Below are 43,098 nucleotides of genomic sequence, written 5' to 3'. Positions count from 1 at the left end.
GACCGGCCTGAAGCTCACCATCGACGAACACGCCCAGCACAAGGACGTCTACGAGCACACGCTCACCGTGGTCAGCAACGCCATGTCGCTGGAGGAGGACGGCTGCGACTTCGTGCTGCGGATGGCCGCGCTGATGCACGACGTCGGCAAGCCGGCCACCAAGGCGGTCGGCTCGGACGGCCGGGTCAGCTTCCACACCACGAGGTGGTCGGCCCCGGCTGACCAAGGCCCGGATGAAAGCGATGCGCTACTCCAAGGAGATCACCTCCCAGGTGGTCAAGCTGGTCGGGCTGCACCTGCGCTTCTACGGCTACGGCCGGGGCGAGTGGACCGACTCGGCGGTGCGCCGTTACGTCACCGACGCCGGTGACCTGCTGTCCCGCTGCACAAGCTCACCCGGTCCGACTGCACCACCCGAAACCGGCGCAAGGCGGCCCAGCTCGCGCCGACTACGACGCGCTGGAGGAGCGCATCGCCCGGATCGCCGCCGAGGAGGACCTGGCCCGGGTCCGGCCCGACCTGGACGGCAACGCGATCATGGAGCTGCTCGGCGTGCCGCCCGGGCCGGTGGTCGGCCGGGCCTGGCAGCACCTGAAGGAGCTGCGCCTGGAGCGCGGGCCGCTGGACCGTGACGAGGCGGAGGCGGAGCTGCTGCGGTGGGCACGCGCCGAGGGCATCGTCGGCTGACCCTCCGGCGGAGAAACGACGACGATACGCCGGCGTGTCGACCGAACGGTTGACGCGTTCCGGTCGATGTCTCCCGCATGATGTTGGTCATCACCAGCCCCCCGGATCGACGGGCGCGGCTGTCCTGATCACATCCGCCCGTCCGATCCGGACGGTCGCTGGACACGGGGAGACAATTCGGTGTCACGTTCCGGCGCGCTGCGCCGCTCCGCGCTGGTGGGGCTCGCCCTCACCTCCGCCACCTCGATCATCTGCGCCGCCACCGGCGGCACCGCCTCGGCCGACCCGGCCGACGCGAAGCGGGCCCCGGTCCGGGGCGCCGACACGCCCGGCGCCGTGCCCGGCCGCTACATCGTCGTCCTGAAGGACGGCAAGGCCACGCCGGCCAAGGTGAAGTCCGCCGCGTCGGCGCTCGCCGGGGAGCACGGCGGCTCCGTCCGCCGGGTCTTCGGCAAGGCGCTGCACGGCTACTCGGCCGCCATGGACCGCCGGCAGGCCGAGCGCCTCGCCGCCGACCCGGACGTCGCGTACGTGCAGCAGGTCCAGCGCTACACGGCCACCGACACCCAGACCACCCCGCCGTGGGGCCTGGACCGCCTCGACCAGCTCAAGGCCAAGACCGACGGCAAGTACACCTACTCGTCGACCGGCGCCGGGGTGACCGCGTACGTCATCGACACCGGCATCGACATCGACCACCAGGACTTCGGCGGGCGGGCCAGCAACGGCTACGACGCCGTGGACCAGGACGACGTCGCGCAGGACTGCGACGGGCACGGCACGCACGTGGCCGGCACCATCGGCGGCACCACCTACGGCGTGGCCAAGAAGGTCAAGCTCGTCGCCGTCCGGGTGCTCGACTGTGAGGGCAACGGCACCACCGAGGGCGTGATCGCCGGCATCGACTGGGTCACCGGTCACGCCAGCGGCCCGTCCGTGGCGAACATGAGCCTCGGTGGTGACAACGACCCGGCGCTCGACGACGCGGTGGCCCGCTCCATCGCCTCCGGCATCACCTACGCGGTGGCGGCCGGCAACAGCTGGACCGACGCCTGCGGCTCCTCGCCGGCGAACGTGCCGGCCGCCATCACGGTCGGCGCCACCGACCGGCTGGACATGCGCGCCTGGTTCTCCAACTACGGCCCCTGCCTGGACACGTTCGCGCCGGGCGCGGGCATCGTCTCGGCGAAGGCCGGCACCACCTCCGGCTCGACGTCCATGAGCGGCACCTCGATGGCGTCCCCGCACGTGGCGGGCGCCGCCGCGCTGCTGCTGGAGGACCACCCCACCTGGACGCCGAAGCAGGTGCGCGACTCCGTCGTCACCACCGGCATCGGCGGCGCGGTGCACGACACCATGGGCTCGCTCGACCGGCTGCTGCACCTCGGCACGGTCCCCACGGCCCGCGGCTCGTACGCCCTCAAGGCCCGGGTCAACGGCCGCTACGTGGTCGCCGAGAGCGCCGGGGCGAAGCCGCTGATCGCCCGCGGGACCGCCATCGGCGCCTGGGAGAAGTTCGACGTGGTCGACGCGGGTGGAGGCCTGTTCGGCCTGCGGGCCCGGGTCACCAACAAGTTCGTGACGGCGGAGAGCGCCGGCGCGAAGCCGCTGATCGCCCGCTCGGCCACCATCGGCGCCTGGGAGAAGTTCCAGATCGTCGACAACATCGACGGCACGATCAGCCTCAAGGCCTCGGTCAACGGCCGGTACGTCACCGCGCCGAGCACCACCTCCCCGCTGATCGCCAGCAAGACCACCATCGGCACCGCCGAGAAGTTCGACTTCGACGCCCCGGCCCCGATCGTCGGTGTCAAGGCGGTCGTCAACGGCAAGTTCGTGACGGCGGAGAGCGCCGGCGCGAAGCCGCTGATCGCCCGCTCGGCCACCGTGGGCGACTGGGAGAAGTACGAGGTGGTCAGCGTCGGTGACGGCTTCTTCGGCCTGAAGGCGCTGATCAACGGCAAGTTCGTGGCGGCGGAGAGCGCCGGCGCGAAGCCGCTGATCGCCCGCTCCACCTCGATCGGGCCGTGGGAGGCGTTCGACTTCCTCGACTACAACGCCGACGGCTCGGTCTACCTGCGGGCCAACGCCAACGGCAAGGCGGTCACCGCGGGCAGCACCGGCACCAGCCAGCTCATCGCCGGCCGCGTCATCGACTGGGAGAGCGAGACCCTCGGTCTGGGCGCCGGCGAGAAGTTCGTCGTCAGCGTGCTCTGACCCGTACCACCACACGGCGCCCGCCGGCTCCCTTCGGGGAACCGGCGGGCGCCGTCGTCGTCACGGGGTGACGGTGCTGCCGTCCACGGTGTTCTTGCCGTTGGTGTGTGCGCTGCCCAGCCGCGCCAGCAGCCCGGCCAGGTCGATGCCGGTCAGGTCGCTGCCGAGCTGGAGGCCCTGGGCGACGTTGCCGGCCACCGACTTGGTCAGCGACGACGCGCCGTCGGTGGAGATGACGGTCATCTTGTCGATCGCGCCGATCGGGGCGCTCGCCGCGCCGACCACCTCGGGCAGCACCTTGACCAGCAGGTCCAGGACCGCGGCCTCGCCGTACGCGGCGAACGCCTCGGCCTTGCGGGCCATCGCGTCGGCCTCCGCCTGGCCCCGGGCGAGGATGGCCGCGGCCTCGGCCTGGCCCTCCCGCTCGACCGCCTCGGCGATCGCGGACCGGCGGCGCTGCTCCGCCTCACCTTCCTTGGCGCCCTCGATCGCGTTCGCCTCGGCGAGCGCGGCGCGCCGGGCCCGCTCACCCTCACCGGTCAGCCGGGACTGCTCGGCGACGGCCTGGGCGGCGGCGATGGTGGCCTGCCGCTCGGCGTCGGCGCGCAGCACCGCCGCGTTGCGGGCCGCCTCGGCCTCCTGCTCCACCTTGTACCGCTGGGCGTCGGCCGGCTTGCGCACCTCGGTGTCGAGCTGGCGCTGCTTGAGTTCGGCGTTGCGCTCGGCCACCTTCTGCTGCTCGGAGAGGATCGCCTGGTCCCGCTCGGCCTGGGCGAGCGGCCCGGCCGCGGCCGACCGTGCCTTCGCCGCGTCGATCTCGGCCTGGATGCCGGCCTGCTTGAGCGACAGGTTCCGGTTCGCCTCGGCGATCGCCTCCTCGGCGAGCAGCCGCTCCTGCTCGGCGGCCTGGCGGGCCCGGGCCTCGGCGATGGCGGCGTCCTTGAGCACCCGGGCGGCCTCCGGCCGGCCCAGGTCGGCCAGGTAGGAGCCCTCGGCCAGGATGTCCTGGAGCTGGAACGTGTCCAGCACCAGGCCCTGGTTGGTCATCGAGTGCTCGGCCTCCTCGGCGACCGCGCTGGCGAACGCGGCCCGGTCCCGGATGACCTCCTCGACGGTGAGCCGACCGACGATCGAGCGCAGCGCGCCGGCCAGCACCTCGCGGGTGAAGTTGTCGATCTCGTCCTGCTGGTGCAGGAACCGCTGCGCGGCGGCCCGGATCGCGTCCTCGGTGCCGCCGACCTTGACGATCGCGACGCCGTGCAGGTCGGCGCGGATGCCCTGCTTGCTCACCGCGCCCCGGATGCCGACGTCGATCCGCCGGCTGGACAGGTCGAGGGACTGCAGCTTCTGCACCACCGGCAGGACGAAGACCGAGGCGCCGAGCACGACCTTCTGCCCGGACATGTCGGTGGAGCGCTGGCCGTCGGCGGTCTGGGTGGTCCGGCCCTTGCGACCGGTGACGATGAAGGCCTCGTTCGGCCCGGCCACCTTGATCCGGGAGAGCACGAAGAGGACGAGCAGGACGGCGAGGAGGACCGCGCCGCCGATGGCGACGAGCAGGGGCATGGGGGTTCCCGTCTGTGCTGAGGGATCAGTAGGTCTCGACGTGCACGCTGGTCTCGCTGAGCGCTTCGACCACGAAGATGCGGGCGCCGATCGGGATCGGTCGGTCGGCCCGGGCGTTGAGCTTCACCGGCTGCCCGGCGAGGCGTACCCGGACCTCGCCGTAACCGCCGGTCGGGATCGGCGTGACCACCAGGCCGATCGCGCCGGCCAGGTGGTCGCGGGTGGGGGTGGGGTCCGTGCGCATGGTGCGGGCCGCGCGGCTCAACCGGGCCGCCAGCCAGGCGGTGGGCACGGCGGCGAGCGCGCCGCCGGCCGCCGCCACCGCGATCATCCCGGAGGTACGCCCTCCGAGCAGCTCGTTGACGATCGCGGCGCCGAACCCGAACGCCCCGGTGAACCCGGCGACCGCCTCCAGCGACACCGGGCCGTCGACGTCCGGGTGGCCCAGGTGCAGCACTCCCGAGCCGAGCAGGGCCAGCGTCAGCACGCCGACCCCGGCTCCGCCGATGATCAGGAAGATGAGCGTCCCCGTGGCCACGACCTGCACGGTATCGACGTCGCGCAACATCGACTACGTGCAGCGAACGTCCAGCTTCCGTCGATCGACCGCTCAGCGCGGTGCGATCGTCACCTCCAGACCGACCAGTTGCTTCGGCAGCGGCTGGCGAACCAGTTCCCGGCCGGTGGTGTCGGCGAGCACGAAGTCGCCCGCGCCGAGCGGCCGACGGTAGAGCAACCGGTCGTCGGTCACCCAGGCGACGTCGGCGGTGGGCAGCGGGTTCACCACCCGGCCGGTCGCCGTCTCCACCAGCAGCGGCTCCTGCCGGCCCTGGACCACCACCAGCTTCCCGTCCGGTGACCAGGCGTCCGGACCGACCGGACCGCCCGGCATGTCGATCAGGCGGGTGGGTCGGCCGTCGTCGACCGACAGGAGCTGCACACCCTTGGCGAGGTCCCGGGGCCACGCCTCCGACTTCTGCCTGCTCAGCGTCAGGGCGACCTCCCGACCGTCGCGCGTCCAGGAGAACTCGCACCGGTCGGCGCACGGCCAGCCGAGCAGGCCCACCGGATGCGTCCTCTTCGTGCCGTCCAGGTCGAGCACGACGAAACCGAAGTGGTCGACCTGCTGACTGGTGAACAGCAGCCGCCGTCCGTCCGGGGACCAGCGTGGGGCGGTCAGCGCGCGGCCGACCTCGTACCAGCGGGTCTGTCCGGTGGCCAGGTCGAACAGGCCGATCTCCCGGGGGCGGTCGTCGTCCCGGACCGCGACGAGGGAACCGGTCGGCGCCGGGAAGATGCCGTCGTAGCGGTCGGTGGCGAAGTATCGGCCGCGTCCGCGGTCGAGCAGGAGTCCGCTACCGGAGCCGCCCGCCACCTGGGCTCGGGTGACCACCCAGTCGCCGGGCAGCACCAGCGGCCGCTGCGCCCAGTCCGCGCCGGGCACGGCTCGGAGCGCGGGCGAGGGGGTGACGGTGACCTGCGGCGTCGTGGGCGTGGTCGGCGGTGGGCCGGTGCGGGGGCGCAGCAGCACGAACGGCAGGGTCACCGCCACCACGGCGACCAGCGCGGCGGCGGCCGCCGCGACGCGCCGGCGCCGGCGCAGCCGGCGGCCCCGACCGAGCGCCCGCGACGCCAGGTCCGGCGCGGGCGCGGCGCCGTCGGCGAGGTCGCGTACGGCGCTGCGGAGCATCTCGTCCAGCGGCGAGTTCATCGGGTCACCTCCGAGCGGTCGGCCAGCTCGTCGAGCGCCGGCACGAGGTGCCGGAGCCGGGCCAGCGCCTTGGCGCTCTGGCTGGCCACGGTGCCGGGCCGGCAGCCGAGCAGCGCGGCGGTCCGCTCGACACTCAGGTCCTCCAGGTAGCGCAGCGTCAGCACGGCGCGCTGGCGTGGCGGCAGCGCGCGCAGCGCGTCGCGCAGCAGCAGTCGCAGGTCGCTGTCGTCGCCGGCCGCCGGCCGCTCCGGCAGCTCCGGCACCGGCACCTCCGCCCGTCGCGCCCGCCGTCGCCAGCCGGAGACCTGGTCGTGGTACAGGATCCGCTTCACGTACGGCTCCGCGTCGCCGCGGATCCGGGGCCACCGGGCGTACGCCTTGGCCAGCGCGTTCTGGAGCAGGTCCTCCGCCGCGTGCTGGTTTCCGGCGAGCGCGTACGCGACCCGCAGCAGGACCGCTCCGCGCTCGCTGACGAACGCGGTGAACTCCCGGTCGACCTCCGCCACCGTCCACCTCCGTCTCTCCGACGCCCGGGGTGGGGAAAACTTTGCCCGCCACGCGACAATGGGTGGCATGCGCTGGACCGTGCTCGACTCGCCGATCGGGGAGTTCTCCGTGGGGACCGACGACGACGCCGTGCGCGGCGCGCACTTCGGCCGGGTGGTGTCGGCGGCCGACGAGCCCGGCGACGACCTGGCCCGGCTGGCCGTGGCCGAGTTGCGGGCCTACTTCGCCGGTGAGCTGACCGAGTTCAGCGTGTCGGTGTCGGCGCCCCGGGGCTCGGAGTTCGAGCGCGCGGTCTGGCGGGAGATGACCCGCATCCCCTACGGCGAGACGACCACCTACGGCGAGGTGGCCCGGGCGCTCGGCGACCCGGGCGCGTCGCGGGCGGTCGGGGTGGCGTGCAACCGCAACCCGGTGCCGGTGATCGTGCCCTGTCACCGGATCGTCGGCGCGGGCGGCAAGCTGGTCGGCTTCGGCGGCGGGCTGCCGCGCAAGGTGACGCTGCTGGAGTTGGAGGCGGCCTCGGCGCTGCGGCGCGCCTGGTCCTGACGTACCGAAGAGGGAAGGCCGGGTCCGTGCGGACCCGGCCTTCCCTCGGTGTCGTTCAGCGCGTCAGCGCTCGACCTCGCCGGCGATGAACGCCTCGACGGCGGCGTGCGCGTCGTGGTCGGCGTACTGCTCCGGCGGGGACTTCATGAAGTAGGACGAGGCGGAGAGGATCGGGCCACCGATCTTCCGGTCCAGCGCGATCTTCGCGGCCCGGACGGCGTCGATGATGACACCGGCCGAGTTCGGCGAGTCCCACACCTCGAGCTTCAGCTCCGCGTTGAGCGGGGTGTCACCGAAGGAACGACCCTCCAGGCGGATGTACGCCCACTTGCGGTCGTCCAGCCACGGCACGTGGTCGGACGGGCCGATGTGCACGTCGCTCTTGCTCATCTCGTGCGGGATCTGGGAGGTGACCGACTGGGTCTTCGAGATCTTCTTCGAGACCAGGCGGTTGCGCTCCAGCATGTTCATGAAGTCCATGTTGCCGCCGAAGTTGAGCTGGTACGTGCGCAGCAGCTCGACCCCGCGGTCCTCGAAGAGCTTCGCCAGGGCGCGGTGCACGATGGTGGCGCCGACCTGGCTCTTGATGTCGTCACCCACGATCGGCAGGCCGGCGTCGGTGAACTTCTGCGCCCACTCCGGGTCGGAGGCGATGAAGACCGGCAGGGCGTTCACGAACGCGCAGCCGGCGTCGATCGCGGCCTGGGCGTAGAACTTGTCGGCCTGCTCGGAGCCCACCGGCAGGTAGGAGACGACCACGTCGACCTGCGCGTCGCGCAGCGCCTGCGCCACGTCGACCGGCTGGGCGTCCGACTCCTCGACGATCTCCCGGTAGTACTGGCCGAGACCGTCGAAGGTCGGCCCGCGCTGCACGGTCACGCCGGTCGGCGGGACGTCGCAGAGCTTGATCGTGTTGTTCTCGCTGGCGACGATCGCCTCCGCGAGGTCCATGCCCACCTTCTTGGCGTCCACGTCGAACGCCGCGACGAACTTCACGTCGGAGACGTGGTAGTCGCCGAAGGTGACGTGCATGAGACCCGGGACGCGGTCGTTCGGGTCGGCGTTCCGGTAGTACTCCACGCCCTGTACGAGGGACGAGGCGCAGTTACCCACACCGACGATGGCGACGCGGACGGAGCCCATAGCGTCTGCCTCCTTCTTCTTCATCACGGCCGCTCTGACCTGGACGTGCCAGGCGTGGGCGGGCTGTCGTTGTCTCCTCGGCCACCGGTCGTCCCGGGTCGCGGGGCGGTCGGGGCCCGGCCGGAGCGCTCGTTGGCGATGAGCTCCTCCAGCCAGCGGACCTCACGCTCACAGGCGTCGAGCCCGTGGCGTTGCAGTTCCAGGGTGTACGCGTCGAGACGCTCGGCTGCCCGGCCGAGCACGTCGCGAAGACCTTCGCGGCGTTCCTCGATCTTTCGACGACGACCTTCCAGGATCCGGAGCCGGGTGGCCTGGTCGGTCCGGGCGAAGAACGCGAAGTGCACGCCGAAGCCCGTGTCGTCGTACGTCTCGGGTCCAGCCTGCGCTATGAGCTGGGCGAAGCGTTCCTTGCCCTCCGCGGTAATGGTGTAGACCACCCGACCGCGTCGGCTGGTCAGCGCGGGAACCTCCTCGGCGGTCGCGGGTGTCTCGGCGGCTTCGGTGATCCATCCCGCCGCCTGCAGCCGGCGCAGGGTCGGGTATAGCGTGCCGTAGCTGATCGCCGCCCGGATGGCGCCGAGTTTGGCGGTCAACTCCTTGCGCAGCTCGTAGCCGTGCATCGGAGCCTCCTGGAGGAGGCCCAGGATGGCGAATTCGAGCACGGGCCATCCCTTCTTTCCCCCTGCGCGGAGCGCTAACCACCGCGATGTATCGGACCGATACATCGCACGGTAGCGGAGAGGGGTGGGCAGGGCAAACCCCGGGTTACGCGACATCGCCGTCACCGATGGTGACCATGGTCGCCTCGGTTAGCCGGAGCGCGTACCCTTTGCCGCATGCGTACGCAGCGCCAGGTCGTCGACTACTCGCTCCAGAAGCGGGCGGTGCTGCGTGAGCTCCTCGCCGGGCGGATCGGCACGTACGACGTCTGCGACGCCTCGCCGTACCTGAAGAACGCCGCCCGCTTCCACGGTGAGCCGACCGACCACCGCTGCCCGATCTGCCGCAGCGAGAACCTGATCCACGTCCACTACATTTACGGTGACGAACTCAAGCAGTCGGCCGGCCAGGCGCGTACCCGGGCTGAGTTGCCCGTCCTGGCCATGACGCTGCGTGAGTTCCAGGTGTTCGTGGTGGAGGTGTGCCCCGGCTGCGACTGGAACCATCTCGTCGAGCAGTTCCTGCTCGGCCGGGACGGTCTCGCGGGCGAGGCGGAGGACGCGGGCGAGTCGGTCGCGGCCAACGGCTCCACCCCTCGGCGAAGGCGAGAGGCGCAACGGTGAACGCGGCTGTCCCGACCGCTGCCGGCCCGGTGACCGGGCGGCACGAGCGACAGCCATTAAGCGTAATTGGTCCGATTAGGTCGGATTTGACGGGCGTACGCTGGCACGGCCGGCAGGTAACGTCCCGTGTTCCAGCTCACGGCAACCCGGTGGTGGCGCCCCCGCGCCCCACCGCGACCGGCAGGGTGTGAGGAATGAACTACGGCGATCCCAGTTCTTCGCGTGGGCGGGCCCAGATCCCGGGCCCGAACGGCGACCCCGGTTCCGAGCGGAGTCCGCGCGGGAACGGTTGGTCCGGCGCACCGGAGGGTGGCGCCTCGGCGCGCGCCTCGGTGACACCGCGCGGCACCGGCGGCCGGGCCTCGGTCGGTGGTGCCGCGCCGGCACCGCGTGGTGCCTCGGGCTCGGCCTCGGTGGGCCGGGCCGGCGCGGGCCGGGCCTCGGTGCCGGTCTCGCCGGCTCCCGGCGCGCCCGGGCGCGCGGGCCGGGCGTCCGTGCCGATCTCCCCGGCCGGTCCGGCCGGCCGCGCCTCGGTGGGCGCGGCGAGCGTCGGCGGCGCCGGGCGGGCGAGTGTCGGGGCGGCGTCGATCGGCGGCCGGGCCCCGGTGTCCGGCTTCTCCGGCGGTGGCCCGGTCGGGCCCGGTGGCCCGGGTGGACCGAACGGCCCCGGCCGCTCCGGCCGGGGCGGCCGCGGTGGTGACCCGGCGCAGGCGAAGAAGCGGCGGCGGATCAACATCCTGATCGCCGGCTTCGCGGTGTTCATCATGCTCGCCGGCATCGGCGTGGTCAGCTTCACCTGGTACTCGCAGGGAGTGCCGCTCCCGCAGGACACCATCCCGCCGCTGTCGACCACCATCTACGACTCGAGCGGCAAGTCGCCCATCGCCCGGATCGGCGACCAGAACCGCCAGCTGGTCACCATCGACCAGATCCCGGAGCACGTCCAGCACGCGGTCGCCGCGGCCGAGGACCGGAACTTCTACCGGCACTCCGGCGTGGACTACAAGGGCATCACCCGGGCCGCCTGGAACAACCTCACCGGCGGCGACAAGCAGGGCGCCTCGACGATCACCCAGCAGTACGCGCGCAACGCGTTCGACAACCTGAACCAGGACACGTACGGCCGGAAGGTCAAGGAGGCGATCCTCGCCTCCAAGCTGAACGACCGCTACGACAAGCCGACGATCATGCAGCACTACCTGAACGTCATCTACTTCGGCCGCGGCGCCTACGGCATCCAGTCGGCGGCCCGGACGTACTTCGGCAAGGACGTCAAGAGCCTGACGGTGGCCGAGGGCGCGGTGCTGGCGGCGCTGATCAAGCAGCCCGAGCCGAGCGCCTCGCACCAGGGTTACGACCCGGCGATCAACCCGCAGGCCGCGCTGGACCGGTGGAACTACGTCATCAACGGCATGATCAGTGAGAAGTGGCTGGACGCGCCGAACATGCCGGAGCACCCCACCGAGTATCCGACCAAGTCGCTGCAGAAGCCGACCAAGAACAGCGCCGGTGGCTTCGGCATCGACACGCCGTACGGCAACGTCGTCAACTACGTCTCGCAGGAGCTGCGCGAGATGAACCTGTGCACCGACAACGAGGCCGAGGCGACCGACGCCAAGCCGCTCTGCTCCAAGGCGCTCAGCCGTGGCGGTTACAAGATCACCACCACGATCGACCGGAAGATGCAGGAGGCGGCGCTCGACGCGGCCCAGCGGGCCCGGAAGGGATCCGAACTCTCCGGGCAACGAGAGAACCTGATGGCGGCCGTGGTGTCGATCGACCCGAAGACCGGTCGGGTGCTCGCCTACTACGGCGGCGACAACGGCACCGGCACCGACTACGCCGGCAAGAACGTCGAGAACGGTGTGGTCAGCGGCGGCCACTCGCCGGGTTCGAGCTTCAAGATCTACACGCTGGCGGCGGCGCTGAAGGCCGGCATCTCGATCAAGTCGCGGTGGAAGGGCTCGGCGTTCACCCCGAAGGACACCAAGTTCAAGGTGAGTAACGCCGGCGCGGACAAGGTGTCCTGCGGCGACTCCTGCACCCTCGAACTGTCCACGCTCAAGTCGCTGAACGTGCCGTTCTACTACATCACCGAGAAGATCGGTCCGGACAAGGTGCTCGACATGGCCAAGCAGGCCGGCGTCACCACCATGTGGCAGACCGACACCAACCCGGCCAAGGCCCACGACCTGACCGAGGCCGACCCGAAGGACCTGGCCCCGAACCCGTTCTTCCACGTGATCGGCTACGGCCAGTACCCGATCACCGTGCTCGACCACGCCAACGGCGTCGCCACGTTCGCCAACCAGGGCATCTACAACAAGGCGCACTTCATCCGGAAGGTCGAGAAGCAGAATCCGGTGACCGGCAAGTGGGACCTGGTCGGCGCCGAGAAGCTGAAGGGGCAGCGGCGGATCGACAAGGACATCGTCGCCGACGTGACCTCCGTGCTGGAGCAGTACCCGGCGCAGGTGAACCACCGGCTCGACGACGGACGCAAGGCCGCCGAGAAGACCGGCACCTGGGAACTCGGCGACGGCAGCACCGACAACGGCGACGCCTGGATGATCGGCTACACGCCGCAACTCGCCACCGCCGTCTGGGTCGGCAACAAGGGCGCCCGTAAGGCGATCAAGTACAAGAACGGTACGAGCATCAGCGGCGCCAAGATGCCCGGTGACATCTTCGAGCGCTTCATGAACGCCGCGCTCAAGGGGGAGAAGAAGGAAGACTTCCCGCCCGCGGCGAACGTCGGCAAGGACGACACCGGCAACGGCGAGGCGCCCCCGCCGCCGCCCACCCAGCCGGGTCAGCCCGGCGGCCCGGGCTGCGACCCGCTGGGCCTGTTCTGCCCCGGTGGCACCCCCGGTGGGGGCACCCCCGGCGGCGGCAACCCGGGCGGTGGCGGCGACCAGGGCGGCGGTGGCAACCCCGGTGGGGGTGGCTTCCCCGGTGGCGGCGGTGGTGGCGGGTTGCTCCCGAGCACACCACCGACGCGACAGACCAACTGACGCGTACGACCTGACGGCGGCGGCCGGACCCCAGCGGTCCGGCCGCCGCCGTTTCGCGGACCGGAATTTCTCCGCGCGCGACGGGACGGCGACCCCCGGCGTACGGCAGGATGCCTCTCCATGAGCACCCAGTCGCCCGCAGGCATCGACGAGCCCGGCGAGTCCGGGGCCGTGCCACGACCCGCAACGGCCGTGGACCACCCGTCCCGGTCGGACTGGTTCGTCCGGGGCACGTCCGGTCTGATCGGTGGGCCGCTGGGTGACCACGCCGCCGTGCTGGACCGGCCCGCCGGCCGGGAGGGTCGGTTCTGGACCGCCGCGCGGATCGTGCTGGCGCTGGTCTGCCTGACGCTCGCCCTGCACTGGGTGCAGAAGTCGCCGTGCCAGGACGGCGCCTGGCAGAACAACGTCCAGTACACCCGGATGTGCTACACCGACGTGCTGGCGCTCTACTACGCCGAGGGGCTCAACGAGGGCAAGGTGCCCTACGCCGACCACCCGGTGGAATATCCGGTGCTGACCGGCTACTTCATGGGGGCGATCGGCCTGCCGGTGCACGCCGTCGGCGTCGACAACCCGGGCATGAACCAGGGGCAGTGGTTCTACAACCTGACCGCGCTGGTGCTCGGCGCGCTCGCCGTCGCCACCGTCGCGGTCATCCTCAACCTGCGTCGGCGACGACCCTGGGACGCGGCGCTGTTCGCGCTCTCCCCGGCCCTGGTGCTCACCGCCACCGTCAACTGGGACCTGCTCGCCGTCGGCCTGGCCGCGTTCGGGCTGCTGGCCTGGGCGCGCACCCGACCCGACCGGTACGGCATGCTGCTGCCCGGGGTGGCCGGGGTGCTGATGGGGCTCGGCGGCGCGGCGAAGATGTGGCCGCTGTTCCTCCTCGGGCCGATCCTCGTCCTCTGCGCGCGGGCCGGCCGGCTGCTGGCCGGGCTCGTCGCGACCGGCTCCGCGCTGGTCGCGCTGGTCGCGGTGAACCTGCCGGTGGCCATCCCCTACCGGGAGAATTGGGAACGCTTCTTCGACCTCAACACCACCCGCCCCATCGACTGGGGCACGCTCTGGTACATCGGCCGCTACCTCGACGGCCGGATCAGCCCCTCCGCGCCCGGCGAACTCGGGCCGTTCGAGTGGCTCAACGCGAACATCTCCACCCTCAACTGGGTGTCGTACCTGCTGTTCGGGGCGGCCTGCCTCGGCGTCGCCGCGCTGGCGCTGCTCGCCCCGCGCCGGCCCCGGCTGGCGCAGCTCGCCTTCCTGGTGGTCGCCGTGTTCCTCATCTTCAGCAAGGTCTGGTCGCAGCAGTTCGTGCTCTGGCTGCTGCCGCTCGCGGTGCTCGCCCGGCCCCGCTGGGGCGCGTTCCTGGCCTGGCAGTTCGCCGAGGTCTGCTACTTCGCCGCGTTCTACGGCGAACTGCTCGGCACCGCCACGTCCCGGCCGGTCTTCCCCGAGGGCGTCTTCGTGCTGGCGTCCAGCCTGCGCCTGATCACCGTGGCGGTGCTCTGCGGCTTCGTGATCCGGGACATCCTGCGGCCCGAGCGGGACGCGGTCCGCCAGACCTACGCCGACGACCCGGACGGCGGGCTGCTCGACGGCGCGCCCGACGCGCCCTGGCACCAACGCTGGCGCTCGGGCGCGGTCGACCGCCCCGTCGAACCCGTCCCCGTCTGAGCGGAGCCGGCCGGCGCTACAGCCGGTAGACCACCGCCCCGGCGACCTGCTCCCGACTCACGCCCAGCCCCTCGACCGGCCGGTCGAGCATCCCCTCCCACGGGGTGCCGCCGAGCCGCTCGGGGAGCACCACCACGGTCTTCACCCCGACCCGCCGCAGGTAGTCGATGCTGGCGAAGTCGGGGAAGCTGACCGTGGCCTCGCGGATCTGGGTCTGCGAGTTCGGGGTGAAACCACTGCCGCCGTTGACCATCGGTTGGAACCGGTCGGTCGACCAGAGCATCACCGGCTGGTCCAGGTTCTGGCTGCTCGGCAGCACCAGCATCGGGCCGTCGACGACCCGCATCACCGCCGGCTGCTGCGGCACCACCGGGTGCGGGGTGACGTTCAGCCCCTCCGCCAGCACCAGCAGCAGCGGCACCAGCGTGGCCAGCCGCAGCCACGGGCCGGGCCACGGCGGGACCCGCTCGGCGGCCAACTCGCGCACCCGCATGCAGAACGCGGTGACCGCGCCGGCCGCGAGCAGACCGAGGAGCAGGGTGGTCCACAGCATCATCCGGCCCGGCGTGCGCAGCCCGTTCCACCCCGGCAGGTAGTCGAAGAGCGGCACGTAGGTGAACCGGCCGCCGAGGAACCGGGTGCCCATGCCCAGCGCCATCGTCACCAGCACCCCGGCGAGCAGGAACAGCCGGTGCCGGACCCGCCAGACCGAGAAGAACAGCCCACCGGCGGCCAGCGCGTAGAGCACGAAGCCGGGCAGCAGCGTCATCTCCGGGCTCCAGGGCAGCACGGCCCGGGCCCCCTCGTGCAGCTCGCCCCAGACCCGGGACTCGGCCGGCGCGGTGAAGAACCCGCTGGCCGGCGGCGAGTAGAGCTGGATCTCGGCGAGCGTGCGCGCCGCGTTCGGGTGCAGCTCGGCGACCTTGAAGAACGGGATCGCCAGCAACCCGCCCACCACCGCGAAGACCAGCCCGCCGAACAGGTCGGCCAGGAACAGCCGCCGACCGAACGGACGCTTCACCCGGCGCCGCCGGACGAACCACAGCACCGCCGCGACCAGCACGACACCGGCCAGCAGGTAGGCGAACGGCAACCCGATGCCGAAGCCCAGGCTGAGCTGCCAGGCGGCCACCAGCCAGCCGGCGAACGCCCACCCCGCGTGCCGGCGACGCGGCCGGTAGCCGTACCGCAGCGACCAGCCGTGCCCCCGGGCCAACATGGCCAGCGCCAGCGGGATGCCGCCGTTGGAGATGATGTGCAGGTGGCCCGCCTGGGCCAGCAGCCACGGCGCGTACGCGAAGCCCGCCCCGGCCACCGCGCCGCCGATCCGGCCCGCGCCGAGCTGCCGCGCCAACGCGTACGCCCCGAACGCGGCGAGCGCGTGCGCCAGCACGAACATGATGTTGTAGCGGAGCACGGCGTGCTCCGGGCCGACCCCGATCAGGCCCGCCGGGGCGTAGCCGAGCAGGGTGTCGGAGAACGCGAAGCTCCAGTTCTCCGGGAAGAACGCGTTGGAGTGCCACAGCATCGCCGGGTCGGTGCGCAGAATGTGCCCGGACCACGCCATCTGCCACGCCTGCAGGCTCGGGTCCCAGTAGTCCTGCGGCAGCGTGTAGCGCGGGTAGCGCAGCGTGGGCCAGGTCATCGCCACGGCCAACGCCAGCGCGGCGACGGCGGCGAGCGTCCACTCGTGCACCAGGAACCGACCCACCGCGCGGGTGGCGCGGCGCACCCGGCCGAACACCGGCTCGGGCGCCGGCCCGAACGCCGAGAAGGGATCGGCCGGCTTGTCGTCACGGTCCCCGTCCTCGGCGTCGTCGGTGCCCGGGGCGTGGTCGCCGGTGCCGTCGGCCTTGGCGGTGGCGTCGTCGGTGGCACCGGCCTCGTGCGGCGCGTCGGCGGTCGCAGGCGGCTTCTCCGCCTCGGTCTCCTCCGGCGCCGGTCGCGGGTCGGCGTCGGACCGGCCGGTGGCGCCGGACTGCTCGGTGGTCATGCCGTGGCACCCAGCTGGCCGCGCAGGAACGCGATGTCGGCCGCCTGCCCGTCGACACCGCCGGGCGTCTCCACGATGACCGGTGCGCCGGCGGCCCGGATCACCGCCACCAGCAGCTCCGGGTCGATGGTGCCGCCGGTCAGGTTGTCGTGCCGGTCCTGGCCCGAGTTGAAGGCGCCCTTGGAGTTGTTGGCGTGGATCAGGTCGATCCGGCCGGTGATCGCCTTGACCCGGTCGACCAGGCCCAGCAGCTCCTCGCCGCCGGCGTACGCGTGGCAGGTGTCGAGGCAGAAACCGACCTCGTGGTCGCCGAGCGCGTCCCAGAGGCGGGCCAGCGCGTCCAGGTGCCGGGCGCAGGCGTTGTCCCCGCCGGCGGTGTTCTCGATCAGCACCGGGAGCGGGAAGCCGCCGGAGTCCGCCGCGTACGCGAAGGTCTTGCGCCAGTTGTCGAAGCCGACCGCCAGGTCGTCACCGGCGTTGACGTGGCCGCCGTGCACGATCAGCCCTCTGGCCCCGACCGCCGCCGCGGCGGTGGCGTGACCGAGGAGCAGCTTGCGGCTCGGGATGCGGATCCGGTTGTTGAGCGTGGCCACGTTGATCACATACGGCGCGTGGACGTAGAGGTCGACGTCGGCGGAGCGGAGGCGTTCGGCGTCCTCCCGGGGCTTCGGGGCCTTCCAGCCCTGCGGGTCGGCGAGGAAGAACTGCACCGCCTCGGCGTCCCGGGCGGCCGCCTCGGCCAGCGGGTCGGTCGGATCGACGTGGGCTCCGATTCGCATGCAGGGCAGCCTACGTCTCGCCTGCGACGCGCGGTACGCACGCGCGCGGGGGGTTCCGGCGGGCCGACGCGTCACCACCCGCCCCGGCGGTCGTTGTCCGAGGTGGGATCGATGGTCGACGCTCCGCCGGACGTGGTCCACAGCACGGACGGACGAGCGGAGACCCCCGGTAACGGGACGCCCCGCCGTGCGGCCCGGCACGACGGGGCGGGATCCGCCGGTACGCCGGCACCACCCGGAGCCAGATGGACGAATTCCTCCATTTACCCCAAGTGGTGACGAGAGCCGCTGTATGGTCAGACCAGGTGACAACACGATAAAGCTCCGCGGGGCGTCCTCGATCCAACCTCATCGGTGTGGTCGTTCCTCCCCAGGTCCCACCCAAGGAATGCGGACGGGACGCCCCGCGGCCCCGTGGACAGGGGTCCACCGCACGGCGCGCGACGCCGACGGTGGGCCCCTGTCACCGCGTCCGGGCCACCGGCCCGGGCATGATCGTCCGGACCGGCTATCCTGGTCCGGTTGTCCGCGTCCGGCCGGGTTCCCCCGGCACCGGGCGGGCAGCGACGCACGACCTCCTGCCACGGAAGGACCGTGGCCGCTTAGCCCACAGGAGGTGAGCACGTCTTGCGTCATTACGAAGTCATGGTGATCCTCGACCCCAGCCTCGAGGAGCGCACCGTCGCCCCGTCGCTCGACACGTACCTGAACGTGATCCGGACCGCGGGTGGCTCGGTGGAGAAGACCGACGTGTGGGGCCGCCGGCGCCTCGCGTACGAGATCAACAAGAAGGCCGAGGGCATCTACGCCGTCATCGACCTCCAGGCGTCGCCGGAGGCCGTGGCCGAGCTGGACCGTCAGCTCCGACTCAACGAGTCGGTGCTGCGCACCAAGGTCATCCGCCCGGAGATGCGCTGAGCATCTAGACCCGGCACGTCCGGATCAAGCCTCATCCGCGATGTCGGAGGGCTCTGAGAGCCTGTACGGCACAACGATGAGTGCGCGAGGAGATGGTCATGGCAGGAGACACCACCATCACGGTCATCGGCAACCTGACCGATGACCCCGAGTTGCGGTTCACCCCCTCCGGCGCGGCGGTCGCCAAGTTCCGGGTCGCTTCGACGCCCCGGTTCATGGACAAGGCGTCCGGCGAGTGGAAGGACGGCGAGCCGCTGTTCCTCTCGTGCACGGTCTGGCGCCAGGCCGCCGAGAACGTCGCCGAGTCGCTGCAGCGCGGCGCCCGGGTGATCGTGTCCGGCCGGCTTCGTCAGCGGTCGTACGAGACCCGCGAGGGTGAGAAGCGCACCGTCATCGAGCTGGAGGTCGACGAGATCGGCCCGTCCCTGCGCTACGCCACGGCGAAGGTGCAGAAGATGTCCCGCTCGGGTGGCGGTGGCGGCGGCTTCGGTGGTGGTGGCGGCCAGGGTGGCGGCGGAGGCAACTTCGACGACCCCTGGGCCTCGGCTGCCCCGGCCCCCTCCCGCGGTGGTTCGGGCGGCGGAAACTTCGACGAGGAGCCCCCGTTCTGATGGCGCCGAGCGCCCGCGATCGCAAACCAGGAGCAAGAGCAATGGCGAAGGCTGCGGCACTGCGCAAGCCGAAGAAGAAGGTGAACCCGCTCGACAAGGACGGGATCACCTACATCGATTACAAGGACACCGCGCTGCTGCGCAAGTTCATCTCCGACCGCGGCAAGATCCGCGCTCGACGGGTGACCGGCGTGACCTCGCAGCAGCAGCGGCAGATCGCCCGTGCGGTCAAGAACGCCCGCGAGATGGCGCTCCTGCCGTACACGGCCACGACCCGCTGAGAGGAGGCACGGACATGAAGATCATCCTGACTCAGGAGGTGTCCGGCCTCGGCTCTCCGGGCGACATCGTCGAGGTGAAGGACGGCTACGGCCGTAACTACCTGCTGCCGCAGGGCTTCGCGATCGCCTGGACCAAGGGTGCCGAGAAGCAGGTCACGGTCATCAAGCGGGCCCGCTCGGCCCGCGAGGTCCGCGACCTCGGCCACGCCAACGAGATCAAGGGCCAGCTCGAGGGCCTGAAGGTCAACCTCAAGGCCCGCGCCGGCGACGGCGGGCGGCTCTTCGGCTCGGTCACCCCGGCCGAGATCGTCGAGGCCGTCAAGGCCGCCGGCGGTCCGACCCTGGACCGTCGCCGGCTGGAGACGCCCGGCCACATCAAGTCGCTCGGCGCCTACCCGGTCAGCATCCGGCTGCACCCCGAGGTGACCGCCAAGTTCGACCTGAACGTGGTCAAGGGCTGACGCCACCAGCACGACGCGAGGGCCCGCACCGGACACCGGTGCGGGCCCTTCCGCATCCCACCGCGCCCCGCGCCGACGTCAACCGATCGGCTGGCCGGTCACCGCGCTGATCACCACCGTGGACAGCCCGCCACCCACCACAGCAGCCGCCAACGCCACCGTCGCCGACCGCCAGGTCGTGCCGACCTGTCGCAACAGCACCGCCACCACGAGGCTGCTCACCATCGCCAGCCCGAACCGCGGCGCCGCCGCCAACAACGACGCGAGCGCATGCGCCCGCGGCGAGTCGCAACCCCCGCCGGTGAGGTCGGTGACACAACCCGCCGGAGCCTGCCCGTTCAGGAACACCAGACCCAGGAAGAGCAGCACCGCCGGCACCAGATAGCAGGCGGCCGTGTAGACCAGCGGCCGCAACGGGCCACCCGGATCCGGGTCCAGCAGGTCGTCCTCCAGCCGCCGGCTCCACGAGCCGCCGCCGATCGTCTCCACCCGCTGCCGCAGCGCCGACCCGCCCGACCGCACCGGCTCCACCGGCCGCCGGCGCGGCGCGGCACGCGGACGCGGAGCCGTGTACGCCACCATCGGCGACCGTGGCGCCGACGGAGGTGTCTCCATCCAGCGCGGATCGTCACCCGCCAGCCGGGTACCCGACCAGAACTCCTCGGCCCGCTGCGGAGACGCCCAGCCCTCCCGGACCGGCGGCGCCGTCCGATCCCAGGGATCGACGTCCGCATAGCGGTCGCCGCCGTCGCGTACCCGCTCCAGATAGCCCGTGTCGGTGAACCGGTCCCACTCACCCGTGTGCTCCGTGCGGTCCCACCGGCTCTCCGACTGGTCCCACCTGCTCCCGGTGGCCGCCCGACCCCACGCGTGCACACCCGACGCGTCCCACGGATCCACCGCCGGCGGTTCCGCCGGACCCGGCTCCACCGCCCGGCCCCGCTCCCACGGGTCGACCGCGGGCCGCTGCCACGACGGCTCCGCCGCCGCGGGCCGAGACCACGACGGCTCCGCCGCCGCCGGCGGTGACCAGGACGAGTCGCTGCTTGCCCGCCGGCTCCGCCGGGTCGGCCGTTCCGCCTCCCACCCACCGGAGTCACCGACCGGGCCGGCCTCATCCGCCAGCCCCGACCAGGTCACCTCCGGCTTGCGGCTCGCCGCACGACGGGGACGCGCCCGCGGCGCCACCCCCGACACCGGCCCGTCCTCGGCCCCCTCGGCGCGCCGGCTCCCGACGTACCCCTGCTCCTGCGGGGCGTCCATCGTCCACTCGGCGGTGTGGTCCGACACCGGGCCCGCGCCGATCGCCCGCAGCTCACGCCGGCCGTCGTCCCGACGCCGGCCGGCCTCCGGCCGCCGGTCACCGACGGAGTAGGGCTCGACCTCGTCGTCGTCCGGCGCGGCATGCCGCCCGCCACCGTCCGCACGACTGATCCCCGACTCCACCGCCCACCGCGGGAGGTAGGCGTCCACCGGCTCGTCCTGGCCACGCTCGATCGCCCGCCGCCGGCTCTGGGTACGGGAACGTTCCGACGCGTACGGCTCGACACCGCGCGGACCGGCGGGATCGTCCCAGGAACCGCTCGGCCGGCGCTCGCGCGGGCTGTCCTCCCCGCTTCCCCAGTCCCGGTGTCTCACGGCCGGAGCGTGACCCTTCTCAACCCGAAAGTGCAACCCGCTGTCCAGGTGTAGCCGTTCGCAGCGATAGTACGGGACGATCGGCGGCAAGGCTCGACCCGAAATCTTCCGTCCACAGGGTGGGGATGGGAAAAGCCCAGGTCAGGAGCGATAGGCCCGGAATTCCCCGTCACTTTTCCACACCCCTGTGCACACCCTGCGCACATGTCGCCCCCCGTGCGTCCACAGGTTGTCCCGAGGCTCGTCCACCGGCCCTGTTGGTGGCTGACCTCGGGTTCCGTATCGTGGCCACCGACCGCCGGACGATGCCCCCCGATCGACCGGAGGGTCGGCGGAAGTTGTCGTACCCAGGCGATAGAGCTGGACTCGACCCGACGCAACAAGGGGGGACCCGTGTCGGTCACCGACGAGACACGGGCGGAACGGGCCGGGGGGCCACCGTCCGAACAACCGCCACGCGAGGCGCCGTTCGAGAAGACGCCGCCCCAGGACGTGGCCGCGGAGCAGTGCGTCCTCGGCGGCATGCTGCTCTCCAAGGACGCCATCGCGGACGTCGTCGAGATCCTCAAGACCAACGACTTCTACCGCCCGGTGCACGCCACCATCTTCGACGCCATCCTCGACATCTACGGTCGGGGCGAACCCGCCGACCCGATCACGGTGGCGGCGGCGCTCGCCGACTCCGGCGACCTCGCCCGCATCGGCGGCGCGCCCTACCTGCACACGCTGATCGCCAGCGTGCCCACCGCCGCGAACGCCGCCTACTACGCCCGCATCGTCGGCGAGCGGGCCGTGCTCCGCCGCCTGGTCGAGGCCGGCACCCGGATCGTGCAGCTCGGCTACGGCACCGGCCAGGGCGGCAGCCGGGACGTGGACGACGTCGTCGACCTCGCCCAGCAGGCCGTCTACGAGGTCACCGAGAAGCGGGTCAGCGAGGACTTCGCGGTCCTGGCCGACATGCTCCAGCCGACCCTGGACGAGATCGAGGCGGTCGGCGCCCAGGGCGGGGTGATGACCGGCGTGCCGACCGGCTTCACCGACCTCGACCGTCTGCTCAACGGCCTGCACGCCGGTCAATTGATCATCGTGGCAGGCCGACCTGGTCTCGGAAAGGCTCTCGCACTCGACACTCCTCTCCCCACGCCGCAGGGGTGGACGACCATGGGTGAAGTGCGTGTCGGCGACCAACTCCTCGCGGCCGACGGCACCCCGACGACCGTCACCAACGCCTTCGACGTGATGCACGACCGACCGTGTTACGAGGTCGAGTTCTCCGACGGCTCCGTCATCGTGGCTGACGCCGAGCACCTTTGGAAGACGACGACCCGGGCCAGCCGACGCCAACCTGAGTCGCGTCAGCGGCGCTACTGGTCCGAGACGGCCTTGGCGAAGCTGCGGGCCGTCGAGAGGACTGTGTCCGTCGAACCCCAGCGCCTGGTCACCCTCGCGGAAACCCTTGAACACGTCGGTCCCGAATTCCGGAACGTGCTGCACACAGTGGCGCAGCAGGTCGGCGCGAACGGCCGGATCTCCCGACCGGTCACCCGCGCCGGTAAGGCACGCAACTGGACGGCACCCGGCTATCCGGCCGGAGCGTTGGTCACAGGGCTTCGCGAACGGGCCGAACGACAGGTCAACGCCGGGTCCCGCACCGTGCACGACGGGGTGGTGACGACCGCGCAGATCGCCGCAACGCTGCGCACCGACACGGCGGACCGTCGCCTCAACCACGCCGTGGACAACTGCGCGCCGCTCCAGCTTCCGGAGCGTGAGCTGCCGGTTCCGCCGTACACCCTCGGGGTGTGGCTCGGTGACGGCAGCACCGGGGCAAGCCGCTTCACCACGGCGGACGCCGAGATGGTCGACCTCGTCGCCCGGGACGGCTTCGTGGTGCGACCCAGCGGGCCGCTGGTCTTCACCGTCCTCCTGCCCACGCGGCCGAGGGCGCTGGACCGCACCTGCGTCGACTGCGGCGGCTCCAGCCGAGCGTTGCGGGAGAACCCGGAAGTACGCCGCTGCGCCGAGTGTCATGAGCTTGGTGGCTCGTTCGTCGCCCTTCTCCGCCGGGCCGGGGTGGCCCACAGCAAGCACATCCCGCAGGAATATCTCCGCGCCTCCGAGGCCCAACGGCGGGCGCTCCTCGCGGGACTGATGGACACCGACGGCACGGTGGCCCCCACCGGGAACCTCCAGTACACGTCCACCTCGAAGCGGCTGATCGCCGGTGTCCGGGAACTCGTGGTAAGCCTGGGTTACCGCTGCACGATGACCGAGCGGAAGGTGCGTGGGCGCACGGAGGACTCGTCCATCGCGTACACGCTGAACTTCTCCACCCCGGAACCGGTCTTCCGCCTGGAGAGGAAACGGGAGGCCCATCAGGCCCGGCGGCGGACGTCGTCGGACGTACGCTCGGGCTCCCGTTTCATCGTGGATGTCCGACCGGTGGCCAGCGTCCCGGTGCGTTGCGTGACCGTCGACAACGACGATCACCTCTACCTGGCGGGCCGGTCGATGATCCCGACCCACAACAGCACCGCGAGCATGGACTTCGCGCGGAACGCCGCCATTCGTGCCAACCAGGCGTCGGCGATCTTCTCGCTGGAGATGAGCAAGGTCGAGATCGTCATGCGACTCCTCTCGGCCGAGGCGCGCGTACCGCTGCACGTGCTGCGCAGCGGGCAGCTCTCCGACGACGACTGGACCAAGCTGGCACGCTGCATGGGCGAGATCAGCGAGGCGCCGCTCTTCGTCGACGACACCCCGAGCATGAACCTGATGGAGATCCGGGCGAAGGCGCGGCGGCTCAAGCAGCGGCACGACCTCAAGCTGATCGTGGTCGACTATCTCCAGCTGATGACGTCACCGAAGCGCACCGAGAGCCGGCAGCAGGAGGTCGCGGACCTGTCCCGTGGCCTGAAGCTGCTGGCCAAGGAGGTCGAGTGCCCGGTGATCGCGGTGAGCCAGCTGAACCGTGGCCCGGAGCAGCGTACGGACAAGCGACCGCAACTGTCTGATTTGCGCGAATCCGGCTCTATTGAGCAGGATGCTGACGTTGTAATCCTTTTGCACCGTGATGACTATTATGACAAGGAGTCACCCCGCGCTGGGGAGGCGGACTTCATCATCGCCAAGCACAGAAATGGGCCGACGGACACCGTCACCGTCGCGGCGCAGCTGCACCTGTCGCGGTTCGTGGACATGGCCATCGTCTGACGGCGTCAGCCCATCAGCGGGAACCACCCCGCGGCCTCGCCCAGCTCCACCCGGTCCCGGTCGGTCAGCGGCAACCGCCCGGTGGCCTTCAGCAGATACTCGTGGTCGTCCCACCCGGCCGGCCGCACCGCCTCGTCACTGAGCAGGCCGTCCATCGTGGTCACCGCGACCCGGGTCGGGTCCGCCGCCGGCAGCGGCGCGTCGGGCAGGTCCACCACCAGGTCCAGGTGGTGGACGACCGCCTCGGTGGTCAGGGTCGCGAGCAGATCGGGTACGCGCAGCACGTGGCCCTGCGTGCTCACGTACCCGTCGGGGTCGGCGGTCGCGGCCGCGCGGACGGCCGCGGGGGCGGTGTCGGTCCAGATCCGCACGATGCCGGTGGGCCGGTCGAAGGCGGCGGCCGAGCGCCGGGCCCACCAGGCGTGTGCCGCGCCCGCCCCGTCGTCGTCGGGGGTGAACGCCCGCCAGTAGCTGACGTCGTCCACGTCGGCCGGGCCGGACGCCGGGCTGGCCAGGGCGACGAGTGCGCGCTGGGCGTCGCAGAGCACGTGGAAGAGCAGGTCGGCGACGAGCCAGCCACGGCACCGGGTGGGCCGTTGCAGGCCGGCGTCGTCAAGTGGGGCGACGACCGCGGTGATGCCGTCGTAGGCCTGGGCCAGCGTCTCGTGCGGCCGGATCGGGCTCATGCCGAGCAGCCTGCCACGGCGCGGGACGGTCGGCACGGCGGCGAGGCGTCGGGCGGGGGCTCTCCAGGCCGTGGAGACGACCGGAAGGACCCCCGCCGACAGGAACGGCGAGCGGTCAGTCGAACAGTTCGCCGAGGAAGCCGTGCTTCTTCTTGCGCCGGTAGTGACCGTGGTAGCCGTAGTGCTGCTGCTGACCGTGGCCGTACGCGGGCTGCGGGTACCCGTGGCCGGGCGGGGGCGGCGGCGGGGGCGGGGGGACGGCGCCGTAGCCGGGCTGGTGCGGCGCGGCGGCCGGCGGGGGTGGCGGCGGGTAGCCGGCGCCGGCGGGTGCGGCCTGCGGGGCGCCGCCCTGCTGACGGTTCCAGTTGGCCTCGGCCTCGAACAGCTTCTCGAGCTCGCCGCGGTCGAGGAAGATTCCGCGGCATTCGCCGCACTGGTCGATGACTACTCCGCTGCGCTCGTACTGGCGCATCTCTCCGTGGCATTTGGGACAAGTGAGCTGCATGACATCGACGGTACCGGGTGATTTCACGCGGTGGCGGTCAGCGCCTGCGTCACCTCGTCGTCGGAGACCTCGTGGAAGTCGTCGTAGTAGGCGCCGACGGCGGCGAAGTCCGGCGGGAGTTGGCAGCTCACGACCGTGTCGGCGGTGTCGGTGAGCATCTCGTACGCCTGCTCGGAGCCGACCGGGACGGCGACGAGCACGCGGGTGGCGCCGAGGTGGCGGGCGACCTGGACGGCGGCGCGGGCGGTGGCGCCGGTGGCGAGCCCGTCGTCGACGACGACCGCGGTGCGTCCGGTCAGGTCCAGGGGTGGGCGGCCGGCGCGGTAGCGCTGCTCGCGGCGCTCCAGTTCGGCCTGTTCGCGGCGGCGGACCTGGGCCCGGTCGTTCTCGCTGATCCGGCCGGCGACCATGTCGTTGAGGACCTGCACGCCGCCGGGGCCGAGTGCGCCGTACGCGACCTCGGGTGCCCAGGGCACGCCGAGCTTGCGGACGACCAGCACGTCGAGGGGGGCGCCCAGTCGGTCGGCGATCACCCGGGCGACGGGTACGCCGCCGCGTACCAGGCCGAGGACGATGACGTCGGGTCGGCCGGCGAGGTCGGTGAGTCGTTCGGCGAGGTCGCGTCCCGCCTCGGCCCGGTCGCGGTAGGTGGTCATCCCTCAGGTGTACGCCCTCCGGCCGCGTCGCGGCGGGCGGTTGCCGGGAATGGCGGGGCGCCGACGTCCCGGTTCGGGCGTTCGGTGAGCGTCAGCGCCGGGGCGAGGACGAGCAGGGCGACCGGGTAGAGCAGGTAGCCGAAGCGGGTGGAGGGCATCAGGAGGATCGCGGCGAGCAGCCCGTACCCGCAGATGGCGGCGGTGGCGGCGGCGGTGCGCGGCGGTCGGCGCAGCAGCCGGACGGCGATCGCCAGGCCGACCGCGACGAGCAGTGCGGCGGCGACGGCGCGGCCGGCGGGCAGCGTCTCGGCGATCAGGTGGCCGGGGAACGGGGACTGGGCGGGGCTGGTCACCAGGCCGTGGCCGAGGGGGAAGCGCAGCACGTTCTCGACCAGGGCGTCGCGGTCGACGAGGAGGACCGGCACCAGGGCGAGGACGGGGAGGCCGAGGGCGCCGAGGGCGGTGCGGCCGGCGGCGCGGCGGGTGGCGGCCCAGCAGACCAGCACGATCGCCACCGGCCAGGCGAAGAGTTTCAGGGCGCCGGCGGCGCCGACCGCGAGGCCGGCGCGGCCGGGTCGGTCGGCGGCGGCGAGGGCGAGGGCGAGCAGGCAGAGCGCGAGTACGGGGAGGTCGTCGCCGCCGGTGGCGAGGGTGAGCGCGCAGACGGGCAGCACGGTGGTGGCCTGGACGGCGCGCAGCACGGCGGCGGTGCGGCGGGAGGTGGTCGGGCCGCCGGTGGTGCGCAGCGTGGTGACCAGGGCGGCGAGGACGAGCGCGGTGACCACGGCGAACCAGACGCGGGCGTCGGTCCACCAGGCGTCGACGGCGGCGCGGGGCAGCCCGAACAGCGCCATGCCGGGCTGGTAGGGGGTGTAGCCGAGGAGCTGTTCGCCCGGCGGCAGGGCGGCGATCGCGTCGGGTCCGAGGTAGGGGGTGCCGTGCTCGGCGAGGCGCGTCCCGGCGTGTTCGACCACGATCACCTCCTCCTGGGCCCGGTCGGTGCGTCCGCCGGCCCGTTGGACGCTCTGCACGACGACGGGCAGCAGGGCGGTGGTGGCCCAGGTGAGTCCGGTGACCGTCCAGCGGGCGGGCAGCCCGGCCAGGATGGTGTCGGGGGCGCGGCGGCGGGCGAGGAGTTGGGTGGTGGCGGCGAGCGTGGCGAGGGCGTACCCGGCGGTGGCGATCGCGCCCCAGGCGCGGTGCGGCGGCAGGGTGGAGGTGGCGGCGGTGATCGCGGCGAAGATCGTGGCGGCGGCGTAGAGCCCCAGGTCGAGGGCGAGGCCGCCGGCGGCGGTGTCGAGTGCCGACCAGCGGCGGGAGGCGGGGCCGGGCGGGTCGGCGTGGGCGGTCACGCGGGCCAGTCTGGCAGACCGGCGGTGCGGCCCGGCCGGGTCAGGGCTGCCGGGAGTCGGCGGCGGGTGCGGCGGGGCGGGTGCGCGGGCCGCCGGTGCGGCGGCCGGGCAGGCGGATGACGGCGCCGGTGTCGTGCAGGGGCGGCGCGAGCGCGCCGGGTCGGCCGCCGGCGCCACGCTGGAGGGCGGCGAGGAGCGCGCCGGCGGGTAGCGGTCGGGCGAACAGGTGGCCCTGCCCGGCCGCGCAGCCCAACTCCCAGAGCGCGCGGCGTTGCGGTTCGCTCTCCACGCCCTCGGCGACCACGGTGAGGTCGAGGCTGCGCCCCAGGTCGAGGGTGGAGCGGATCACGGCGGCGGCCTCGGGTGCGGTCTCCATGGCGGTGACGAAGCTGCGGTCGATCTTGAGTTCGTGGACCGGGATGCGGGAGAGCAGGGAGAGGGACGAGTAGCCGGTGCCGAAGTCGTCGAGGGCGAGCCGGACGCCGGAGTCGCGGAGCCGGCTGAGCACCCGGTCGACCACGTCGAGCTGGCTGAGGGTGAGGGTCTCGGTGAGTTCCAGCACGAGTCGGTCCGGTGGCAGGTCGTGGGCGCGCAGCCGGGCCAGGACGGCGCCGGGGAAGCGGGCGTCGAGCAGGCTGCGGGGTGAGACGTTGACCGAGACGGGCAGGTCGAAGCCGGCGTCGCGCCAGGTGCCGGCCGCGATCAGCGCCTGGTCGAGGATCGCCTCGGCGAACGCGGGCAGCAGCCCGGAGCGTTCCACCGCTTCGAGGAAGCGCAGCGGGTCGATCAGCCCGTGGGTGGGGTGGTGCCAGCGGGCCAGCGCCTCCGCGCCGGTGACCTCGCCGCTGGCCAGGTCGACGATGGGCTGGAAGTTGACGGTGAACTCGTGGTCGGCGACGGCCCGGGGCAGTTCCCCGCCGAGGGTGAGCCGGCCCAGGTCGGCGGTGTCGCGGGCGGGTGCGTAGGTGGCGATCCGCTGGCCGGCCCGTTTGGCCTGGTACATGGCCACGTCGGCGCGGCGCAGCAGCTCGGCCATCCCGCCGGTGGCGGGGGCGACGGCGATGCCGCCGCTGGCCTCCACGCTGATCCGCATGCCGTCCAGATCGAGCGGGTCGTGCAGGGCGGAGAGCAGGGCCTCGGCCCGGTGGGCGGCGACGGCCGGGGCGGGCAGGGCGCGCAGCAGCACCGCGAACTCGTCGCCGCCGAGCCGGGCGACCAGGTCGTCGGGTCGGGCCGCGCCGCGCAGCCGTTCGGCGACCTGGATCAGCACCCGGTCGCCGGCGCCGTGCCCGAGGGTGTCGTTGACCTCCTTGAAGTGGTTGAGGTCGATCAGCACCAGGGCGGTGATGCCGTCGGCGTGCCGGGCGGTGAGGTGGGTGGTGCCCTCGTCCAGCAGGTGGCGGCGGTTGGACAGGCCGGTGAGGGCGTCGTGGGTGGCGGCGTGGGCGTGGGCGTCGGCGATGCGGGCGAGTTCGGCGTACGCCTGGGCGTTGCGCACCGCGGTGCAGAGGGCGGAGGCGAAGGTGCGCAGGGTGTACTGCTCGCGTTCGGAGAGTTCCACCGGCCCGGCGAACCGGAGCCGCAGCACGCCGATGTCCACGGTCTGGTCGTGGCCCTCGAGCCTGCTGGCGAGCACCGACCCCTCGACCGCGCTCGGTTCGCCGGCCGGGCCCCGGTACGTGATGGCTCCGCCCACGCCGCGTACCACCCGGCCTTCCTCACGCAGCTCGATCTCGACCTCGTCGGCGGAGAAGAGTTCGGTGGCCTGCGTGACCGCGGTGGTGAGCACCTGGTCGAGGTCGACCACGTTCAACGCGTCGGTCGTGCGGGCCAACCGCTGCCAGGCTTGCCGCTCGGCACGACTGCGCAGGCGGCTGGAGTAGGCGAGGTGCAGGCTCAGGACCAGTGGTGGGACGACGACCAGGAAGGTCGGGTTGATCCGCAGGATGAGCAGGGTGCACAGGACCACCGAGAAGCGGGCGAGAACGCTCGCCAGGCGGAGGTCCACCTGCTCGCGGAAGCGTTTGCGGATCGGGGTTCCGGTCGCGAAGGCGAGAACGGGGAAGGTCAGCAGTTCGTCGAGGACGACGACGGTCAGATAAGCCAGCACCAGGGCGGGCAGTGAGCGGCCGATCGAGCCCGACCAGGGCCATGACCAGCCGGCGAGCACGAGGACCAGCCCTCCGGCGGCGGCCAGCGTCATCTCCTTGGCGACGCCGAAGGCCAGCTTGATCGGGGTCAGCCGACCGATCAGACGGGCGATGGCGACGCCTACGCCGGTGGCGACCACCACCCACGGCACCGGTGCGACCGCGAGCCCGATCACGGAAGCCGCGTCGGTCCACGAAACACCGTGGGTGGTGGCTCGAATGCGGATTCGCACATTCACGGTCGCCGCGACGGCGACGAGGAAGGCGATCGTGATGGCGCGGGTGAGGTTCTTCTGCGTCGCCAGGTCGCCGGTGTCGATTAGCCGGATACTCACCAGGGTGGCGATGCTGGCGGAAAACACGACGAGACCGACAAGCAGCAACAGCCGCCGATCGGTCCCATTGTCGCGTGCATGGACGCGAGTCACGTGTCCGCCTCCACCGTGCTCGTCCGTAGCGGTGCGTGTACCCGTACTGTACGGCCCGCTCAGACGCCCGGGAAGTTCGCTTCACAGCCAGTCGTTGCCGCGCATCTGCGTTGCCCTTCGTCCGATCTGCGGAGCCAGGAGATCTGGCCCGTCCGACGCACGACATCTTATGGCCTTTTAGGCAGGGTTAGTTCTATTAGATGTCCATATGCGCATATTGCGCCAATGTCGCCGCTTCTCGTTACGCAGTGTCTTTGCGTCGAGACTGAACGCGTATTTGGCCGCACTGTTCCAGTGGGATTATCGAGCCCTCCAACACCGATGTCTGTAGCCCTTCGGTTCCGCCTTCCGTAACATGCGGCACGTCAACTGACAGAAAAAGCGTCGTCGCTCTCTGATATGTTTCGAACGGGTGCGACGGATCGGGCGGTATATTCCATAAGTACGCATTGCGCATATCCCACACGGAATGCGATGCCATTCAATTCCTGACGCCGGGCGGGGGGAGCATTGGCGGAAATCCGGCTGCTGGGCGCGCCGGAGGCGCGGCAGGGGTCGACCCGGCTGCCGCTGGGGACGCCGAAGCAGCAGGTGGCATTCGCCCTGCTGGCACTGCAGAGCGGCCGCCTGGTCACCACGGACATGCTCGTGGACGAGCTGTGGCCGGATGATCCGCCCCGTTCCGCCCTGGCGAATGTCCGTAGCTACGCGGGGAACCTGCGGCGGGCGTTCGAACGGCTCGGTGGGCCGAAGCTCGTCCGGCTCCCCGGCGGGTACCGGCTCGATCTGAGCGACGAGCAGGTCGACGTGCACCGGTTCGAGCGCCTGACCGATGCCGCCAGATCCGCCCGGTCCGTCGGAGAGGTCGCCCGCGCCGACCTTCTGCTCCGACAGGGCGAGCGTCTCTGGCGGGGCTCGCTGATCGCCGGCCTGCCGGTGGGACCGGTGCTGTGGGCACGCAGGGCGGCGCTGGAGGAACAGCGGCTGAGCGCGATCGAACTCCGGGCCGGCCTGGACATCGAGCTTGGTCGCACCAGGGCCGCGATCGCCCTCCTCACCGACCATGCGGAACGGCATCCGTACCGAGAGCAGGCGCAGGCGCTGCTCGCCGGTGCGCTGTCGGCGGACGGGGATCCTGCCGGGGCGCTCGCCGTCCTCGACCGGGCCGAGGCCGTGCTCAGTGAACAACTCGGCGTGGAGCCCGGGTCGGAGCTGCGCGACTTACGGACATCCTTGCTGGGTCGCGTTCCCCCGGCAAGGTCGCGCGAGGACCACGGGCAACGCCTCGGCAGCGGACGCCCGGCCGATCCGACCGGCAGGTCCCGGGCGAAGCACGATCACCTCCCGCGGTCCGTCGTCGAGTTCGTGGGACGTCGGGAGCTCGTCGAGCGGACGGTGACCGAGATCGAGTCGGCCGGCGACCGGAGTTCGACTGTCCGGGTGATCGACGGCATGGCCGGCAGCGGCAAGACCGCCTTCGCGCTTCACCTGGCACGCCTGCTCGCCCACCGGTACCCCGACGGGCAGCTCTTCATCGACCTGCGCGGGCACAACGAGAAGGCGCCGGTCGACCCGGCCGACGCGTTGACGGTGCTGCTGCGGCAGATGGAGGTGCCGGCCGGCCGGATTCCGAGCGATCGGGACGAGCGCGTCGAGTTGTGGCAACGCGAGCTGCGGGGCCGCCGCGTCGTCCTGGTCCTTGACAACGCGGCCGGCGGGCACCAGGTCCGACCGCTCCTACCCTCCGCCGGAGGCTCCGTCGTCCTCGTGACCAGCCGCCGCCGACTGTCCGCCGGTGACGTCGGGCCACCCGTCTCCCTCCCCGTGCTGACCTCGGACGAGGCGGTGCGGCTTCTGGCGCGTACCGCCGGCGAGGCGCGGGTCAGCAGCGAGCCGGATGCGGCGGCGGCGGTCGCACGACGGTGCGGGCACCTGCCCCTGGCCGTTCGGCTGGCGGGTGGTTGGCTGGCGCACCGACCGGCGTGGCGAGTCGCGGATCTCGCACGGCGGCTGGATGCCGGTAGCACCGTGCTGCGGCAGCTCGCGGTGGAGCAGCAGACCGTGGCCGACGCCTTCTCCGCTTCCTACGAACAGCTGGCCGAGCCGGTCAGGAGGCTGTTCCGGCTGGTCAGCCTCCACCCCGGGGATCCGTTCGACGCCCGGATGGCCGCTGCCCTGGCGGAACTGCCGCTGGATCACACCGAACGGATGTTGGACGACCTCCTCGACCAGCACCTGATCGAGGAGCCGGCTCCGGGGCGGTACCGGTTGCACGATCTCATGCGTCAGTACTCGGCCGAACTGTTCCGGGAGGCGGCGGAACCGGCGGAACGCCACGAGGCGGTGGCGCGCCTGCTCGATCACGTGCTCCACCAGGTGGCGGCCCGGGCCAACACCCTGGACCAGCAGGTGCTTCGCGCTCATCTCCGGCTCGACCCGCCGGCCCGGGCGGACCTGATCGACGCGAGCGACGCCTCGGACGTCGAGTGGCTGGAACGAGAGCGGCCGAACCTCGTCTCCCTCATCCGGCTCGCCGAACGGGAAGGGCACCTCGGACACGCGTGGCGCCTGGCGCGGGCCATGTGGCGGTTCTGCTACATGCGCGGCTACTTCGACGACATCGTCGCCACCCATCGGGTCGGCCTGAGCGCGGCGGAGCGCAGTGGCGACCGGTCCGCGCAGGCGATCATGCACAACTATCTGGCCTCCGCCTACACCCGCACCGGCAGCTACCTGGACTCGCTCCGGCACCTGGAAACCGCCGTGTCCATCTCGCGTGACCTGCACGACCGGGGCAACGAACACCGCTACCGGGCGAACCTCGTGGTGGTGCACTGGTTGACCGGCGATCCCGAACGGTCGGTCACCCTCGGGCGGCAGTTGCTCCGGGAGGATCCACGGGGCGGCGTCGAGCCACTGCCGTCCCTGCCGAATCTCGGCTACGCCCTGACCGCGGTCGGACGGTACGCCGAGGCGCTCGAAGCCCACCGCCAGCACCTCTTCCTCGCCCGCTGCCAGGGCAGCCAGTACCACATGTCGAACGCCCTCGGTCACATCGCGTCGGTGGAGAACCGACTCGGCCACCATGCCAAGGCGGTTCGACTGCTCACCGCCTCGATCCGGTTGCGCGACCGGACCGGGCACCGGTTCGGCGAGGCGGAGGCACGCAACGACCTCGGCATCGCGTACCGGCACCTGGGCCGGTTCGACGACGCGCGCGTTCAGCACGAAATGGCCCTCGACCAGGCGAAGGACTCCGGTGAGCGACACGTCCAGGCGGCGGCGTTGAATGATCTCGGCCTGACGCTGGCCGCTGCCGGGCGGGTCGCGGCGGCGGTGACGGCGCACGGTCAGGCTCTCGCCCTGGCCACCCGGATCGCGCACCCGTACGAGCAGGGTCGGGCGTTGTGCGGCCTCGCCGAGCACCTGGAGGACGACCGGCCGGCCGAGGCGCGCCGGTACCGGCAGCGGGCGTTGGCCATCTTCGACCGGATGGGCGTGCCCGAGCGCCACGAACTCCGCCGACGTCTCGCCGAACCGCCGTCGACAGTCGCCTGAACCGGTTTATCGATTTCTTATCGCGGTGCCGTCTAGCGTCCCCCCATCGGCCAACGGGGAGGGTCCCCGCCTGTGCGGGACCCGGCCGACGAGGCCCCCACCGTCCGTCCACCCCAGCGGATCGACGGTGGGTAGGTGAGGGAGGGGCGTCGCCCGGTACATCGGCACCCGCCGCGACGTCCCTCCCCGCCGACGGCCCCGAGCGACGCCCGTCGTCGTACCCGGCGGATAGGGTCGAGCGGTGACCGAACCCGCGCAGCTCACCCACGTCGATCCGGCCGGCGCGGCCCGGATGGTCGACGTCTCCGCCAAGCCGGTCTCCGGCCGGCTCGCGGTCGCCGCCGGCCGGCTCCGCACCACCGCCGAGGTGGTGGAGCTGTTGCGCCGCGACGGCCTGCCCAAGGGCGACGCGCTCGCGGTCGGCCGGCTCGCCGGGATCATGGGGGCCAAGCGCACGCCCGACCTGATCCCGCTCTGCCACCCGATCGCGCTGCACGGCGTCACCGTCGACCTGCGCCTCACCGCCGACACCGTCGAGATCACCGCCACCGCGCGGACGGCCGACCGCACCGGGGTGGAGATGGAGGCGCTCACCGCCGTGGCCGTGGCCGGGCTGGCCCTGGTCGACATGGTCAAGGCCGTCGACCCGGCCGCCTCGGTCGACGCCGTCCGGGTGCTCCGCAAGTCCGGCGGCAAGACCGGCGAGTGGGTGCGCCCGGAGGACCGGCCGTGATCCGGGCCCGGGTGGTGGTGGCCTCCAACCGGGCCGCCGCCGGGGTCTACGAGGACACCAGCGGTCCGCTGCTCGTCGCCGGCCTGCGCGAGCTGGGCTGCACGGTCGACGCGCCGGTGGTGGTGCCGGACGGGGAGCCGGTCGGCGACGCGCTGCGGGCGGCCCGCGACGAGGGCGTCGACGTGGTGGTGACCAGCGGCGGCACCGGCATCACCCCGACCGACCGCACCCCCGACGTGACCCGTTCACTGCTCGACTACGAGATCCCGGGCATCGCCGAGGCGATCCGGGCGCACAGCCGCGACACGGTGCCGACCGCCGCGCTGTCCCGGGGCCTGGCCGGGGTGGCCGGCCGGATGCTGGTGGTCAACCTGCCCGGCTCCCGCGGCGGGGCCCGCGACGGGCTGGCCGTGCTCGGCCCGATCCTGCGGCACGCGGTCGACCAGCTCCGCGGGGGCGACCACTGAACCCGCGGCGCGCGTGCCCCGGCGCTAGGCTCGCCGGATGAGCACCGAAACCGAGACCACCGGGGCCGAGGTGGGCACGCCGCCACCGGCCGGGTGGGAGGAGGCCCGCTCCCGGGTGTACGCGGTCGGTCTCTCCGCCGCGCTGCCCGCGGTCGCCCGGCCGCTGGCTGACACCGACGGGCACACCCTGGCCGAGCCGCTGACCACGCGTACCGACCTGCCGGCGTTCCCTACCTCCAGCGTGGACGGGTGGGCGGTGCGCGGGGCGGGGCCGTGGCGGGTGGCCGGTCGGGTGCTCGCCGGGCAGACCGCGTCCCCGCTGGACGAGGACGGCAGCACGGTGGAGATCGCCACCGGCGCGATGGTCCCGGCGGGCACGACCGCGATCCTGCGGATCGAGGAGTCGACCCGCACGGCGGACGGTCGGGTCGCCGGCACACCCCGCTCCCAGCCGGAGTGGCGGGAGCCGGGCGAGGAGGCACACCTCGGCGAGGAGCTGGTACCGGCCGGCACGCCGGTGGATCCGGCGGTGATCGGCCTGGCCGCCTCCTGCGGGCACGACACGCTGCGGGTCCGCCGCCCACCCCGGGCGGCGCTGCTGGTCTTCGGCGACGAGCTGCTCACCTCGGGCCCGCCGGGCGCCGGCCGGGTCCGCGACGCGCTCGGCCCCTCGGTGCCGGGCTGGCTGCGCCGCTACGGCTGCCAGGTGCGCGGCGGCGACGTGGTCGGCCCGGTCGCCGACACGCTGCCGGCGCACGTGGCGGCGCTGCGCGGCGCGCTGGCCAACGCCGACCTGGTCTGCACCACCGGCGGCACCATGCACGGCCCGGTCGACCACCTGCACCCGACGCTGGAGGCGCTCGGCGCCGACTACGTCGTCAACACCGTGGCGGTGCGCCCCGGCTTCCCGATGCTGCTCGCCCGGTTGGTGGACGGCGACGGCCGGGTGCGTTTCGTGGCCGGCCTGCCCGGCAACCCGCAGTCGGCGGTGGTGGCTCTCGTCTCGCTCGTCGCCCCCCTGCTCGCCGGCCTCACCGGCCGGCCGATGCCGGTGCTTCCGCAGGTCACCCTGGCCGAGCCGGTGCCCGGCCGGGGCGACCACACCCACCTGGCGCTGGCTCGCTGGGACCGGGTCGCCGGCACCGCGCACCCGGTGCGGCACGTCGGCTCGGCGATGCTGCGGGGCCTGGCCGGTGCGGACGGCTTCGCGGTGATCCGGCCCGGCACGAGCGGCGCGGCCGGCGACCGGGTGCCGCTCGTGCCGCTGCCGCTGATGCCCGGGGAGCGGTCGTGATCGATCCGGTGGGGATGGTGCTCGGGGCGGTCACCGACCGGCCGCTCGACCTGGCCGCGCACGAGGCGGCGGTCGGCGACCGCCGGGCCGGTGCGGTGGTGTCCTTCCAGGGCGTGGTCCGCGACCACGACCACGGGCGTGCGGTCACCCGGCTGGAATACGAGGGTCACCCCAGCGCCGAGGCGGTGCTGCGCGAGGTCGCGGCGGAGATCGCCGCCGACCCGGCGGTCTACGCGGTGGCTGTCTCGCACCGGATCGGGCCCCTGGAGATCGGCGACGTCGCCCTGGTGGCGGCGGTCAGCACGGCGCACCGGGCGGCGGCGTTCGACGCCTGCGCCCGCCTGGTCGACGAGGTCAAGGCACGGCTGCCCATCTGGAAGCGGCAGGTCTTCGACGACGGCACCGAGGAGTGGGTGAACTGCCCCTGAGCGGGGTGGCTCAGCGCCGGGCGGCGAGCGGGGCGGTGCGGGCCAGCCGGTCGGGATAGAACGCCGGCTCCGCGCCGGGGCGCCACGGCAGCGCCGCGACCAGCACGATCAGCGCGATGGCCAGGGAGTTCTCCATCAGCGCGCCGAACAGGCCGTCCTGGTAGTGGGACACCTCGGGGAGCTGGTGCTCGTACGGCCAGATCGGCGAGATCAGGAAGAGCAGATAGAGCCCGAGCGCGCCGACGCCGTGCCGGAGCCCGGTCAATGTCGGGTACCAGATCGGCGGGCGCAGCGTGGGCACGCCGTTGGCCGAGAGCATGCCGTTGCCGCGCGGCGGCAGGCGGCGGCTGGCGTCACGGCGGCGTACCGCGGCGTCGGCCAGCACGATGATCGCCGGGATGACCCAGACCAGGTGGTGCGACCAGGAGATCGGGCTGATCACGTTGGCGGTGAGCCCGACCAGCGTGAACGCGGTCAGTTCGTCGCCGTCGGCGCGCGCGCTGAGCGCCCGGGACAGGCCCAGCGCCAGCACCAGTACCGAGAAGGCGAGCCAGAGCAGCCCGGGCGTCTCGATCGAGTCGTAGAGGCGCGCCAGCAGGCCGGCGAGGGACTGGTTGGCGGTCATGTCCGCCGCGCCGACCCGTTCGGTCTGCCACAGCACGCTGGTGAAGTAGGCGCGGGACTCCGCGCCGAGCACGCCGAACGTCCCGAGCGTCACCCCGACGGCGGTGCCGGTCGCGATCATCGCGGCCCGCCACTGCCGGGTGAGCATCAGGTAGAACACGAACAGCGCCGGGGTGAGCTTCACGGCGGTGGCGAGCCCGATGCCGACCCCGGCCCAGGCGCCGCTGTAGACGAACCGGGCCAGCGGCGAGTCGGCGGTCTCGTGGTGGGTGCCCCGCTTGGCCCGCCACCGCAGCCCGACCAGGTCCGCCATGATCAGCGCGAAGAGCAGCAGGTTGACCTGGCCGTAGCCGAGGGTCTCCCGGGACGGCTCGATGGCCAGCGCCACCGGGGTGGCGACGGCGACGGTGAACCACAGCGGCCAGCCGAGCCGGTCCACGATGGGACGCAGCAACGCGGCCAGCACCACGGCGAGCGCGGCGATGCTGGCCAGGGCGTTGACGAACCCGGCCCCGTCGACCGGCAGCCAGGACATCGGCAACATGACCAGGGCGGCGAAGGGCGGGTAGGTGAAGCCGAGGGTGGTCGAGGGAGCGACGAAGTCGTACAGCTCGTTGCCGCCCGCCCACCACAGCACCGCACCGTGGTAGATCTTCATGTCGAAGAAGTTGTAGGGGCGGCCGAACGCGCCGACGGCGAGCCACGCGGCGTACGACACGGCGGCCACGACGCCGACGCGGACGACGATCCGACGGTCGACACCGCGCGGGACACGGGAGGCCGGGGCGAGGCGGTCCGTCCGTCTACCGACTGTCGTCGGCATGGCGTGGCCACCCCCGTACCAAGGTCGTCGTGCCCGTCCAGGTCCAGAACGGAGCCTAGAACGGTGCCTCACGTCGCTGCCTCCCGCGTTACACGACCGTGTCCGATCCCACACGTCTTCGCGACATTTCCACCGCGTTAACGGGTGTCGGACGGTTCAGGTGATTGGTGGCGTTGCGGGGGGTGGTGGCGGTACGGGGTGCAGGTCAGCCGGGCATTCGGCGGGCGGTCGCCGCGGAGCGTACGGCGATCTTCGCCTCCCGGCGGGCGGTGCGGACCGCGCGCTTGACCGACCGGCGCGAGTGGTCGATCCGGTGGCCGGCGCGCCAGCGCAGCCCCGGCCTGCCCTCGGTGTCCGCGGCGGCGAGGAGGAGCCCACCGAGCAGGCCGAGGTTCTTCAGGAAGTGGATCTGGTTGTTGTTGCGCGCGGCGGGGTCGTCGTTGTTCCAGAAGGGATGACCGGCGGCGGTGGTCGGCACCAGCGTGGCGGCGAGGACCAGCGCGGCCGGGCGGCTGAACCGGCCGGTGGCCAGCATCAGGCCGCCGACGAGCTGGGTGGCGGCGTTGGCCCGGATGAGCGTCGCGGTGTCGGTCGGGATGCGCGGGTGCAGGTTCTGGATCAGCGGGGCGATCTTGTCGGTGACCGGTTCGGAGGCGGGGACCAACCGTTCCGGGTTGCGCAGGTTTCGGGCGCCGCTGACCACGAAGATGCCGCTCAACATGACTCGGGCGAGGGAGCGCACGGGCTTCATGGCTCAGTCATACCCCGTCGCGGGCGTCGTCACCCCCGCAACACACGAAAGGGATCGGCCGACGTGGACGTCCGGGCCACGCCGATTTCAGCGACCGTCGCGGATGGACCGGCCGTGTTCGGTAAGGTCGCGCGGGTGACGACGCTGCGACTGCGCCCGGAGGACCCGGCGGACGAGGCGCCGGTGGCCCGGGTGCTCGCCGCCGCCTTCGCCCGGCCGGATGTGGCCACCCCGCCCGAGGTCGGCCTGGTTGAGGAACTGCGGCACGGCCCGGCGTGGATCCCGGAGCTGGCCATGGTCGCCGAGTACGGCGGCGAGGTGGTGGGCTTCGCGCTGCTCACCCGCGTCGGCGTACGCACCGACGGCGGCACCTGGCCGGCGTTGGCGCTCGGACCGGTGGCGGTGGCCCCGCACCGGCAACGCGTCGGGCACGGCACGGCGGTGGTGCAGGCCGCGCTCGAGGCCGCCACCGAGCTGGGCGAGCGGCTCGTGGTGGTGCTGGGCGACCCGGCGTACTACCGGCGGTTCGGGTTCGGCCCGGCGGACCGGTTGGGCCTGACCAGCCCGTGGTCCGGGCTGGGGGAGCCGTGGCAGGCGCTGGTACTGCCGCCGTCCACCGGCGAGGAGCCGCCGCCCCCGGCGGGCGAGGTGGTCTTCCCGCCGCCCTGGTCGCGGGTGTGAGCGTCGCTCAGGCCGGCTGGGTGCGCAGGTAGCGGCCGAAGTGCGGGACGGTGAACGCGACCGTGCCCCGCTCGCCGGAGTAGATCAGGCCCTTCTTGATCAGCGCGTCCCGGGCCGGGGAGAGACTGGCCGGCTTGCGGCCGAGCGCCCGGGCGATGTCCGCGGTGGGCACCGCGGCGTCCATGTCGTCCCGGCCGCCCTCCTCGCCGTCCACCAGCGCCAGCGTGGCCATCGCCCGCATGTACTCGCGTTCGGCCGGCGTGGCCCGCTCGAACCGGGAGCCGAAGAACCCCACCGCCAGCTCCGCCTCCGCCTCGGGCGCGGCGACCCGCACGTCCGCCGCGGTGATCGGTGAGCGCGGCGCGTGGTCCCAGGTGGCCTTGCCGTACGCCTGGACGAAGTAGGGATAGCCGCCGGACTTCTCGTAGAGCAGGTCGAGCGCCTTCTGCTCGTACTCGACCTCCTCCCGCTCGGCCGGCGCGCAGAGCGCCTGGTCGGCGGCGATCCGGTCGAGCCGGTCGATCCGCTGGTAGCGGTAGAGCCGTTCGGAGTACGACTTGGCGGCGCTGAGCACGGCGGGCAGGTGCGGCAGCCCGGCACCCACCACGATCAGCGGCGCGCCGAGCTGGGACAGCTCGTGGCAGGCGGCGCAGAGCGCCGAGACGTCCTCGGCGCCGACGTCCTGCATCTCGTCGATGAACACGGCGATGCCGGTGCCCACGTCGGTGGCGACCGCCGCCGCGTCGCTGAGCAGCTCGACCAGGTCGATCTCGATGTCGCCGGAGTCGGCCCGGCCGCTGCTGGCCGGCACGTCGATGCCGGGCTGCCAGCGGTCGCGCAGCTTCGGCGCCGCGCCACCCCGCCCGCTCGGCGGCGTCGACCGTTGCGCGAACGCCTTGAGCACGCCCAGGAAGGCGTCGATCCGGTCGGGCGCCCGGTGCCGGGGGGCCAGCTCGCGGACCGCCATGTGCAGTGCGGCGGCGATCGGCCGGCGCAGCGACTGGTCCGGTCGGGCCTCGATCTTGCCGGTGCCCCAGAGGTGGTTGATCGCCTCCGAGCGCAGCGTGTTGAGCAGGACCGTCTTGCCGACTCCGCGCAGCCCGGTGAGCATCAGGCTGCGTTCCGGCCGGCCGCGGGCGATCCGTTCCAGGACCACGTCGAAGACGTCCAGCTCCCGCCCCCGCCCGGCGAGTTCGGGCGGGCGCTGGCCGGCGCCCGGCGCGTACGGGTTGCGGACCGGATCCACGAATCGCACAGTATCGGGTCGTCTAGCGGCCAGGCTAGACGTGCGTAGAGGTGGCTACCGCGTGTCGGCCTCGACATAAAACTAGGGCTGTCTAGCGTGGACGCTAGACAGCCCTAGTTTTGCCTACCGGCTCACCGCCGCTTCAGGCAGAGGACGAAGTCGAGCGTGTCCAGCTCGCTGTCGAAGAAGTACCAGTCGGTGTAGCCGGTCACCTTGCCGCACTTCGCCTCGGCGTCCTTCTTGCCGCTGGTCGCGCCGTCGATCCGGCGCAGCACCTGGTAGGTCTTCGGCGCACAGTCGGCGATCACCAGCTTGGGCTGGCCGCCCCCGCCCTCGTTGGCGACGCACTGGCCCGCCTTGACGAAGCGCGGGTCGGTCGACGAGGCCGGAGCCGGCGCGGTCGGCGTCGCCTCCGCCGGATCGCTCGGCGCCGCCGCCGTCGGGTCCGCGGCCGGCGCGGTGGCCGCCGTCGTCCCGGCCGTCGGGCTCTTCTCGTTCCGGCCGAGCAGCCAGTAGGCCCCGGCGCCACCCAGCAGCAGCACCGCCAGCACGACCAGCACCACCAGCAGCGGACCCTTGCCCCGCTTCGGGGGCGTGGGCTCGGCGTAGGGCGGCTCGCCGCCGGCGTACGGGGGCTGCCCGCCGGCGTAGGGCGGCTGCCCCCCGTAGCCGGGGTCGGCGGGGTATCCCTGGTACTGCGGCGGACCGGGCGCCCACCCCGGCGCGGCCGGCTCGTACTGCTGGGTGGGGGGCCCGTACTGCTGGGGCGGGACGCCGTACTGCTCGGTGGGAGGGCCGTACTGCTGCGGCGGCCCGTACTGCGGACCGCCGGGCGCCGGGCCGTAGTGCGGGTCGGCCGGCTGCGGGGCGTACCCGTCGTCGGGCCGCCGTCCACCCCACGGCTCGGGTGAGCCGCCGCCCGGTGGTCCGAAGTTCGACATGAACGCCTCCTGCGTACGCCAGTGCTGAGAGGCCGGCCACCAACACGGGACGCCGACGCCGTGGTCACCGTAGCGTGGTCCACCGATGAGCTCACGCCCCGAGAGTGCGACGACCGCCGCCGACAGCCCGGCGCGGTCGGCCCGCCCCGCCCTGATCTGGACCGCCCTCGCCCTGGTCTACCTGCTCTGGGGTTCGACCTACCTGGGCATCCGGGTCGCGGTCGAGTCCCTGCCGCCGCTCACCTCGGCGGCGATGCGGTTCGCCGCGGCCGCCGTGGTGCTCGCGCTGGTGCTGCGCCTGCGCCGCGGGCCCGGTGCGCTCCGCGTGCCGGCCCGACGCCTCGGCTCGGCCGCGCTGGTCGGCGTGCTGCTGCTGGCCGGCGGCAACGGGCTGGTGGTGCTCGCCGAGTCCGGCCCGGCGGGCAGCGCCGTGCCCTCCGGTGTCGCCGCGCTGCTGGTGGCCACCGTCCCGCTCCTGGTGGTGGTGCTGCGTACGGCTGGCGGGGACCGGCCCCGGGCCTGGACGTTCGCCGGCGTGGCGCTCGGCTTCGTCGGGCTGGTCCTGCTGGTCCTGCCCCGCGACGGCGTGGACGGGGTGCCGCTGGTCGGCGCGCTGATCGTGGTGGCCGGAGCGGTCAGCTGGTCCGTCGGATCGTTCCTGTCCGGACGGATCCGGATGCCCGCCGACCCGTTCGTGGCCACCGTCTACGAGATGGTGGCCGGCGCGGTGGCGCTCGCGGTGGTCGCGGCCGCACGCGGGGAACTGGCCGACTTCTCCCCCGCCGAGGTGACCACGCGGTCCTGGGTGGCGCTGGTCTATCTGATGGTGGCCGGCTCGCTGGTCGCCTTCACCGCGTACGTCTGGCTGCTCGCGCACGCGCCGCTCTCCCTGGTGTCCACGTACGCCTACGTGAACCCGGCGGTCGCGGTGGCGCTCGGCGCGCTGCTCGTCGCCGAGCCGGTCACCGCGCAGGTGCTGCTCGGCGGCGCGGTCATCGTGGCCGGCGTGGCGGTGGTGGTGAGCACCGAGCGTCCGCGCCGGACCGCGCCGGCTGCCGTGGACGGGACGGCCCGGGAGACGGCGGAGCGGTAGCGTCCCGGCCCGTGTCGGCGGCGCTGGTGACCGGGGTGGCGCTGCTCGGCGCGCTCGCCGGGCTGGTGGCCGTACCGGTGGGTCGGTCCCTGGTGGGCGGCGGCCCCGCTCCGCGCCGGGCGGTCCTGACCGCGACCGGTGCGGTGGTGTTCGGCGGGCTGGCCGCCGCCCACGGGGCCGGGCCCGCGCTGCCGGCCCTGCTGCTGGTCGCCGGCGTCGGACTGCTCCTCGTGGTCACCGACCTGACCGTCCTGCGGCTGCCCGACCCGCTGGTCGGCGCGCTGGCGCTCGGCGGCGGGCTCGGCCTCGCCGGCGCCACGCTGGCCACCGGCGAGCCGGGTCGACTGACCACCGCCGCCGCCGGCGCCGCGCTCTCCCTCGCCGGCCACCTGCTGCTCGCGCTGCTGCCGGGCGCCCGGCTCGGCTTCGGTGACGTG

36 protein-coding genes and 1 pseudogene (1 of these 37 only partly in view) are annotated in these 43,098 nt (G+C 72.7%); 19 read left to right on the top strand and 18 right to left on the bottom strand.

The genetic code is table 11. The features are described 5' to 3' along the window. Both COO58_RS25505 and COO58_RS25500 read left to right on the top strand, forming a co-directional pair. Positions 1–687: pseudogene (locus tag COO58_RS25505) on the top strand (HDIG domain-containing metalloprotein); the annotation flags it as partial. A 180-nt stretch (positions 688–867) separates the two neighbouring features. After that, positions 868–2,904 (top strand): S8 family serine peptidase, encoded by a 2,037-nt coding sequence (locus COO58_RS25500; protein ID WP_098744266.1) that lies wholly within the window; start codon positions 868–870, stop codon positions 2,902–2,904. Between the two features lie 60 nt (positions 2,905–2,964). Here COO58_RS25500 and COO58_RS25495 read toward each other — a convergent pair whose 3' ends face one another. The 4 genes from COO58_RS25495 to COO58_RS25480 are packed head-to-tail and all read right to left on the bottom strand — an operon-like array spanning position 2,965 to position 6,687. Further along, entirely contained in the window at positions 2,965–4,470 is a 1,506-nt protein-coding gene (locus tag COO58_RS25495; RefSeq protein ID WP_091567728.1) for a flotillin family protein, read from the bottom strand. 25 nt (positions 4,471–4,495) lie between these two features. Then, on the bottom strand, positions 4,496–5,038 hold the full coding sequence (locus COO58_RS25490) for a hypothetical protein (RefSeq protein WP_091567732.1): 543 nt from the start codon (positions 5,036–5,038) through the stop codon (positions 4,496–4,498). Between the two features lie 42 nt (positions 5,039–5,080). Further along, positions 5,081–6,181, bottom strand: coding sequence for a PD40 domain-containing protein (locus COO58_RS25485; protein WP_091567735.1), 1,101 nt, complete (start codon positions 6,179–6,181; stop codon positions 5,081–5,083). Continuing rightward, positions 6,178–6,687: a SigE family RNA polymerase sigma factor gene (locus COO58_RS25480; RefSeq protein ID WP_245666104.1), complete on the bottom strand. Its 510-nt coding sequence runs from the start codon at positions 6,685–6,687 to the stop codon at positions 6,178–6,180. The genes COO58_RS25485 and COO58_RS25480 overlap by 4 nt, the downstream gene beginning before the upstream one ends. A 67-nt stretch (positions 6,688–6,754) precedes the next feature. Between COO58_RS25480 and COO58_RS25475 the strand changes: the two genes are divergently transcribed. Next, on the top strand, positions 6,755–7,234 hold the full coding sequence (locus COO58_RS25475) for a methylated-DNA--[protein]-cysteine S-methyltransferase (RefSeq protein WP_098744267.1): 480 nt from the start codon (positions 6,755–6,757) through the stop codon (positions 7,232–7,234). Between the two features lie 63 nt (positions 7,235–7,297). Here COO58_RS25475 and COO58_RS25470 read toward each other — a convergent pair whose 3' ends face one another. Together COO58_RS25470 and COO58_RS25465 are read right to left on the bottom strand one after the other, a co-directional pair. Continuing rightward, positions 7,298–8,377, bottom strand: a complete 1,080-nt coding sequence (locus COO58_RS25470; protein ID WP_091567747.1) for an inositol-3-phosphate synthase — start codon at positions 8,375–8,377, stop codon at positions 7,298–7,300. Positions 8,378–8,400: 23 nt separating this feature from the next. Then, positions 8,401–9,039 carry a PadR family transcriptional regulator gene (locus tag COO58_RS25465; protein ID WP_091567752.1) on the bottom strand — a complete coding sequence of 213 codons (639 nt, stop codon included), beginning with the start codon at positions 9,037–9,039 and terminating at the stop codon, positions 8,401–8,403. A gap of 174 nt (positions 9,040–9,213) precedes the next feature. Here COO58_RS25465 and COO58_RS25460 point away from each other — a divergent pair, with 174 nt between their 5' ends. The 3 genes from COO58_RS25460 (at position 9,214) to COO58_RS25450 (ending at position 14,351) form a co-directional block, all read left to right on the top strand. Next, entirely contained in the window at positions 9,214–9,660 is a 447-nt protein-coding gene (locus COO58_RS25460; RefSeq protein ID WP_091567755.1) for a DUF5318 domain-containing protein, read from the top strand. 194 nt (positions 9,661–9,854) lie between these two features. Beyond that, on the top strand, positions 9,855–12,674 hold the full coding sequence (locus tag COO58_RS25455; RefSeq protein ID WP_091567760.1) for a transglycosylase domain-containing protein: 2,820 nt from the start codon (positions 9,855–9,857) through the stop codon (positions 12,672–12,674). 120 nt (positions 12,675–12,794) lie between these two features. Further along, on the top strand, positions 12,795–14,351 hold the full coding sequence (locus COO58_RS25450) for a glycosyltransferase family 87 protein (RefSeq protein ID WP_091567763.1): 1,557 nt from the start codon (positions 12,795–12,797) through the stop codon (positions 14,349–14,351). 16 nt (positions 14,352–14,367) lie between these two features. On the opposite strand, the gene COO58_RS25445 is transcribed toward COO58_RS25450, so the two are convergent. Continuing rightward, positions 14,368–16,344 carry a hypothetical protein gene (locus COO58_RS25445; RefSeq protein ID WP_091567766.1) on the bottom strand — a complete coding sequence of 659 codons (1,977 nt, stop codon included), beginning with the start codon at positions 16,342–16,344 and terminating at the stop codon, positions 14,368–14,370. Then, the gene (locus tag COO58_RS25440) at positions 16,341–17,123 is read right to left on the bottom strand and encodes a deoxyribonuclease IV (RefSeq protein ID WP_091567770.1); all 783 of its coding nucleotides are present in this window, start codon (positions 17,121–17,123) and stop codon (positions 16,341–16,343) included. The genes COO58_RS25445 and COO58_RS25440 overlap by 4 nt, the downstream gene beginning before the upstream one ends. Before the next feature lie 627 nt (positions 17,124–17,750). Here COO58_RS25440 and rpsF point away from each other — a divergent pair. From rpsF to rplI, 4 genes are all read left to right on the top strand, one after another. Continuing rightward, entirely contained in the window at positions 17,751–18,041 is a 291-nt protein-coding gene (rpsF, locus tag COO58_RS25435; protein ID WP_046563719.1) for a 30S ribosomal protein S6, read from the top strand. A gap of 80 nt (positions 18,042–18,121) precedes the next feature. Further along, positions 18,122–18,652, top strand: a complete 531-nt coding sequence (locus COO58_RS25430) for a single-stranded DNA-binding protein (protein WP_172967885.1) — start codon at positions 18,122–18,124, stop codon at positions 18,650–18,652. Between the two features lie 41 nt (positions 18,653–18,693). Further along, complete coding sequence (gene rpsR, locus COO58_RS25425; RefSeq protein ID WP_013289355.1) at positions 18,694–18,933, top strand: 30S ribosomal protein S18; 240 nt, start codon at positions 18,694–18,696, stop codon at positions 18,931–18,933. Between the two features lie 14 nt (positions 18,934–18,947). Further along, a complete protein-coding gene (gene rplI / locus COO58_RS25420) occupies positions 18,948–19,394 on the top strand; it encodes a 50S ribosomal protein L9 (RefSeq protein WP_091567774.1) in 447 nt (148 codons plus the stop codon). 78 nt (positions 19,395–19,472) lie between these two features. On the opposite strand, the gene COO58_RS25415 is transcribed toward rplI, so the two are convergent. Next, positions 19,473–21,032, bottom strand: a complete 1,560-nt coding sequence (locus COO58_RS25415) for a hypothetical protein (protein WP_098747560.1) — start codon at positions 21,030–21,032, stop codon at positions 19,473–19,475. Between the two features lie 393 nt (positions 21,033–21,425). On the opposite strand from COO58_RS25415, the gene dnaB reads away from it, so the two are divergent. Continuing rightward, a complete protein-coding gene (gene dnaB / locus COO58_RS25410) occupies positions 21,426–24,245 on the top strand; it encodes a replicative DNA helicase (RefSeq protein WP_098747558.1) in 2,820 nt (939 codons plus the stop codon). A gap of 5 nt (positions 24,246–24,250) precedes the next feature. On the opposite strand, the gene COO58_RS25405 is transcribed toward dnaB, so the two are convergent. The 5 genes from COO58_RS25405 to COO58_RS25385 form a co-directional block, all read right to left on the bottom strand. Beyond that, positions 24,251–24,931: a maleylpyruvate isomerase N-terminal domain-containing protein gene (locus tag COO58_RS25405; RefSeq protein WP_098747585.1), complete on the bottom strand. Its 681-nt coding sequence runs from the start codon at positions 24,929–24,931 to the stop codon at positions 24,251–24,253. Between the two features lie 115 nt (positions 24,932–25,046). Then, positions 25,047–25,436 carry a zf-TFIIB domain-containing protein gene (locus COO58_RS25400; RefSeq protein WP_098747556.1) on the bottom strand — a complete coding sequence of 130 codons (390 nt, stop codon included), beginning with the start codon at positions 25,434–25,436 and terminating at the stop codon, positions 25,047–25,049. A gap of 23 nt (positions 25,437–25,459) precedes the next feature. After that, positions 25,460–26,092, bottom strand: a complete 633-nt coding sequence (locus COO58_RS25395) for a phosphoribosyltransferase (RefSeq protein ID WP_091567798.1) — start codon at positions 26,090–26,092, stop codon at positions 25,460–25,462. Continuing rightward, positions 26,089–27,444 (bottom strand): glycosyltransferase 87 family protein, encoded by a 1,356-nt coding sequence (locus COO58_RS25390; protein ID WP_098747583.1) that lies wholly within the window; start codon positions 27,442–27,444, stop codon positions 26,089–26,091. Before COO58_RS25390 ends, COO58_RS25395 begins: the two co-directional genes overlap by 4 nt. A 40-nt stretch (positions 27,445–27,484) precedes the next feature. Continuing rightward, entirely contained in the window at positions 27,485–30,022 is a 2,538-nt protein-coding gene (locus COO58_RS25385; RefSeq protein WP_098747555.1) for a bifunctional diguanylate cyclase/phosphodiesterase, read from the bottom strand. Positions 30,023–30,532: 510 nt separating this feature from the next. Here COO58_RS25385 and COO58_RS25380 point away from each other — a divergent pair. From COO58_RS25380 to COO58_RS25360, 5 genes are all read left to right on the top strand, one after another. Then, entirely contained in the window at positions 30,533–33,580 is a 3,048-nt protein-coding gene (locus COO58_RS25380) for a BTAD domain-containing putative transcriptional regulator (RefSeq protein WP_098747553.1), read from the top strand. A 241-nt stretch (positions 33,581–33,821) separates the two neighbouring features. After that, the gene (moaC, locus tag COO58_RS25375; RefSeq protein ID WP_098747552.1) at positions 33,822–34,313 is read left to right on the top strand and encodes a cyclic pyranopterin monophosphate synthase MoaC; all 492 of its coding nucleotides are present in this window, start codon (positions 33,822–33,824) and stop codon (positions 34,311–34,313) included. Further along, the gene (locus tag COO58_RS25370; protein WP_098747550.1) at positions 34,310–34,780 is read left to right on the top strand and encodes a molybdenum cofactor biosynthesis protein B; all 471 of its coding nucleotides are present in this window, start codon (positions 34,310–34,312) and stop codon (positions 34,778–34,780) included. The genes moaC and COO58_RS25370 overlap by 4 nt, the downstream gene beginning before the upstream one ends. 37 nt (positions 34,781–34,817) lie before the next feature. Next, positions 34,818–36,074 carry a molybdopterin molybdotransferase MoeA gene (locus tag COO58_RS25365; protein WP_098747549.1) on the top strand — a complete coding sequence of 419 codons (1,257 nt, stop codon included), beginning with the start codon at positions 34,818–34,820 and terminating at the stop codon, positions 36,072–36,074. A 14-nt stretch (positions 36,075–36,088) separates the two neighbouring features. Further along, positions 36,089–36,502, top strand: a complete 414-nt coding sequence (locus COO58_RS25360; RefSeq protein WP_098747581.1) for a molybdenum cofactor biosynthesis protein MoaE — start codon at positions 36,089–36,091, stop codon at positions 36,500–36,502. 10 nt (positions 36,503–36,512) lie between these two features. Here COO58_RS25360 and COO58_RS25355 read toward each other — a convergent pair whose 3' ends face one another. Then, entirely contained in the window at positions 36,513–37,949 is a 1,437-nt protein-coding gene (locus COO58_RS25355; RefSeq protein WP_091567825.1) for a glycosyltransferase 87 family protein, read from the bottom strand. Between the two features lie 205 nt (positions 37,950–38,154). Then, positions 38,155–38,700, bottom strand: a complete 546-nt coding sequence (locus tag COO58_RS25350) for a DoxX family protein (RefSeq protein ID WP_091567828.1) — start codon at positions 38,698–38,700, stop codon at positions 38,155–38,157. A gap of 135 nt (positions 38,701–38,835) precedes the next feature. On the opposite strand from COO58_RS25350, the gene COO58_RS25345 reads away from it, so the two are divergent. Continuing rightward, positions 38,836–39,381 carry a GNAT family N-acetyltransferase gene (locus COO58_RS25345; RefSeq protein WP_091576785.1) on the top strand — a complete coding sequence of 182 codons (546 nt, stop codon included), beginning with the start codon at positions 38,836–38,838 and terminating at the stop codon, positions 39,379–39,381. 7 nt (positions 39,382–39,388) lie between these two features. Here COO58_RS25345 and COO58_RS25340 read toward each other — a convergent pair whose 3' ends face one another. After that, positions 39,389–40,627 carry an ATP-binding protein gene (locus COO58_RS25340; RefSeq protein ID WP_098747547.1) on the bottom strand — a complete coding sequence of 413 codons (1,239 nt, stop codon included), beginning with the start codon at positions 40,625–40,627 and terminating at the stop codon, positions 39,389–39,391. A gap of 131 nt (positions 40,628–40,758) precedes the next feature. Beyond that, positions 40,759–41,568, bottom strand: a complete 810-nt coding sequence (locus tag COO58_RS25335) for a flagellar basal body protein FliL (RefSeq protein ID WP_098747546.1) — start codon at positions 41,566–41,568, stop codon at positions 40,759–40,761. An 85-nt stretch (positions 41,569–41,653) separates the two neighbouring features. Here COO58_RS25335 and COO58_RS25330 point away from each other — a divergent pair, with 85 nt between their 5' ends. Together COO58_RS25330 and COO58_RS25325 are read left to right on the top strand one after the other, a co-directional pair. After that, positions 41,654–42,661, top strand: a complete 1,008-nt coding sequence (locus tag COO58_RS25330; RefSeq protein ID WP_091567838.1) for an EamA family transporter — start codon at positions 41,654–41,656, stop codon at positions 42,659–42,661. An 11-nt stretch (positions 42,662–42,672) separates the two neighbouring features. After that, positions 42,673–43,098: the 5' portion of an A24 family peptidase gene (locus tag COO58_RS25325; protein ID WP_098747544.1), read on the top strand. Its footprint extends 198 nt past the window's final position; only the first 426 of its 624 coding nucleotides appear in the window; its start codon is at positions 42,673–42,675; the stop codon falls past the right edge of the window.

The sequence above is a fragment of the Micromonospora sp. WMMA1996 genome, from assembly GCF_002573675.1.
GTDB lineage: Bacteria > Actinomycetota > Actinomycetes > Mycobacteriales > Micromonosporaceae > Micromonospora > Micromonospora sediminicola.
Note: the sequence above shows the minus strand (reverse complement) of the source record. Positions and strands in the feature narration are given on the sequence as shown.

Excerpts from the sequence above, each read along its gene's own strand:
- COO58_RS25495 (WP_091567728.1), bottom strand. The coding sequence starts at position 4,470 with ATGCCCCTGCTCGTCGCCATCGGCGGCGCGGTCCTCCTCGCCGTCCTG.
- COO58_RS25490 (WP_091567732.1), bottom strand. The coding sequence starts at position 5,038 with ATGTTGCGCGACGTCGATACCGTGCAGGTCGTGGCCACGGGGACGCTC.
- COO58_RS25485 (WP_091567735.1), bottom strand. The coding sequence starts at position 6,181 with ATGAACTCGCCGCTGGACGAGATGCTCCGCAGCGCCGTACGCGACCTC.
- COO58_RS25475 (WP_098744267.1), top strand. The coding sequence starts at position 6,755 with ATGCGCTGGACCGTGCTCGACTCGCCGATCGGGGAGTTCTCCGTGGGG.
- COO58_RS25470 (WP_091567747.1), bottom strand. The coding sequence starts at position 8,377 with ATGGGCTCCGTCCGCGTCGCCATCGTCGGTGTGGGTAACTGCGCCTCG.
- COO58_RS25460 (WP_091567755.1), top strand. The coding sequence starts at position 9,214 with ATGCGTACGCAGCGCCAGGTCGTCGACTACTCGCTCCAGAAGCGGGCG.
- COO58_RS25455 (WP_091567760.1), top strand. The coding sequence starts at position 9,855 with ATGAACTACGGCGATCCCAGTTCTTCGCGTGGGCGGGCCCAGATCCCG.
- COO58_RS25450 (WP_091567763.1), top strand. The coding sequence starts at position 12,795 with ATGAGCACCCAGTCGCCCGCAGGCATCGACGAGCCCGGCGAGTCCGGG.
- COO58_RS25445 (WP_091567766.1), bottom strand. The coding sequence starts at position 16,344 with ATGACCACCGAGCAGTCCGGCGCCACCGGCCGGTCCGACGCCGACCCG.
- COO58_RS25440 (WP_091567770.1), bottom strand. The coding sequence starts at position 17,123 with ATGCGAATCGGAGCCCACGTCGATCCGACCGACCCGCTGGCCGAGGCG.
- rpsR (WP_013289355.1), top strand. The coding sequence starts at position 18,694 with ATGGCGAAGGCTGCGGCACTGCGCAAGCCGAAGAAGAAGGTGAACCCG.
- rplI (WP_091567774.1), top strand. The coding sequence starts at position 18,948 with ATGAAGATCATCCTGACTCAGGAGGTGTCCGGCCTCGGCTCTCCGGGC.
- COO58_RS25405 (WP_098747585.1), bottom strand. The coding sequence starts at position 24,931 with ATGAGCCCGATCCGGCCGCACGAGACGCTGGCCCAGGCCTACGACGGC.
- COO58_RS25400 (WP_098747556.1), bottom strand. The coding sequence starts at position 25,436 with ATGCAGCTCACTTGTCCCAAATGCCACGGAGAGATGCGCCAGTACGAG.
- COO58_RS25395 (WP_091567798.1), bottom strand. The coding sequence starts at position 26,092 with ATGACCACCTACCGCGACCGGGCCGAGGCGGGACGCGACCTCGCCGAA.
- COO58_RS25365 (WP_098747549.1), top strand. The coding sequence starts at position 34,818 with ATGAGCACCGAAACCGAGACCACCGGGGCCGAGGTGGGCACGCCGCCA.
- COO58_RS25360 (WP_098747581.1), top strand. The coding sequence starts at position 36,089 with ATGGTGCTCGGGGCGGTCACCGACCGGCCGCTCGACCTGGCCGCGCAC.
- COO58_RS25355 (WP_091567825.1), bottom strand. The coding sequence starts at position 37,949 with ATGCCGACGACAGTCGGTAGACGGACGGACCGCCTCGCCCCGGCCTCC.
- COO58_RS25350 (WP_091567828.1), bottom strand. The coding sequence starts at position 38,700 with ATGAAGCCCGTGCGCTCCCTCGCCCGAGTCATGTTGAGCGGCATCTTC.
- COO58_RS25335 (WP_098747546.1), bottom strand. The coding sequence starts at position 41,568 with ATGTCGAACTTCGGACCACCGGGCGGCGGCTCACCCGAGCCGTGGGGT.
- COO58_RS25330 (WP_091567838.1), top strand. The coding sequence starts at position 41,654 with ATGAGCTCACGCCCCGAGAGTGCGACGACCGCCGCCGACAGCCCGGCG.